Here is a 57,671-nt window from a genome sequence, read left to right as displayed (position 1 = left end):
CACAAGGTTTACATCGCACATCCACGACACCCGGACAGGAGAACCTGCCCCGTGGCTACGTTTCTGTACAAACTCGGCCGCCTGTGCTTCAGGCGCCGCTGGTGGGTGGGCCTCGCCTGGCTCCTGCTGCTCATAGGCGTGGGCGTCGCCGCCTCCAGCGCGGCCTCGCCCCCCGACGACGATTTCGCCCTGCCCGGCACGGAGTCCCAGGAAGCCTTCGACATCATGGAGTCGAAGTTCCACTTCGACTCGGCGGCGCTGGAGACCACCCTGGTCTTCAAGGCGCCCGGCGACCAGGACATCTCCTCCGCGCAGAACCAGGCCGCCGTCCAGTCCGTCCTCGACGAGATGGCGGGCGCGGACAAGGTCAGTGACGTCTCCGACCCCTTCGCCCCGGAGAGCGGCGCCCTCAGCGAGGACGGTTCCACCGCCCGCGCCACCGTCACCTACGACGCGACCTACGGCGACCTCACCGACGAGATGCACGACCAGCTGTTCACGGCGATGGACCACGGGCGTGCCGACCACCTGACGGTCGAGGCCCGCGGCCCGGTCGCCATGGGGCTCGAAGAGATGCCGCCCTCCGAGATGATCGGCGTCGTCGTCGCGGCCGTCGTCCTGGTGATCACCTTCGGCTCGCTGGTGGCCGCCGGGCTTCCGCTGCTGACCGCCCTGGTCGGCATCATGATCGGTTCGCTGGGCATCACGGCCCTGAGTGCCACCCTCGGCCTCTCGCAGATGACCGGCATCCTGGCCATCATGATCGGCCTGGCCGTCGGCATCGACTACGCGCTGTTCATCTCCTCGCGCTACCGAGCCGAGCTGATGGAGGGCCACAGCCGCGACGAGGCCGCAGGACGCGCCGTGGGCACCGCGGGCTCCGCCGTCGTCTTCGCCGGCCTGACCGTGATCATCGCCCTCTCCGGCCTCGCGATCATCAACGTCCCGCTGCTGACCAAGATGGGCCTGGCCGCCGCGGCCACCGTGGCCCTCGCGGTGCTGGTGGCGCTGACCCTGGTGCCGGCCGCCCTCGGCATGATCGGCAAGCGGATCTTCGGCCGCAAGATGCGCCGGCAGAACCCGGAGACCGGCGTTCCCACCTCGCTGTACAAGAACGGCAAGGAGAACTTCGGCACCCGCTGGGCCCGCGGCATCCTGCGCCGCCCCGCCTTCGTGCTGATCGGCGCGATCGTCGGCCTCGGCGTGCTCGCCGTGCCGGTCGCCAGCATGGAACTCGGCCTGCCAAGCGACGCGACCCAGCCCTCGGACTCCACGCAGCGCAAGGCGTACGACATGCAGGCCGACGCGTTCGGCGCCGGGTTCAACGGCCCGCTGACGCTGGTGGTCGACGGCCGCAACGGCGCCGACGCCGCGGCGGCGGCCGACGACCTGCGCACCGAACTCGACGGCTACGACGACATCGTCGCGACGGTGCCGCCGCAGGTCAGCGAGGACGGCACGGTGGCCACCGTGCAGGCCTTCCCCAAGTCGGGCCCGTCCAGCTCCGAGACCACCGACCTGGTCTCCAGCATCAGGGACGACTTCGCGCCCGGCTTCGAGGAGGCGCACGGCACGAAGCTGCTCGTCTCGGGCCAGACCGCGGCCGAGAGCGACTTCAACCAGGTGATGAGCGACGCGCTCGTGCCCTACCTGGCGCTCGTGGTGGGCCTGGCGTTCATCCTGCTGATCCTCGTCTTCCGGTCGATCCTGGTGCCGCTGAAGGCCGCGCTCGGCTTCCTGCTCTCGGTGCTCGCCGCGCTCGGCACCGTGGTCGCGGTCTTCCAGTGGGGCTGGCTGAAGGACCTGATCGGGGTCCAGGAGACCGCGCCGATCATGAGCATGATGCCGATCTTCATGGTGGGCGTGATCTTCGGCCTCGCCATGGACTACGAGGTCTTCCTCGTGACCCGCATGCGGGAGGCCCACGTCCACGGCGAGGAGTCGCACCAGTCGGTGATCACCGGCCTGCGGCTGAACGCCCGGGTCGTCACCGCGGCGGCGATCATCATGATCAGCGTCTTCGCGAGCTTCGCGGCCACCGCCACCGACGACATGGTCAAGATGATGGGCTTCGGCCTCAGCATGGCCGTCCTGCTCGACGCCTTCGTCGTCAGGATGACCCTGGTCCCGGCCCTGATGGGCCTGCTCGGCGAGCGGGCCTGGTGGCTGCCCAGGTGGCTGGACCGCATCCTGCCGAACGTCGACGTGGAGGGCGCTTCCCTGGAGCGCTACCTGGAGGCGAACGGCAAGGGCCGTGACGCGCTGAAGCGTGACGAGCGGGAGCCGCAGCCCGTGGGCTGACGCCCCTGCCACACCGGGTGTCGTGGCGACACGGAGCCCGGCACCCGCCCTCCTCGGGGCGGGTGCCGGGCTCCGTTGCGCGTGCGTGGGGCAGCTGTTGGGTAATCGTTCTTGCGAATCTCTCGCAAGAGCGTTTTATTTGTCGGCAGCACCATCGACAGAGCGACGGGGTGAGACGTCCCCGCGCCCAGAGAGCGAGACAACGCCATGCACGTCCCCGACGGCTTCCTCAACGCGCCCGTCTCCGTGGCCACCGGCGTGGTGGCGGCATCCGCCGTCGCCGTCTCCCTCCGCGGCGCCCGCCGCGAGCTGAACGAGCGCACCGCGCCGCTGGCCGGCCTCGTGGCCGCCTTCGTCTTCGCCGTGCAGATGCTCAACTTCCCGGTCGCCGCGGGCACCAGCGGCCACCTCCTCGGCGGGACCCTCGCCGCCGTCCTCGTCGGGCCGTGTACCGGCGTGCTGTGCATGGCCGTCGTCCTGCTGATGCAGGGGCTGCTCTTCGCCGACGGCGGCCTGACCGCGCTCGGCACCAACGTGACGCTGATGGGCGTGGTCACCGTCGTCGTCGGCTACGGCCTGTTCCGGGTGCTGCTCGGCGTCCTGCCGGGAGGCCGGCGGGCGGTGAGCGTGGCCACCTTCGTCTCCGCGCTGGTCTCGGTGCCGGTCGCCGCCATCGGCTTCACCGGCCTCTACGCCCTCGGCGGCACCGAGGACGTCTCGCTGGGCCGGGTCTTCACCGCCATGGTCGGCGTGCATCTGCTGATCGGCATCGGCGAGGCGGTCATCACCACCGTCACCGTGGGCGCCGTCCTCGCGGTCAGGCCCGACCTGGTCCGCGGCGCCTCCGCCGCCGTCCGCCGCCCGCTGGAGATCCGCGGCGGCGCCGTCCCGGGGCCCCGCCCCGAGCCGGCCGAACCCGCCGCGCCCGCCGCCGCCCCGGCCGGGCCCGCCCCGGCGCGTTCGCTGCGGCCCGTGTGGCTGAGCGGCCTGGCGGTCGCCGTGGTGCTCGCCGCGTTCGTCAGCTTCTACGCCTCGGCCGAGCCCGACGGCCTCAACCGCGTCGCCAACGACGAGGGCATCTCGGCCGCCGAGCGCGAAAGCGACGTCGCCGACTCGCCCCTGGCCGACTACGGGGTCCGCGACGTGGACAACGAGCGCCTCTCCACCGGACTTGCCGGGGCGGCCGGCGTCGCCGTCACCCTGGGCCTCGGCTCCGCGGTCTTCTTCGCCGTCCGCCGCCGCAGGCCGACGGACGGCCCCACGCGGGCCGTGCAGGCGGGCCACGAGGGCGCGGCCGCGAGCGCGGGCGGACATGCCTGACCACGGGGGGCACGCCCAGCGCCTCTACCGCCCGGGGGACACGCCGGTGCACCGGCTGCCCGCGCACTGCAAGCTGATCGCCGTCTTCTCCTTCGTGCTGATCGCCGTCGCCACCCCGCGCGAGGCCGTCTGGGCCTTCGGCCTGTACGCCGCGCTGCTGGCCGGCGTCGCCGCCCTGGCCCGGCTGCCCGCCGGCTTCGTGCTGCGCCGGATGCTCATCGAGGTGCCCTTCGTCGCCTTCGCGCTGCTGCTGCCCTTCATCGCCGAGGGCGAGCAGGTGCGGGTACTCGGCCTCTCGCTGAGCGAGTCGGGGCTGTGGGGCGCGTGGAACATCCTGGCCAAGGGCACCCTCGGCGTCGCCGCCTCGGTGCTGCTCGCCGCCACCACCGAGCTGCGCGCCGTCCTGCTCGGCCTCCAGCGGCTGCGGCTGCCCCCGCTGCTGGTGCAGATCGCCTCGTTCATGCTCAGGTACGCCGACGTCATCTCCGACGAGCTGCGCCGGATGCGGATCGCCCGCGAGTCCCGCGGCTTCCGGGCCCGCGGCCCGGCGCAGTGGGGCGTGCTGGCGAAGACCGCGGGCGCGCTCTTCATCCGCGCCTACGAGCGCGGCGAGCGGGTCCACCTCGCGATGCTCAGCCGCGGCTACGCCGGCACCATGCCGGTCATCGACCACCTGACCGCCTCCCGCGCCCAGTGGGCGGGCGCGGTGGCCCTCCCGGCGGCGGCGCTCGCGGTGTGTGTGCTGGGATGGTCCCTGTGAGCACCACCGACGAGCGTGAACCCGGCGGCAGGAGCGAGGACGCCGGACCCCGCGGCGGCGGGCAGGCGCCGCTCTCCCTTGAGGTCGCGGGGCTCGCCTTCGCCTACCCCGACGGCCACCAGGCGCTCTTCGGCGTCGACCTGTCCGTCCCGCGCGGCGAGCGGGTCGCCCTCCTCGGCCCCAACGGGGCGGGCAAGACGACCCTGGTCCTGCACCTCAACGGCATCCTCACCGCGGGCGCCGGCAGCGTCCGGGTCGGCGGCCTGCCCGTCGCCAAGGACACCCTCGCCGAGATCAGGCGGCGCGTGGGCCTGGTCTTCCAGGACCCGGACGACCAGCTGTTCATGCCGACCGTGCGCGAGGACGTGGCCTTCGGCCCGGCCAACGCGGGCGTGCGGGGCGCCGCGTTGGAGGCCCGGGTGACGCGGGCTCTGGAGCGGGTCGGCATGGCCGGCTTCGCCGACCGGCCCCCGCACCACCTCTCCTTCGGGCAGCGCCGCCGCGTCGCCGTGGCCACCGTGCTCGCGATGGACCCGGAGATCCTCGTCCTCGACGAGCCCTCCGCCAACCTCGACCCGGCCGCCAGGCGGGAACTCGCCGAGATCCTGCTCTCGCTGGACCTGACGGTCCTCATGGTCACCCACGACCTGCCGTACGCGCTCGAACTGTGCCCGCGCTCGGTCATTCTCAGCGAGGGCGTGATCGCCGCGGACGGGCCCACGGCCGAACTCCTCGCCGACGAGGACCTGTTGCGCCGCCACCGCCTCGAACTGCCCTTCGGCTTCGACCCGCGCGCCGCCCGCCGCTGAGCCGGCCCCTCCGCACGCCGGGCGGCGAAGGCCGGCGGGCGGCGGCGGCCGGCGGGCGCTTGCGCCCCCTCCGTCGGCCCACCGGCAGCCCGCCGTATCGCCGCAGCGTCATTGAACCCCGCCGCACCCAGGAGCACACTTGTCCCCAAATCGATACATCGGGAACGGGAGGCGCCGTGCGCCGCAGAGCCCAAACGGCCGCCCTGGCGGCCCTGGTCACCCTCGCCCTCCTCCTCTTCGGCGGCCCCACCGCGGCCCGGGCCCAGCAGGCCGCCGGCTGCGAACCTGACATCTCCCTCGACACCGAGTCCGGCCTCGGCACCCTCCTCACGCTGATCGACCAGGTACGCGCCCGGGGCGGCGGCGACGCGGAGGTCGACCGGGCCCTGGCCCAGCGCGCCTGCCTGGTGCGGCCCCTGGCGGGTGGGGGCGGCGGCATCCCGCACGTGGACGGCCTCACCGTCGCGGCGCCCGACCTCTACACCATCGCCGTGGTGGACGGCGTCGACCGCTGGGTCGCGATCACCGACTGGTCCTTCACCACCCTCCCCGCCGCCCCGATGACGGGCAACCAGGCCGTCGCCACCTGGTTCGACGTGCCGGTGAACCCCGTGCTCCAGGTCGTCCACCACAGCGGCCTGACCTCCCAGTACCCGAACACGAGCAGCGAGGAGGCCGCCGACGTCAACGAGCACGGCGTCGGCTTCCTCATCGCCCCGCAGAAGTCGGCCACCGACATGAACGTGGCCACCGGCCGCTCCGCCCTGGTCTTCGAGGGCAGCGGCCCCTGCACCGAGCTGACGGCCCGCGCCGCCTTCGCCCACACCTGGAACGACACCTCGATCGGCAGCCTCGGCATCACCTCCACCGGCCCCGCCATCGGCTGGACCGACACCGTGGACCGCGCGGTCAACTACAGCTCGCCGACCCGCGTCTCCGGAGTATGCGGCTGAGGGTCACCGGACGGCCGGGGGCCCTGGCGGCCCCGGCCGGATCGCCCCCGGGCGCCCGGGAACCCCGGCGTCTGCGGGGCCGCCCCCGGCCGGGTTGCCCCCGGCGTGCGGGGCGCCGCTCCCGGCGTCCGGGGGCCGCCCGGGGGCGGGGCCGCCGGTTACGGCTGGTCGAAGAGGGCGCTTACGGACTCGCCGTTGTGGATGCGCCGCACCGCCTCCGCGAGCGCCGGCGCGATCGAGAGCACCGTCAGCTTCTCCGTCCGCTCCTCGTCCGGGATCGGCACCGTGTTGGTGCAGACGATCTCCCGCACGTCCTCCTCCGCACTCAGCCGCTTCAGCGCCCCCTGCGCGAACAGCCCGTGGGTGCAGGCCACCCGGATCGAGGCCACCCCCAACCCCCTGAGTTTCCCGAGGAGTTCGAAGACCGTGCTGCCCTTGGCGATCTCGTCGTCCAGCACGATCACGTCCCGGCCGGTGACCTCCCCTATCACCGAGCTGATCTCCACCCGGTCGTCGGCGTACCGCTGCTTCGCGCCCGCGGCCACCGGGATGCCGAGCAGCCGCGCGAACGCCGCCGCCTCCTTCGCGTTCCCCAGGTCGGGGGAGACCACCACCGAGTTCCGCAGCCGCGCCCGGTCCTCGCCGTGGAAGTGCGCGGCGAGTTCCCGCAGGGCGTGCAGGTGGTCCACGGGGACGCTGAAGAAGCCGTGGACCTGCGGCGAGTGCAGGGTCATGGCCAGGATGCGGCTCGCCCCCGCCGTCACCATCAGGTCGGCGATCAGCCGCCCGCCGATGGAGATCCTGGGGGCGTCCTTCTTGTCCGAGCGGGCGTAGGAGTAGTGCGGCAGCACCACCGTCGTGCGGGCCGCGGACGCGCCCCGCGCCGCGTCCAGCATCAGCAGCAGCTCGACCAGGTTCTCCTGCACGGGCCTGACCAGCGGCTGGATCAGATACACGTCCCGTTCGCGGCAGTTGGCCTGCAACTGCACCTGCAGGCAGTCGTTGGCGAACCTGTCGACCCTGGTGGGCCGGAGCGGGACCCCCAGGTGCGCGCAGACCTCCGCGGCCAACTCCGGATGGGCGCTGCCGCTGAAGACGGCGATATCCCGCATGGTCCGGTCCTTCCCCAGTCGTCCCTGGGGCAACCTTACGGCGCGGCGGTCAGCACGTCCGCGACGATCGGTCCCGCATTGTCGCCGCCGTGCCCCGAGTCGGGCACCACGGCGGCCGCCGCGAGATCGTCGCGGTAGGCGGTGAACCAGGCGTTGGGCCGTTCCTGCCCGTCCACCTCGGCCGAGCCGGTCTTGGCGCCGAAGTCCCCGCCGACCCCGGCCATCGCCTCGGCCGCGGTGCCGCTCACCGCCGTCCGGTGCATCAACTGCCGCAGCTGGGACTGCGTCGAGGAGGAGAGCGTCCTGGCGGCCTGCGCCAGCGTGCGGCCGTCGAAGTCCGGCGGCACCAGGTAGGGCTGGAGGAAGCTGCCGTGCTGCACGGTCGCCGAGACGGAGGCCATGTTCAGCGGGTTCATCCGCACCCCGCCCTGGCCGATCAGCGAGGCCGCCATCTGCGCGTCGTGCTGCGTGGGCACCTGGCCGTCCATCGAGGTCACCCCCACGCTCCAGGTGAGGCCGAGCCCGAAGACGTCCCGGGCCTGGTCGCCGAGGTCGCTGTCGGACAGCTCCGGCGCCTGGCTGATGAACGCGGTGTTGCAGGAGGCGGCGAAGCTGTCGGCGAAGGTGCCGCCCTCGATCTCGAAGTCGTCGTCGTTGTGGAACGGCCAGCCGCCGAACTCGAAGGTCTTCGGGCAGGGGTGCGGGGCGTCGGCGGAGGCCAGGCCCCGGTCGATCAGCAGCGAGGCGGTGACGATCTTGAACGTGGAGCCGGGCGCGTAGGAACCCTCCAGCGCCGTGTCGAAGCCGTCGGCCGGGGCGTTGGCCAGGGCCCGGATCGCGCCGGTGCTCGGCTGGATTGCCACCACCGCCGCGGTGCCGTGCTCGGCCACCGACTGCTCGGCGGCCCGCTGCAGCACCGGGTCGATCGTGGTGGGCACCTCCCCCGCGGCCGGCTCCTCCAGTTCGAGCAGCTGCTCCACCCGCTCGCCGTCCTCGTCCACGATCCGCAGCTCGGCACCCGCGCTCGCGCCCGCCTCCTCGGCGTACCGCTCCCTGATGTCGGACAGCACTCCGGCCAGGGCCGGGTGCTCCTCGGCGGTCAGCTCCTCGCCGTTGACGTCGAGCACCTGAATCGGCGCCTCCTCGGCCAGCGGACCGGCCTCGATGGCCTGCCCCTCGGCGAGGCCCGGGTACAGCACCTCGGGCGACCAGGCCACCACGGGCTCGCCGCTCGCCTCGTCCCTGACGACGGTCAGCTCCGAGTCGTAGCCCCACTCCACGGGTTCGGTGGCCGAGCCGCCCCCGCCCGGGGCGCCGTCCCCGGACTCCCCGGCTCCGGCGGACTGCCCCGACCCCCCGGACTCCTCCGCGTCCTCGGCCTGCGCCGGATCGTAGGAGACGTGCGCCGCGAAGGAGAACGGCACCCGCCCCGGCTCCCCGCCGGCGGGCGTGCCCGGGGTCAGGCGCAGGCCGGAGAGGGACACGTGGCCGGCCAGGCCGCCGAGCGCCGCCTCGGCCGCCCGCGGATCGTCGGTCAGGGCCGCCGCCGCGGCTGCGTCGCCCGCCTGCCACGCCCGCAGGAACGCCGCCGCGGTCGCGGTCACCTCCTCGGCGGTGGGCGGCCCGGCGCTCGCGGCCCCCGCCGCATCGCCGTCCGAGGCCGCGGCCACATTGCTCGTGCCGCCCTCCCCGCCCAGCAGGCTGTACGCGCCGAGCGCGACGGCCACCGCCGCCGCGCACACCCCACTCACGACGGCGACCCGCCGTCTGCTCCCCATCACCGAATTGCCCGCCCTGCCCCTAGAAGGGCCCGAAGGCCCACCGAACGCCCCGAAATCCGCTGGCTTAGCGCAGCCTACCGGCTACCCGCGGTATCCCGTCCCCCCGGGAGGAACCCACCCCTACACCCACGACCCCAGCCACATCCGCGCCCGCCAGCCGTCGACCGAGATCTCCATGCCGGTGTAGATGGGGTAGAAGTAGATGAAGTTCCAGACGATCAGCAGGACCAGGACGCCGACGGCCACGATGCCCGCGACGCGGCGGCGTTCCGGGCAGCCGGGCGGGCCGAGCAGGGCGCCGATCATCATCGTCACCGCCAGGCACAGGAACGGCACCAGCACGACCGCGTAGAAGTAGAAGATCGTCCGCTCCTGGTACAGGAACCAGGGCAGGTACCCGGCCGCCACCGCGCACAGCACCGCGCCCGCGCGCCAGTCGCGGCGGAACAGCCAGCGGTAGAGGGCGTACAGGAGGGCGAAGCAGGCCGTCCACCACAGCAGCGGGGTGCCGAGCGCGAGCACCTCGCGGGAGCAGCCGCTGGCGTACCGGCAGCCGTCCTCGCCCGGCTCCTTCGAGGTGTAGAAGTAGGTCACCGGGCGGGTCGTGGCCAGCCAGCTCCAGGGGTTCGACTGGTAGTCGTGGCTCGACGTCAGGTGGATGTGGAACTGGTACACCTCCGACGTGTAGTGCCACAGGCTGCGCAGCGGCGCCGGGACCCAGGAGTACGAGCTGCCCGCGGGCTCGCCGTCCACCTGCCGCTCGGCCCACTGCCGGTAGAAGCCGTCCGAGGTGGCGAACCAGCCTGCCCAGGACGCCAGGTAGGTCGCCAGGGCCACCGGCACCAGCGAGCAGAACGCCTTGGGCACGTCCCGGCGCAGCGCCGCCGCCTGCGGGCGGCGGGCGCCGGCCACCCGGCGGGCGCCGGCGTCCCACAGCACGGTCAGCAGGCCGAAGGCGGCGAGCACGTAGAGGCCGTTCCACTTGGTGGCGCAGGCCATGCCGAGGCACAGCCCGGCGGCGATGCGCCAGGGCCGCCAGCCCAGGCCGAGCCGTTCGGCGATCTTTGCGTCCGGGCGCAGCAGCCCGTCCTCGCCCTCGGGCAGCGCCGCGGCCAGCCGCGCGCGGGACAGGTCGCGGTCCACGAGCAGGCAGCCGAACGCGGCGAGCAGCCAGAACATCAGCACCAGGTCGAGCAGCGAGGTGCGGCTCATCACGAAGTGCAGGCCGTCCACGGCCATCAGCAGGCCGGCCAGGCAGCCGAGCACGGTGGAGCGGAAGAGGCGGCGGCCGATGCGGCACAGCATCAGCACCGAGAGGGTGCCGAGCAGCGCCACCATGAAGCGCCAGCCGAAGGGGTTGAGCCCGAAGAGCCACTCGCCCACGGAGATGACCCACTTGCCGCCCGGCGGGTGCACCACGAAGGCGGCCTCGTCCGTCAGCGGCGGGTGCCCGGCGATGATCCGGTCGTTCGCGTCGTCCGGCCACTCGGTCTCGTAGCCGGTCTTGAGCAGCGACCAGGCGTCCTTCGCGTAGTAGGTCTCGTCGAATATGACCGCGTTCGGCGAGCCGAGGCGGGTGAAGCGCAGCACGCCCGCGAACAGGGCGACGAGCAGCGGCCCGCCCCACCCGCTGAGCCTGGCCAGCCGCGCGGCGGTCGCCGGGGCGATGCCGAAGTACTGCCACAGCCGGGTGCCGGGCTCGGGGAAGGGCGGCACCAGCCTCTCCCGCACGCCCGCCGAGGCCGGGGGAACGTAGCCGAATCGGCGCAGGCGCCGCCCCCAGCCGTCGGCTGGTTCCTGGTCCGGCCGGGGGCCGGCCTCGGTCACGGTCTGGCTGCTCATCACGGGCCATCTTGGCATCCGGGGGATGTGGCCCACGTGAGCACCGGCGGCCAAGGGCCCGGCATGCGCGAGGATGAGGGCGTGACAGGGACCCTCGTACTTGCCGGAACGCCCATCGGCGACCTCGCGGACGCCTCTCCGCGGCTGGCCACGGAGCTGTCGGCGGCCGACGTGGTCGCCGCCGAGGACACGCGCCGCCTGCGGCGCCTCGCACAGGGGCTCGGGGTGAGCCTCGGCGGGCGCGTGGTGTCGTACTTCGAGGGCAACGAGGTGGCGCGCACGCCGGAGCTCGCCGAGGAACTCGCGCGCGGGGCGCGCGTGCTGCTGGTCACCGACGCCGGAATGCCCTCGGTATCCGACCCCGGCTACCGGCTGGTGGCGGCGGCGGTGGAGCGGGGCGTGCAGGTCACGGCGGTGCCGGGTCCCTCGGCGGCGCTGACGGCGCTGGCCGTCTCCGGCCTGCCGGTGGACCGGTTCTGCTTCGAGGGCTTCCCGCCGCGCAAGGCGGGGGAGCGGGCGGCACGGCTGCGCGAGGTGGCCGGGGAACGCCGCACGCTGGTCTATTTCGAGTCACCGCACCGGCTGGCCGCGACCCTGGCCGCCATGGCCGAGGTCTTCGGGCCCGAGCGGCGGGCCGCGGTCTGCCGGGAGCTGACCAAGACCTACGAGGAGGTGCGGCGCGGGTCGCTCGCCGAACTGGCCGCCTGGGCCGAGGCCGGGGTGCGCGGCGAGATCACGATCGTGGTCGCGGGCGCGGCGGAGCAGGCGCCCGAGGTGGCGGCGTCCGAGCTGGCGCGGCGGGTGGCCGCCAGGGAGGACCTGGGGCAGCGCCGCAAGGAGGCCATCGCGGACGTCGCCCGCGAGGCGGGGGTACCCAAGCGGGAGGTCTTCGACGCCGTCGTGGCGGCAAAGCGGCCCCTTCTGCCCTGAGGCTGCCCTTGCCGGGCCCCCGCAGCGTCGGCCCTGCGGCCCGGTGGCCCTGCGGCCCGGTGGCCCTGCGGCCCTGCGGCGTCGCGGCCCCGCGGCGTTGGGCCCCCGGCGTCCGGCGCCCGGCCTCCGGCCCGGGCACCCCGGCCCGGCCAAGGCCCGGCGTCCGGCCCCGCGGCGTCCGGCCCCGCGGCGTTGGGCCCCCGGCGTCCGGCTCCCGGCCCCGGCGCCCGGCCCCGGGCCGCTGGGGCGTGGGCCGCTGGGGGGCTGCCTCGGCGCCGCCCGCCCAGGCCAACCGGTCCCGCTTGGGCCGGCGCGTTGCCGCCCGCTCGCCGCCTATCCGGGTGTTCGGGGCCTGCGCGCGGCAGCGTCGCCCCCGCGCACCTGAAGCCCGTGTGCGGCAGCCGCTTCGAGGGGGCCGTCGGTGGGGCGCCGTAGGATGCGGGGCATGCCCAAGTCCGCCAAGGCCAAGGCGCGGGAGACCGTTCCGCCGCCGTTGCCCGAGCCGCTGGCCGTGCCGGTCGCCGACTCGCACACCCACCTCGACATGCAGCGCGGCGCCGGCGTCGAGGAGGCCCTGGCCAAGGCCGCCTCGGTCGGCGTCACCCGGCTCGTCCAGGTCGGCTGCGACCTGCCGGGCGCCCGCTGGGCCGTCGACACCGCAGCCCGGCACGAGGCGATCTGGGCCGCGGTCGCCCTCCACCCCAACGAGGCCCCCCGGCTGGACGGCGAGGGCGCCCTGGACGCCGCCCTGGCGGAGATCGCGGAGCTGGCCGCGCGGCACGAGGTCAGGGCGCTCGGCGAGACCGGCCTGGACTACTACCGCACCGGTCCGGAGGGGGTCGCGGCCCAGCAGCGTTCCTTCCGCCGCCACATCGAGCTGGCCAAGGAGCTGGGCAAGACGCTCGTCATCCACGACCGCGACGCCCACGAGGACGTGCTGCGCATCCTGCGGGAGGAGGGCGCCCCCGCGCGCACCGTCTTCCACTGCTTCTCCGGCGACGCCGCCATGGCCGAGGTCTGCGCGGAGCACGGCTACTTCATGTCCTTCGCCGGCAACGTCACCTTCGCCAGCGCGCAGCCCCTGCGGGACGCCCTGGCCGCCGCGCCGCCCGAGCTGCTGCTCGTGGAGACCGACGCCCCCTTCCTCACCCCCGCGCCCTTCCGCGGCCGCCCCAACGCGCCCTACCTCATCCCCGTCACGCTGCGGGCGATGGCCCAGGTCAAGGGCATGGCCGAGGAGGAGCTCGCCCGGCACGTCGCGGCCAACACCGTCCGGGCCTTCGGGTGAACGCCGCCGCCTCCGGCACGCTGCTGACCGCGGCGGACGTCCGCGAGCTGGCCGCGGCGCTCGGCCTGCGGCCCACCAAGCAGCGCGGGCAGAACTTCGTCATCGACGCCAACACCGTGCGGCGCATCGTCCGCGCCGCCGAGGTCGGCGAGGAGGACAGCGTCCTTGAGGTCGGTCCCGGGCTCGGCTCGCTCACCCTCGCCCTGCTCGGCGCCGCGGGCCACGTCACCGCCGTCGAGATCGACGACGTGCTCGCCGCCGCGCTGCCCGCCACCGTCGAGGCCAGGCTGCCCGGGCGGGCCGGCCGCTTCGCGCTGGTGCACGCCGACGCGCTGCGCGTCACCGAGCTGCCGGGGCCGCCCCCCGACACCCTCGTCGCCAACCTGCCCTACAACGTGGCCGTTCCCGTGCTGCTGCACCTGCTGGCCACCTTCCCCGGGATCAGGCGGGCCCTGGTGATGGTGCAGTCCGAGGTGGCCGACCGGCTGGCCGCCGGGCCGGGCAGCAAGGTGTACGGGGTGCCCTCGGTCAAGACCGCCTGGTACGCGCACGCGCGGCGGGCCGGGGCGATCGGGCGGACCGTCTTCTGGCCGGCCCCGAACGTCGACTCGGGCCTGGTGGCCCTCACCCGCCGCGAGCCGCCGCCCACGGCGGCGAGCCGGGAGGAGGTCTTCGCTGTCGTGGACGCGGCCTTCGCCCAGCGCCGCAAGACGCTGCGGGCCGCGCTCGCCGGCTGGGCGGGCTCCGCGGCGGGGGCCGAGGCGGCCTGCGCCGCCGCGGGGGTGGCGGCCGGAGCGCGGGGCGAGCAGCTGACCGTGGCGGAGTTCGCCCGCCTCGCCGAGTGGAAGGCACGCGGCGCGTAGCCGCGGCTCCCCGGCGCGGGCCGCCCTCGCGGCGGCGTTCCGCGGGCTCCCGGCTCCCGGCGGCGGTGCGGGGCTCCGGCTCCCGGGGGCGTTGCGTGGCTTCCCGGGCTTCCGGGGGCGTTCCGGCGCTTCCCGGGCTCTCGGGGCGTCCGCGAACTCGCCGGACCACGGAGGCGTCCGCGGGCTCCCGGGGGCGTCCGCGGACTCCCCGGGCCCCGGGGCGGCTGCCGCCCTGGTCCTAGACTGGGGCGGCCCGCGCGGCGTGCGGCGGGCGGGAGTTGCGATCGGCCGGAAGCGGGTTCATGGGGTCTTTCACCGGAGCGTCCACCGGAGCGTCCTCGGCTGCTCCGACCGGGAGTTCGGCTGCGGGTGCATCCGGAAGCGGGTCCGGGAGCCCGGCCGCGGGCGCATCCCCGAGTGCGTCCGGGAGTGCGTCCCGGAGCGCGTCCGGTCGTTCACCGGGGCGTTCGGCCGGACGCGCACCGGGTGCGCCGGGGAACGCGCCGGCAAGGGCGCCCGGCACCTCGCCGGGCACGGCCCCCGAGGGGGAGCGCGCGGTCACCGTGCGGGTGCCGGCGAAGGTCAACGTCCAGCTCGCGGTCGGCGGCGTGCGGCCCGACGGGTTCCACGACCTGGCCAACGTCTTCCTCGCGGTCGGCCTGTACGACCACGTCACGGCGGCCCCGGCAGGTCCAGGCGCCGGCTGCGCCGTCACCTGCGAGGGGCCCGGCAGCGACCGCGTTCCCCTGGACCGGGGCAACCTGGCCGTGCGCGCCGCCGAGTTGCTGGCCGCGCACCACGGCCGCGCGCCCGACGTGCGCCTGCACATCGCCAAGGACATCCCCGTGGCCGGCGGCATGGCGGGCGGCAGCGCGGACGCCGCCGGGGCGCTCCTGGCCTGCGACGCGCTCTGGGGCACCGCGACCCCGCGCCACGTCCTGCTGGAGCTGTGCGCGCGGCTCGGCTCCGACGTGCCCTTCAGCCTGGTGGGCGGGGCGGCCCTCGGCCGGGGGCGCGGCGAACTGCTCACCGAGGTGCCGGTGTCGGGCACGTTCCACTGGGTGTTCGCGCTGGCCGACGGCGGCCTGTCCACGCCCGAGGTCTACCGGGCCTGCGACCGGCGGCGCGGCGCGGCCCCCGTGCCGGAGCCCGAGCCCGATCCCGCGCTCCTCGCCGCGCTGCGCGAGGGCGACCCGCGGGCGCTGGCGGCCCGCCTCGCCAACGACCTGCAGCCCGCCGCGCTCGCCCTGCGGCCCTCGCTCGCGGACACGCTCGCCGCGGGCCGCGCCGCCGGGGCCCTGGCGGGCCTGGTCTCCGGCTCGGGACCCACCTGCGCCTTTCTCGCGGCGGACGCGGATGCGGCCGCGGCCCTGGCCGCCTCTCTCGAAGCCTCGGGTACCTGCCGGGCGGCCCGGGCCACCACGGCGCCGGCCTCGGGCGCGGTCCTGCGCTGAGGGGCGTGGGACGCGCCCGTGGCGCTGGCCGCGGGCGTGACCCTGGGCGGGGGGTCGCGGGGCGCGCCACCATGGCGCTGGCCGTGGGCGCGGTCCTGCGCTGGGGGTCGTGGGGCGCGCCACCATGGCGCTGGTCGCGGGCCGCGATCCTGCGCTGGGGGCGCGGGGCGCGGCGGGCGAAGTCAGCATGCCGGGGTGGTTGCTGCGGCGTGCGTTGGGGGGCGGGGTCTGTGGGCGGTCTACGTGGCGGGTGGTCGGTCGGGTGCGGCGTCGTGCGGATGCACGAGGGGGAGGCCGGCTGCGGAGGGAGGGGTGCCGTGGGTGGCGGGGGGTTGGCTGTCTGCGGGGTGTTGGGTGGTGGGGCGCCGTTCCGGGGTGGGTGGGGGTGCGGGCCGGTGGATACGGGGGTGGCGGGTCTCGGGGTGGTGGGGGTCAGAGAGGCAGCTGCTGCCGCGTACGACTTCTCGGGGTGGGCAACGGCCGGGCGCCGTTGTTGAGGCCATTCCCGTCGACGAAAGAAACTCGGCGCGTGGCCGTTCGGCGCGTGGCCGTGAGGGCGGCGATGCCCTCGCCGGCCGGGCCGCCGCGGCGGCCCGGGGGCGGGGGTGCGGGGGGTGGGGAGCAGCGGCGGACGCCCACGGCGGGCCCCCGGCTACCCTGGAGGGGTTCGTTCCCGCTAGGAGTTTCATGCCGTCGCCGACCACGCCCGCGAGGAACCTCGCCAACCTGGAGTCCGTCACCAAGATCTACGGCACCAGAACCCTCCTCGACGGCGTCTCCCTCGGCGTCGGCGAGGACGACCGGATCGGCGTCGTCGGCCGCAACGGCGACGGGAAGACCACCCTGGTCCGGGTGCTCGCCCGGCAGGAGCCGCCCGACGACGGGCGCGTCACCCACTCCGGCGGGCTGCGCCTCGGGGTGCTCACCCAGCACGACTCGCTCGACCCGGCGGCCACCGTGCGCCAGGAGGTGATCGGCGAGCTCGCCGACCACGAGTGGGCGGGCGACGCCCGCGTCAGGGATGTGCTGACGGGCCTGTTCGGCTCCCTGGACCTGCCGGGCTTCCCGCAGGGCCTGGACACGGTGATCGGGCCGCTGTCCGGCGGCGAGCGGCGCCGGATCGCGCTGGCGAAGCTGCTGATCGCCGAGCAGGACCTCATCGTGCTCGACGAGCCGACGAACCACCTCGACGTCGAGGGCATCGCCTGGCTCGCCGGCCACCTCAGGTCCCGGCGTTCCGCGCTGGTGGTGGTCACCCACGACCGGTGGTTCCTGGACCAGGTGTGCACCCGCATGTGGGACGTGCAGCGCGGGACGGTGTACGCCTACGAGGGGGGCTACAGCGACTACGTCTTCGCCCGCGCCGAGCGGGAGCGGATCGCGGCGAGCGAGGAGGCCAGGCGGCAGAACCTGGTGCGCAAGGAGCTGGCCTGGCTGCGCCGTGGCGCCCCGGCCAGGACCAGCAAGCCGCGCTTCCGGATCGAGGCGGCCAACGCGCTGATCGAGGACGTGCCGCCGCCGCGCGACGAGGCGGAGCTGATGCGCTTCGCGGGCGCCAGGCTCGGCAAGACGGTCTACGAGCTGACGGATGTGACCCTCAGGGCCGGGGAGCGGGAGCTGCTGACCGGCCTCACCTGGCAGCTCGGGCCCGGGGACCGGATCGGCCTGGTGGGGGTGAACGGCGCGGGCAAGACGACGCTGCTGCGGGCGCTCGCCTCCGGGACCGTGAGCGAGGGCCGCATCACCGTGGGCAAGACGGTGCGGTTGGCCTACCTCTCGCAGGAGGTGGCGGAACTCGACCCGCAGTGGCGGGTGCTTCAGGCGGTGGAGCAGGTCCGTGCCCGGGTCGACCTGGGCAAGGGCCGGGAGTTGACGGCCTCGCAGCTGTGCGAGCGGTTCGGCTTCGGCAAGGAGCGGCAGTGGACCCCGGTCGGGGACCTCTCCGGCGGGGAACGGCGGCGGCTGCAGCTGCTGCGGCTGCTGATGGACGAGCCGAACGTGCTGTTCCTCGACGAGCCGACCAACGACCTGGACATCCAGACCCTGACCCAGCTGGAGGACCTCCTCGACGGCTGGCCCGGCTCCCTGGTGGTGGTCAGCCACGACCGGTACTTCGTGGAGCGCGTCACCGACCGGGTGTACGCGCTGCTCGGGGACGGCAGGCTGCGGATGCTGCCGCGCGGCGTCGACGAGTACCTGGAGCGGCGGGCGGCGCAGCGCGCGGCCGGTGCCCCGGCGGGGTCCGCCGCGCCGGGGGGCGAGGCGGGGCGGGCGCCCGTCGCGAAGCCCGCCGCCAAGCCGGCGCAGCTGTCGCGGAACGCGCAGAAGGAGATCCAGCGCATCGAGCGCCGCCTCGACCGCATCGGGGAGCGCGAGGCGCAGCTGCACGGCGAAATCGCCGAGCACGCCACCGACTTCAAGCGGGTCGCGGAACTCGACGCCGAGCTGCGGGAGATGGCCAAGGAGCGCGACGAGCTGGAAACCCGCTGGCTGGAGCTCGCGGACGGTTCCTGAGGGCGGGCCGCCGCGGGAACCGCCGGTCGCGGGGCGGTGTCCGATGGTAGAAAGGGCTCTCCGGCGCCCCGTTCCGGCCCTGTCCGCGAGCGCCCGGCGTTCCGGAGCGGCCACCGCCTCACCCCGTCGACTGTCCCGGCCCAGGGGGATCGATGTCTCAGCCGTCACCGCCGCACCAGCCCGAGGGGGCGCCCCCCGGCCGGCAGCCGCCGGGCGGCCGGCGGCCCCCTCCGGCGCCCGGCGGCGTTCCGGTGCCCGCGCCCGACCCGGGAACGCCGCCGACCGCGCCGCCCGCCGTCCCCGGCGGGGTGCCGGGGCAGCCCGGCTACGGCTATCCGCAGCAGGGTTCGCAGCCGCCCCCGGGCCACGCCGCGCCGCAGCCGCCGCCCGCCCACGCGCCGGGCCCGCCGCACCCCTACCGGCCGGGCGGGTACGGGGTGCCGCCGCGGTCCTTCGGGCCCGCCCAGGGGTCCGGCGCGCCGCCCTACGCGCCCGCGCCGGGGTCCCCCGCGGCCCCGCCGCCCGTCGTGTCGCCCGCGGGTTCGCCGCCGGCCGTGCCACCGCCCGTTGTGCCACCGTCCGTTGTGCCGCCCGTGGGCTCGCCGCCCGTTGCGCCGCCGGGGGCCGTGCCGCCGGGCGCCGCCGTGCCGCCGCAGCCGCCGGGGTTCGCGGCCGGGACGTGGCGCGGCGGGCTGACGCCCGGGCGCGTGCTGCTGTTCAGCTTCGTGCTCGCCGCGCTGCTCGCGGCGGCGGGCGCCGTCTGGCTGGCCGCGGGCGGATGAGGCGGCGGCCTGGGCGGGGAAGCCGGCCGAAGCGTGATCAGGCCCCGCCGTCCCAGGGAACACTTCGGTATGGCCGGGCGCTCCGCCGCGCGGGCGGCGCCGGTCGTGGCGCACGCCGGGCGGCGTGGCGCCCGGTCCGGGTCCCAGTCCAGATCGTTGCCCCGAGCGCCGGATCGGCCCAGCCGTCCGGACCGCGGGGGGCGGTGGGGGAGTGCTGATGAGCGTGCGGGTCGTGGTCGTGGACGACAGGCGGCTGGTCGCCGAGGCGCTGGCCTCGGCGCTGCGGGTGCGCGGGCACCGGGTGCTCGGCGCCGGGGCTCCCGTGGCCAGGGCGGCCGACCTGACGCTCAGCAAGCAGCCGGACGTGCTGCTGCTCGGCTCGGGCGCGCCCGAGGCGCCGGGGGCGCTCGAGCCGTTGCTGCGGATACGGCGGGAGAGCCCGCGGGTGGCGGTGGTGGTGCTCGGGCCCGTGCCCCGCCCGCGCGGGGTGGCGGCGGCCTTCGCGGCCGGCGCCCGCGGATACGTGCGGCACGACGAGCGGATCGAGGGCGTCGAGCGGGCGATGACCAAGGCGCGGGCCGGCGAGGCCGCGGTGGCGCCGCAGCTGCTCGCGGAGGCGTTCGGCGAGTTGCTGCACCCGCGCAGCGGTCCTGGCGCCGAGGGGGCCCGTCTCGCGGCGCTGCTCACCGAGCGGGAGTCGGACGTGCTGGCGCGGATCGTGGACGGGGAGGACACCCGCCGGATAGCCGCGGGGCTCGGCGTCGCGCCCAGCACCGCCCGCACCCATGTGCAGCGGCTGCTGACCAAGCTGGGCACGGCCTCCCGCCTGGAGGCCGCGGCGCTCGCGGTGCGCACCGGGCTGCTCGACCACCTGCCCGAGCGCCGCTGAGGGCGGCGTCCCGGCAGGGGCCCTGCGGGGTCCGGGCCGGTCCGTGGCCGGGGTACGGGGGCGGCCTGCGTTGACTGCCGCCGCACCGGTATGCTTCCTTATGTTTGATTCTGTTGGAGTCCGCTGAGTGGTGCGCCGAACGCGCCGGATCTGGACTGGGTGATGAAGAGGACCACGACCCGCCTGGCCGACGGCCGTGAGCTCATCTACTACGACGCGCGCGACGACGCCGTCCGCGACGCGCTCGACCGCCGTCCCCTCCCGCCGGCCGTCTCCGTCTCCGAGGTGCGGCACAACCCGCTGCTCGACGAGCACGTCGGCTACGCCGCCCACCGGCAGGGCCGCACCTACCACCCGCCGGCCGACCAGTGCCCGCTGTGCCCCACGCGCGGCGACAGCCTCAGCGAGATACCGGCGGCCGACTACGAGGTCGCCGTCTTCGAGAACCGCTTCCCCTCCTTCGGCGGCGGCCGGGGCCGCTGCGAGGTGGTCTGCTTCACCTCCGACCACGACGCCTCCTTCGCCGGCCTGACCGAGGAGCAGGCCGCCCTGGTGCTGCACGCCTGGACCGACCGCAGCGCCGAGCTGGCCGCGCACCCGGGCGTCCGGCAGGTGTACTGCTTCGAGAACCGCGGGGCCGAGATCGGCGTCACCCTCGCCCACCCGCACGGCCAGATCTACGGCTACCCCTTCGTGACGCCCTTCACCGAACGCGCCCTGCGCGCCGCCGCCGCCCACAAGCGCCGCACGGGCGGCAACCTCTACGACGAACTGGTGGCCGCGGAACGGGAGTCGGGCCGCCGCGTGGTGCTGGAGACCGAGGAGTGGACGGCCTTCGTGCCGTACGCCGCCCGCTGGCCCTACGAGGTGCACCTGTACCCGCGGCGCCGGGTGCCCGACCTGCCCGCCCTCGACGAGGCGCAGCGCGCCGGCTTCCCGGCCGTCTACCTGGAGCTGCTGCGCCGCTTCGACCGGATCTTCGGCGAGGGGGCCGGGCCGACGCCGTATATTTCCGGCTGGCATCAGGCGCCGTTCGGCATCGAGGACCGGGGGGACTTCGCCTTGCACCTTGAGCTGTTCACCATTCGCCGCAGCCGGGACAAGCTGAAGTTCCTCGCGGGCTCCGAGTCGGGCATGGGGGCCTTCGTGAGCGATGTACTGCCGGAGGCGGCTGCCGACCGGCTGCGAGAGGTGGCGACGGGCAAGTGACCGAAACGAACGGCAGGCCGGGCACGTACCTGGTGACCGGGGGAGCCGGATACGTCGGGGGCGCCGTGGCCGCGCACCTGCTGGCCGCCGGGCACCGGGTGACGGTGCTCGACGACCTCTCCACCGGCTTCCGCGCGGGCGTCCCCGCCGGGGCGGAGTTCGTCGAGGGCAGGATTCAGGACGCCGCCAAGCACGTGCACGGCGGCTTCGACGCGGTGCTGCACTTCGCCGCCTCCTCGCAGGTCGGCGAGTCGGTGACCGACCCGGAGAAGTACTGGCGCAACAACGTCGGCGGCACGACGGAACTGCTCGCCGCGATGCGCGAGGCGCACGTCCGCCGCCTGGTCTTCTCCTCGACCGCCGCCGTCTACGGGGAGCCGGCCGGCTGGCCGATCACCGAGGACGCGGCCTGCGCCCCCACCAACCCGTACGGCGCCACCAAGCTGGCCGTCGACCACATGATCGGCAGCGAGGCCGCCGCGCACGGCCTGGCCGCCGTCTCGCTGCGCTACTTCAACGTCGCGGGGGCGCACGCCGCGGGCCGCGCCGGCCTCGGCGAGCGGCACGACCCGGAGAGCCACCTGATCCCCCTGGTGCTGCAGGTGGCGCAGGGGCGGCGCGAGGCGATCTCCGTCTACGGCGCCGACTACCCCACCCCGGACGGCACCTGCGTGCGCGACTACATCCACGTCGACGACCTGGCCGAGGCGCACCTGCTGGCGCTGGAGGCCGCCGCCCCCGGCGAGCACCTGATCTGCAACCTGGGCAACGGCAACGGCTTCTCGGTGCGCGAGGTCGTCGAGGCCGCCCGCCGGGTCACCGGGCACCCGATCCCGGAGGTCCAGGCCCCGCGCCGCGCGGGCGACCCGGCCGTCCTGGTCGCCTCGGCGGAACGCGCCCGCGAGCGCCTGGGCTGGCGGCCCAGCCGCACCGATCTGGGCGACATCATCGCGGACGCCTGGGAGTTCGCGCGACGCGAGGGGCGGGACAGGTGACCGGCGCCGCCGTCGAGGCACACCAGGAGACGTTCGGCGGCGCCCCCGAGGGGGTGTGGGCGGCGCCGGGGCGGGTCAACCTGATCGGCGAGCACACCGACTACAACGAGGGCTTCGTGATGCCCCTCGCGCTGCCGCACACCACCACGGCCACGGTCTCCCGCCGCGCCGACCGGCTGCTGCGGCTGCACTCGCGGGACATGCCCGGCGGGCAGGTCGAGCTGCGGCTGGACGAGCTGCGGCCGCGGTCGGTCGCCGGCTGGGCCGCCTACCCGGCCGGGGTGGCCTGGGCCCTTCAGCAGGCGGGCCACGAGCTGACGGGCGCCGACGTCTCGTTCTCCTCGAACGTGCCGGTGGGCGCCGGACTCTCCTCCTCGGCCGCCCTGGAGGTGGTCACCGCCCTCGCGTTCAGCGACCTGCAGGGCCTCGGCCTGCCGGCCGAGCGGCTCGCCCGCCTCTCCCAGGTGGCCGAGAACGACTTCGTCGGCATGCCCTGCGGCATCCTCGACCAGATGGCCTCCGCCTGCTGCGACGCGGGCCACGTCCTCTATCTGGACACCCGCGACCTCCACCGGCGCCAGGTCCCCTTCGCGATGGCGCTCGAAGGGCTGCGGCTGCTGGTGGTGGACACCAGGGTCAAGCACAGCCACGCCGACGGGGCGTACGCGGAGCGCCGCGCGCAGTGCGAGGCGGGCGCCAGGGCGCTCGGGGTCGGGTACCTGCGGGACGTGCCCTTCGAGGGCCTCGACGAGGCGCTGGCCCGCCTCGGCGATCCGGTGGTGCGCCGCCGGGTGCGGCACATCGTCACCGAGAACCGGCGCGTGGAGCGGGTCATCGAGCTGCTCGACGCGGGGCGCGCGCGGGAGATCGGCCCGATCCTCACCGAGGGCCACGCCTCGCTGCGCGACGACTTCGAGGTCTCCTGCCCGGAGCTCGACCTGGTGGTCGCCACGGCCACCGGCGGGGGGCTCGCCGGCGTGCTCGGCGCCCGGATGACCGGCGGCGGCTTCGGCGGCTCGGCCATCGTGCTGGTGGAGGAGAGCGCCGCGGAAACGGTGGGCAAGGCCATCGGCGACGCCTTCGCCGCGGCCGGGCACGCGGCCCCGCGGATCTTCGAGGCGATCCCCTCGGCGGGGGCGCAGCGCCTGGCCGGCTGAGCCGGACCGGGAATGTCGCGGAATGTGCCGGCATGGGCCGGTGCGTGTCCTCCACGTTCGCTGGAACCTCGCCGGAGGCGGGCCGGTTTCGCGGGAGTTCCCGGGAGTTCTGCCCGACGACTTCCGCGAAACCACTTCCGCCACGGCCCCCCGGCCGTACCCTGAAGAACAGCACCGGTGGGGGCCGGTGCCGATCAGGGGGCGAGACAGGTGGGTGCGGCGCCCACGGCCCGGTTCCGGTGCTGTGCGGCGGCGGCCGTCCGGTCTACGGGGCAGGGGCAACGGCGTCGCGCCCGCCAGGTCGGCCCGGGTCAATGCAAGGTGTCCCAAGAGGGGTGTCTCACCAGTGGCGGCTGTGGACCGCATTCGGGTGCTCGTGGTGGACGAGCACCGGATCTTCGCCGAGTCGCTTGCCACCGCGCTCACCGCGGAGCAGGACGTGGAGGCGGCGGCCGTCGGCAGCCTGCCCGCCGCCCTGCAGTGCCTGGAACGCACCAGGGCCGGCCACGAGCCGTCCTACGACATACTGCTGCTCGACGTGGACCTCGACGCCGAGGGGGAGCTGCTGGGCGCGGCGCGGGATCGTTTCCCCGGCCTTCATCCTGTCATGCTCGCGGCATACGACGACGCGGGGCTCGCGGCCCGCTCGCTCACCGGCGGGGCCTGCGGCTGGGTCGCCAAGGACAGCTCGCTCGCCCGGCTGCTCCAGGTGATCAGGGGCGTGCTGCGGGACGAGACGCACGTGCCGCCCGCCCTGCTCACCGGCGTGCTGCGGGAGCTGAACCGCGACCGCCGCCACCGCAGCGAGCACCAGCTGCTCGTGGAGTCCCTCACCCCGCGCGAGCTGGAGGTGCTGCGCTGCATGCTGGCCGGGCTCGGCCGCAAGGCGGTCGCCGAGCGCCTCTACCTCTCCCCGCACACGGTGCGCACCCACATGCAGAACGTCCTCGGCAAGCTCGGCGTCCACTCCACCCTCGCGGCCGTGGCGCTGGCCCGCCGGGCGGGGGTCCCCCCGGCCGAATGAGCCGGGGGCGCGGCGGGCCGGGCCGGCTCAGTCGCCGACTCGGTACTCCAGGTCGCTGATGTAGTACGAGCAGGTGCCCTGGTGGGCCCAGGTGGCCATGAACGCCGCGGAGCCGATGGACTCGGGGGCGTCCTCGGTGATCAGGATGCGGACGCGGGCCGTGGCGGACTGGCCGGGGGCGAGCCGGCCGGTGTGGCCGAAGTAGTCGTCGCGCGTGACGGGCTCCGGGGGCAGGTCGAGCCAGGCGCCGGAGGCGGCCCGCCACTGCGCGGTGGTCTGGACGTCGTTGCCGACCGCGTCGTAGGCGCCGATCTCCATCCAGGTGTACAGGCGGTCGACGGCGTGCGGGTAGCGGTTGGTGACGCGGTAGGTGAGGCTCGCCCACTCCCCGGGGTGGACGGTCTCGGGTATCTCCACGAGCCTGACGTCGAGCGGCGCCTCGTCGACCCAGTCGGCGCAGTTCTCCGCGGCGATGTCCCCGCCCGGCAGGATGCCCTGCGCGGCCTGGGCGGGGGCGGCGGCGAGCACGGTGGCCGAGGCGAGGGCGGCGGTCGTGGCGAGCAGAGTGGCGGCGCGGCGGAGTCCCATGGATGCCTCCCGGGCGAAAACGGCGGTGAACCGTTGCTGAACGGAAAGTGACGCACCTTTGGTGACCGCCGACGCGGGCCCGGGGTTGTACGGCCGGCGGGCCGGGACGTCGATCCGGCTCAGGCCGGGGTGTTGTCGAAGGGGGCCGTCAGCACCCGGAGGAGACCGGCGAGTTCGCGCCGCTGGGCGGCGGTGAGGTCGCCGAGCAGCGCGCGTTCCTGGGCGAGCAGCGCGGCCAGCGCCTCGTCGGTGTGGCGCCGGCCCGCCTCGGTGAGCCTGACCAGGACGCCGCGCCGGTCGGTGGGGTCGGGCAGCCGCTCCACCAGGCCCTTCTTGGCCAGCCTGTCGATGCGGTTGGTCATCGTGCCCGAGGTCACCAGGGTCTGGGTGAGCAGCTGGCCGGGCGAGAGCTGGTAGGGGGTGCCCGCGCGCCGCAGCGCGGTGAGGACGTCGAACTCCCAGGGCTCGAGGTGGTGCTCGGCGAAGGCGAGCCGCCGGGCGCGGTCCAGATGGCGCGCGAGCCTGCTGACCCGGCTCAGCACCTCAAGCGGCTCCACGTCGAGATCCGGCCGCTCGCGCCGCCAGGCGGCCACCAATCGGTCAACCTCGTCCTCCATGGAGCCCAGTCTAGTTGTTCTGTCGACGTGAAGTCTCACGACAACAAGTTTCTTGACATCGAGATAAATGGGCGGGGAGGATGCCCCCATGGCAGACGTACCGCAGACCCGATGGGACCCGGACCAGTACCAGCGCCACAGCGGGCACCGCAACCGCCCGCTGGTCGAACTCCTCGCCCGCGTCCCCGACCCGCCCACCGCCGCCCCCCGCGTCGCCGACCTCGGCTGCGGCCCCGGCGGCCCGAGCGAGCTGCTCGCCCACCGCTGGCCCGCCGCCGCCATCACCGGCCTGGACAACTCGGCGGCCATGCTGGAGCGGGCCCGCGCCCACGCGGGCCCCACCGCGGGTGGCGGCTCGCTCCGCTTCGCCCACGCCGACCTGGCCGCCTGGCGGCCCGACCCGGCCGAGCCGCTGGACGTGATCTTCTCCAACGCGGCCTTCCAGTGGGTCCCCGGGCACGTCGACCGCTTCGCCGACTGGGTGGCGGGCCTCGTCCCCGGCGGCGTGCTGGCCTTCCAGGTGCCGGGGAACTTCGCCGCGCCCAGCCACGCGCTGATGCGCGAGCTGGCCGCCGCCCCCCGCTGGCGCGACCGGCTGGCCGGGGTGCTGCGCACCGCGGACCCGGTGCTGACGCCCGAGGGCTACTTCGAGGCGCTCGCCGGCCTCGGCTGCGAGGTCGACGCCTGGGAGACGACCTACCTGCACGTCCTGAAGGGCGAGGACCCCGTCCTCGACTGGGTCAAGGGCACCGGGCTGCGGCCCGTGCTCACCGCGCTGGACGGGGACCCCGCGGCCCGCGACGCCTTCGTGGCCGAGTACCGCGAGGCGCTGCGCGGCGCCTACCCGCCCGGGCCGCACGGCACCCTCTTCCCCTTCCGGCGTGTCTTCGCCGTGGCCAGACGCCCCGGCTGAGAAACCGGCCCCGCGGCGCACCGCGCGGCCGGGGCCGATCCAGGCGTTCGTCAACGAGGCACCGACAGAGCAACGACTTTGGGCGAAACGGGTGAACGGCGGCAACCGAATCCACCCCGAGGCGTTGAGCAGGGCGCTCAAGAACAGGGCATCCAGAGAATTCCGGAAGGACAAGCCAGTGCTCAAGAAGACGCTTGCCTCGGCCGCCGTCATGGCTTCCGCGATCGGTGTCGCGGGTCTCGCCGCGAGCCCGGCCATGGCGGTCGACGGCAACGACGACAGCACCGCGACGGTGAACGGCAACCACTCGCCGAAGCTTTACGGCAACACCACCACCGGCGGGTACATGAGCCCGAACATGTCGCTGGTCAACGGCTCGCTCAACGACGTCTGTGTGCCCCTCACGAACACCGACGTGGCTGTTCCGATCCTGCAGATCGTCAACATCCAGGACATCCTCAACAGCAAGCCGACGCAGGCCTGCACGGAGAACTCCACGCAGGTCGACGGCGACGACCCGCTGTCGCACCTCCTCGACGACATTCCGATCCTGTCGGAGAACGGCTCCGACAACGGCTCCGACAATGTCGCCCTGCGTGGCGGCCACGGCGGCCACGGCGGCAAGTAACGCCGGCGGAACTCCGGGCTCTTCGGCCTTCTGACCGGTGCTCCGCGCCCTATGGCCCCCTCTCTCGGACCACCCCCCTGAGAGAGGGGGCCGTCGCATGCCCCGGGGCGGGCGGCGGGCGGCCCGGCCGCCGCGCGCCGGGCCGCCCGGGCGGCGGGCAGGGCGCTCAGGTCCTGCGGTGGCCGACCAGGCGGGGGTGGTGCTCCAGGCCCTGCAGGCCGTGCCAGGCCAGGTTGACCAGGTGCGCGGCGACCTCCGACTTCTTCGGCCGCCGCACGTTGAGCCACCACTGCCCGGTCAGCGCCACCATCCCGACCAGCGCCTGGGCGTAGATCGGGGCGAGCTTCGGGTCGTAGCCCCGGCTCTTGAATTCGTGCCCCAGGATGTCCTCCACCTTCGTCGCGATGTCGCCGATCAGCGAGGCGAAGGTCCCGGTGGACTGCGCGACGGGCGAGTCGCGGACCAGGATGTGGAAGCCGTCGGTGAACTGCTCGATGTAGTCGAGCAGGGCGAACGCGGCCTGTTCGAGCAACTCCCTGGGGTGCCCCGCGGTCAGGGCGCCGGTCACCATGCCGAGCAGCCTGCTCATCTCGCGGTCCACGACCACGGCGTAGAGCCCTTCCTTGCCCCCGAAGTGCTCGTACACGACGGGTTTGGAGACCCCGGCCTTGGCCGCGATCTCCTCCACCGACGTGCCCTCGAACCCGCGCAGGGCGAAGAGCGTGCGGCCGATGTCAAGCAACTGCTCGCGGCGTTCCGTTCCGGTCATTCGCCGGCGGGCCCGCCTCGCGGGGCGCGCGGGCCGGTCCTTGCCGCTGTCGTCTTTGCTGTTGTCGGTCGCCACGCCCCCATCATGCCGCGTGAGCCGCGGCTTCTTCCTTTCGGTTTTCTTTTGGGTTTTCCTTCCCGTTTTCCCCGTTGCCGCCCCGCTTGCCCGCCCCCGGGGGGTTTCGCTTGGCCTCGATGCGGGTGGGCCTCGGCCAGCGCACGTCGTGGGCCCAGCCGAGCTTCTCGAACCAGCGGATCAGCCGGGCCGTCGAGTCCACCTGCCAGCGGTCCACGCCGTGCCTGGCGCAGGTCGGGTCGGCGTGGTGCAGGTTGTGCCAGGACTCGCCGCAGGAGAGCACCGCAAGCCACCACACGTTGCCCGAGCGGTCGCGGGACTTGAAGGGGTGCTTGCCGACCGCGTGGCAGATCGAGTTGATCGACCAGGTGACGTGGTGCAGCAGCGCGATGCGCACCAGCGCGCCCCAGAAGAAGCCGGTGACGGCGCCCCACCAGGACCAGGAGATCAGCCCGCCGAGCAGCCCGGGCAGCGCCAGGGAGACGACGGTCCACAGCACGAACTGCCGCGAGATGCGCCGCATGTCCGGGTCCCTCAGCAGGTCGGGCGCGTACTTCGTCTGCGAGGTCTGCTCGGTGTTGAACATCCAGGCCATGTGCGCCCACCACAGCCCCTTGAGCAGGGCGGGGATGGTCTCCCCGTAGCGCCAGGGCGAGTGCGGGTCGCCGTCGGCGTCCGAGTGCTTGTGGTGCTTGCGGTGGTCGGCGACCCAGCGGATCAGCGGGCCCTCGACGGCCAGCGAGCCGGCGATGGCGAGCGCGATGCGCAGCGGCCGCTTGGCCTTGAACGAGCTGTGCGTGAAGTGGCGGTGGAAGCCGGCCGTGATGCCGTGGCAGCCGATGAAGTAGAACGAGACGAGCAGCGCCAGGTCCAGCCAGCTGACGCCCCAGCCCCAGGCGAAGGGGACGGCGGCGACGAGGGCCAGGAACGGCACCACGATGAACAGCAGCAGCGCCACCTGTTCGGCCGAACGGCGTTGCTCGCCGCCCAGCGTGCCCAGGGGCTGGGGCTCGGCTTGGCTGCGGGCCGGTACTTCCGGCGGGGGAGTCGAGGTCATGTGTCTTCCTTGGAACGGCTTGGGGACGGGATGGGCCCCCTGCGGGGCAGGGAGCCGAGGGGAATCCTGGAGTAACCAGGAGAAATCAGAAGAAACCAGCAGAAGCCGGCAGGAACTCGTCGGGAATTCGGCAGAAAGGGGGAGGGGGTGGGTCGGGGAGGGCGGGGATGGAGCGGGGTGGGGCGGGGAACGGATCGTGTGGGGGCGGGTCTTCCGGCGGCGGGCCGGGGCTGAAGGGTCCGGGTGGGGGTGGGGCTTAGGGAGGCTTCAGCCGCCTGGGCGACGGTACTACCTACGGGACCGTAACCTACGGCGACGTAAGTATGGCAGTTCGCTGTCGTGCCACAAGGCCGTAAACCCCCGGCGACCGGACCGCGACGGCGCCGTCGCGACCGCTGGATACGATGGGGGGCTGTCGGACAGCGCGGTCCGGACCGTGCCCACGACCTGCCAGAAGCACCAGTCGCGAGGAGCCGCAACTGTGAGCAGTCCCGACACCCACCCCTCCGACGCACCCGACCTCAGCGGAAGCCCGGAAAGCAGTAGTGCCCTGCGCGCCGACATCCGCCGTCTGGGCGATCTCCTGGGCGAGACGCTGGTGCGCCAGGACGGCCCAGAACTGCTCGAACTCGTCGAGCGGGTCCGCAGGCTGACGCGCACCGACGGGGAGGCCGCGGCCGCCCTGCTCGGGGAGACGGACGTCGCCACCGCCGCCAAGCTGGTGCGGGCCTTCTCCATCTACTTCCACCTCGCCAACGTCACCGAGCAGGTCCACCGCGGTCGCGAGCTGCGCGAACGGCGGGCCGCGGAGGGCGGGGTGCTCTCCCGCACCGCCGACATGCTCAAGGACGCCGACCCGGCCCACCTGCGGCAGACCGTCGCCAACCTGAGCGTGCGCCCGGTGTTCACCGCGCACCCGACCGAGGCCGCGCGGCGTTCGGTCCTCACCAAGCTCCGCAGGGTCGCCGAACTGCTCGACCGGCCCCCGGAGGACGCCCGCCGCACCGAGCTGCGGCTCGCCGAGTGCGTCGACCTGATCTGGCAGACCGACGAACTGCGGGTGACCAGGCCCGAGCCCACCGACGAGGCCCGCAACGCCGTCTACTACCTGGACGAGTTGCACGCGGGCGCCGTCGGCGACCTGCTGGAGGACCTGGCCGCCGAGCTGGAGCGGGCCGGTGCGCCGCTGCCCGCCGGCACCCGGCCCCTCACCTTCGGCACCTGGATCGGCGGCGACCGCGACGGCAACCCGAACGTCACCCCCCAGGTCACCTGGGACGTCCTGCTGCTCCAGCACGAGCACGGCATCCTCGCGGCGCTGCGGCACATCGACGAGCTGCGCAGCGCCCTGTCCAACTCGATCCGCAACAGCGGCGCGAGCCAGGAGCTGCTCGACTCCCTCAAGGAGGACCTCGACCGGCTGCCGGAGATCACCCCGCGCTACAAGCGGCTGAACGCGGAGGAGCCCTACCGGCTGAAGGTCACCTGCATCCGGCAGAAGCTCAGCAACACCCGCACCAGGCTGGCCGAGGGCACCCCGCACGTGCCGGGCCGCGACTACCTGGGCACCGGCGAGCTGATCGCCGACCTGGCCGTCGTGCAGCAGTCGCTGCGCGAGCACCGCGGGCAGCTGATCGCCGACGGGCGGGTGGAGCGGCTGATCCGCACCCTGGCCGCGTTCGGCCTGCAACTGGCCACGATGGACCTGCGCGAGCACGCCGACGCCCACCACCACGCGCTGGGGCAGCTCTTCGACCGGCTCGGCGAGGAGTCCTGGCGGTACGCGGACATGCCGCGCGAGTACCGCACCAAGCTGCTCGCCCGCGAGCTGCGCTCGCGCCGGCCGCTGGCCCCCGCCCCCGCCCCGCTGGACGCGGCGGGCGCCAAGACGCTCGGCGTGTTCGAGACGATGCGCAGGGCGCTCGACACCTTCGGCCCCGAGATCGCCGAGTCGTACATCATCTCGATGTGCCAGGGCGCGGACGACGTGTTCGCCGCGGCCGTGCTCGCCCGCGAGGCCGGGCTGATCGACCTGCACGCCGGCTGGGCCAGGGTGGGCATCGTGCCGCTGCTCGAAACCACCGACGAGCTGCGGATCGCCGACGAACTGCTGGACGCGATGCTCTCCGACCCCTCCTACCGGCGCCTGGTCTCGCTGCGGGACGACGTGCAGGAGGTCATGCTCGGCTACAGCGACTCCTCGAAGTTCGGCGGCATCACCACCTCGCAGTGGGAGATCCACCGCGCGCAGCGGCGGCTGCGTGACGTCGCGCACCGGCACGGCGTCCGGCTGCGGCTCTTCCACGGCCGCGGCGGCACCGTCGGCCGCGGCGGCGGCCCCACCCACGACGCGATCCTCGCCCAGCCCTGGGGCACCCTGGAGGGCGAGATCAAGGTCACCGAGCAGGGCGAGGTGATCTCCGACAAGTACCTGGTGCCCTCCCTGGCCAGGGAGAACCTGGAACTGACCGTCGCCGCCACGCTCCAGGCCTCCGCGCTGCACACCGCGCCGCGCCAGTCGCAGGAGGCGCTCGCGCGCTGGGACGCGGCCATGGACACCGTCTCCGAGGCCGCGCACGGCGCCTACCGGCGGCTGGTGGAGGACCCGGACCTGCCCGCGTACTTCTTCGCCTCCACCCCGGTCGACCAGCTCGCCGACCTGCACCTGGGCTCCCGGCCCTCGCGCCGCCCGGACAGCGGCGCGGGTCTTGACGGGCTGCGGGCGATCCCCTGGGTCTTCGGCTGGACCCAGTCGCGGCAGATCGTGCCAGGGTGGTACGGGGTCGGCACCGGACTGCGGGCCGCGCGGGAGGCGGGCCTTGAGGACGTGCTCGCCGAGGCGTTCGAGCAGTGGCACTTCTTCCGGAACTTCCTCTCCAACGTGGAGATGACCCTCGCCAAGACGGACCTGCGGATCGCCCGCCACTACGTGGAGACCCTGGTCCCGCAGGAGCTGCGGCACGTCTTCGGGACGATCGAGGAGGAGCACCGGCTGACCGTCGCCGAGGTGCTGCGGATCACCGGCGAGCGGGAGTTGCTCGACTCCAACCCCGGACTCCAGCGCACGCTGCGGATCAGGGACGCCTACCTCGACCCCATCTCCTACCTCCAGGTCAGCCTGCTGCACCGGCAGCGGGAGGCCGCCAGGCGGGGCGAGGAGCCCGACCAGCTGCTGTCCAGGGCGCTGCTGCTGACGGTCAACGGCGTGGCGGCCGGCCTGCGCAACACCGGCTGACCCGGCGCGGCCCGCGCACCCGGCCGCCGCCGGGCGCGCGGGCCGCCTCGCCATGCCGCTCACGCCCAGGACAGCTCGCCGGTGGCGGCCTTCGCCCCCAGGTCGAGGTTCAGCAGGCCGCCGAGCCCGGGGTAGCGGCGCAGCATCGCCGCCTTCAGCGCGGCGGAGTCCGCCGCCGCGGCCAGCTCCTCCTCGAACGCGCCCAGGTACTCGCGGGTGAAGGCGAGGGCCGAGGCGTCGGTCGCCGAGTCCTCGGCCCGGTGTCCCGGCGCCACGAAGGCCGGGCCGAGCCGCTGCGCCTCGGCCAGGGCGCGGTCCCAGGCGGCGCGGTCCGCGGCGCTCGCGGCGTCCGCCGTCCAGGGGTGGAGACCGGCGAAGACCAGGGCCCCGCCGAGCAGGGCCCGGTCCTCCGGCTGCCACAGGTACCTGCCGTGCGGCCCGGCGCCGTCCTCCCCGCCGCGCACCTCGAAGACGCGGCCCTCCAGCTCGACCCGCCCGGCGGTGAGCACGTCGGGCACGATCACCTCGCCGGCCAGGTTGGGGCCGAGGCCGCGCCAGGTTTCGAGACTCGCCTGCCAGGTCTCCTTGATCCGCTCGGCCACCGCCGGGCTCGCCACCACCCGCGCCTTCGGGAACGCCTGCCGCAGCGCCTGGAGCCCGGCGTAGCAGGCGGGTTCCGCGGTGGTGACGAAGACGGTCACGAGCCGCCTGCCGCTGTCCAGCACGGCGGCCACCACCCGGTGCTGCTCGGCGAGGGTGAGCTGCCCGTCCACGAGCAGCGCCTCCCGGGCGCCGGCGACCAGCGTGGAGGTCTTGTTCAGGCCGGACTCGCCCGCGGTGTGGACGGCGTAGGACAGTGCCATGGGAGTCAGCAGAACACGGATGGCCCAGCCCCGCACGTCGGGCGCGGGCCTTCCGCCGGGCCGGGAGCGCGGCGGCTGACGGCGGTTCAGCCCGCCGGGACCGCCGCGCCGGCCGCGCGCCTGCCGCCGTGCCCCGCCCGGGTGGCCGAGCCGGCGCGGAAGGTGCGGCGGTAGGCGGAGGGGGAGATCCCGAGGGCGACCTGGAGGTGCCGGCGCAGCGAGGCCGCGGTGCCGAACCCCGCCTCGTGGGCGATCCGGTCCACCGCGAGGTCGCTCTCCTCAAGCAGCTGCCTGGCCCGCTCCACGCGCTGGAGGATCAGCCAGCGCTGCGGCGACATGCCGGTCTCCTCGCGGAAGCGGCGGGTGAAGGTGCGCACGCTCATCGACTCGACGGCCGCCAGGTCGCGCAGGGCGAGCGGCTCCTTCAGCCGTTCGAGCGCCCACTGCCTGGCCCGCCCGGTGGACTGCGCCCGCGGGCTCGGCACCGGCCGTTCGACGTACTGGGCCTGCCCGCCGTCCCGGTGCGGCGGGACCACCGTGCGCCGGGCCACCCCGTTGGCCACGGCGGCGCCGAAGTCCGTCCTGACCAGGTGCAGGCACAGGTCGATCCCGGCGGCCACCCCGGCCGAGGTGAGGACCCGCCCGTCCTGCGTGTACAGCACGTCGGCGTCGAGCCGCACCCGGGGGAACAGCGCCCGGAAGCGGTCGCAGGAGGCCCAGTGCGTGGTGGCGCGGCGGCCGTCGAGCAGCCCGGCGGCGGCGAGCACGAAGGCGCCCGTGCAGATCGACGCGATCCGCGTGCCGGGCCCGACGCGGCCCAGCGCGGCGGCCAGCGCGGGGGGAAGCCGCCCCTCCAGGTAGGTCTCGTCCCGCTCGTGCGCCGCCGGGACGATCACGGTGTCCGCCGCCGCCAGCGCCTCGGGCCCGTGGGCGACGTGGACGGTGAAGTCGGCGGTCGTGCGCAGCTCTCCCGGCTCGGTGGCGCAGGTCACCACCTCGTACAGCCGCTCGCCCGCCTCGGTCCTCGCGTCGCCCAGGATGCGGTGCGCGATGCCGACTTCGATGGGCAGCAGCCCGTGCCGCACCAGCACGGCCACCCGGTGGCGGCCGGGCCGGGTGAACGGGCCGTGGAAGCCGGCGTGAGGCATGGCCCGATTCTTGCACATCGTGGCTATCGGGCCACTGGCCGGTGGGGCGGCCGGGACGGAGGATCGGTGCGTGACGCAGACCGCTCCCACTCCGCGCTCCCCCAGGCCCCAGGAGTCCCCGCACGCCGAGGAGTCACCGGCCCGCACCGGACCCCGCATCCACCCGGCCTGGTGGGTGGCCGCCGTCGCCTTCCTCGTGCTCATCGGCGCCGCCGGCTTCCGCGCCGCCCCGGGCGTGCTGATCGACCCGCTGCACGAGGAGTTCGGCTGGTCGCGCGGCGGCATCTCCTTCGCCGTCTCGCTGAACCTGCTGCTCTACGGGATGACCGCCCCCTTCGCCACCGCCCTGATGGAGCGTTACGGCATCAGGCGCGTGGTGTGCGGGGCCCTCGTGCTGATCTCGGCGGGCAGCGGGCTGACGGTGTTCATGAACAGCCAGTGGCAGCTGGTGCTGTGCTGGGGCGTGCTGGTGGGCCTCGGCACCGGTTCGATGGCGCTGGCCTTCGCGGGCACCATCGCGGGCCGCTGGTTCCTCGCCCGCCGCGGCCTGGTCACCGGGGTGCTCACCGCCGGGGGCGCCGCCGGGAACCTGGTCTTCCTGCCGCTGGTCGCGCTGCTCGCGGACGGGCCGGGCTGGCGGGCCGCGGCCCTGGCCGTCTCGGCCTGCGCGCTCGCCGTGGTGCCGCTGGTGGTCTGGGTGCTGCGCGACCGCCCCGAGGACCTGGGCCTCCTGCCCTACGGCGCGGGCGAGGACTACGTCAGCCCGCCCCCGCCGCCCGCGGGCGCGGCCAGGCGGACCCTGGGCGCGCTGCGGAACGCCTCGGGCAGCGGCGTGTTCTGGCTGCTGGCCGGCACCTTCGCGATCTGCGGGGCCACGACCAACGGCCTGATCGGCACCCACTTCGTGCCCGGGGCGCACGACCACGGCATGTCGGAGCCGGTCGCCGCCTCCCTGCTGGCCGCCATGGGCGTCTTCGACCTCATCGGCACGGTCTTCTCCGGCTGGCTGACCGACCGCAAGGACCCGCGGCGGCTGCTGGCCGTCTACTACGGGCTGCGCGGCCTGTCCCTGTTCTTCCTGCCGACGCTGCTCGGGGACGGCCTGCACCCGCCGATGCTGTTCTTCGTCGTGTTCTACGGCCTGGACTGGGTGGCGACCGTGCCGCCCACCATCGGTCTGTGCCGCCGCCACTTCGGCGAGGACGGGGGCATCGTCTTCGGCTGGGTGCTGGCCTCGCACCAGATCGGCGCGGCCCTGGTGGCCTTCCTCGCCGGCGCCATCCGCGACGCCACCGGCTCCTACGACCTGGCCTGGACCTCGGCGGGGGTGCTGTGCGTGGGCGCCACGGTGATGGTGATGGCCATTCGCCGGCCGGCCCCGCCGCGCCCCGGCCCACCGGCGGGCCCCGGGCCGCTGCGGGCCGCCCCCTCGGGGGCCGGGGGCTGAACGGGCGGGCCCGAGGCGCCCGGAGGGAACCCGAGGGGACCGGAACGGCGGTGGCCGCCCTCCGGTTTCGGCCCGCGGCCGTTCAGCCGCGGGCCGGCCAGTGGGCGGGGCGGGCGAGGCGGGCGGGCAGGCGGGTGTCGGCGTCGCCCCTGGCCGCGTCGAGCTGGGACTGGGCGAGGAACAGCGCGCCGGACAGGTCGGCCCCCCGCAGGTCGGCCCCGCGCAGGTCGGCGCCGGTCAGGTCGGCCGCGGTGAGGTCGGCCCCGCGCAGGTCGGCCGCGAGCAGCCGGGCCCCGCGCAGGTTGGCCCCGCGCAGCGCGGCGTTGCGCAGGCGGGCGCCGGTGAGGTCCGCGCCCCTGTGGTCCGCCTTGCGCCCCGGCACCCCCGCCCGCGCCAGCTCGCCGGCGCGCAGCAGCAGGGCGTTGACCCGCTCCCGGTGCGCCGACAGGTCCAGCCGGGCCAGCTCCTCGGGGGTGCCGCCCGCGAGGGCGTCGGTGGCGGCCAGGGCGGCGCGCAGCTCGGCGTGCACCGGGCGGGCGCGGGGCAGCCGCAGCGCCTCGGTGAGGTACCACAGCAGCTCGTGGAGGTGCCGCACCACCGGGAAGGCGGCGAACATCGCGGGCGCGAGCTCCGGGTGGGCCCGCCAGTCCCGGCCGCCGAAGGTGACCTGGGAGACGCGCTGGCCCGCGCCCAGGCAGTCGAAGGCCGCGCAGCCGGGGAAGCCGCGCTCCCGCAGCCGGGTGTGGATGCCGCAGCGGAAGTCCTCCGCGAGGTGGTGGCAGGGGCGGCCCGCCGGCTTGTCGGCCGCGAAGTCGGCGGAGGCGGTGAAGGAGAGGGCCACGCAGCACAGCCCGAAGCAGTCGCCGCAGTCGGCCCGCAGCGCGCGCCCCCCGGCTCCGGCGGCCGGCGCTGCGGGGCTGGGCCGGCCGGAGGCGCCGGACCTGCCGGAGGCGCCCGAGGGCGCGGAGGGAGAAGGCATGGGGAACTCCCCTGACTCGTGGACGGAGGTGCGGAGGTGCGGAGGTGCGCGGCCGTGCGGCGGCGCGGTCGTTACGGGGCGTGCGCCGTGCGTGGAGCCGAGGGGTGCCGGGGCGGCGTCGGGCCCGTCAGATCCACAGCGCGAAGGTGAGGGCGAGCGCGGCCAGGGCGAGGCCGGCGAGCGACCAGGCCGTGCGGTACAGGCGCAGGGCCCCGCCGAGCACGACCGAGGAGAGCAGCAGCGCCCCGGTCAGCGGCAGCCAGGCGAACAGCACCCCGGCCGCGCCGGTGCGGACCACCTCCCCATCCTCGGGGAGCAGCGCCACCGGCAGCCGCTCGCCCGCCTCGCGGCCGATGGCCTGCCGCAGCACCACCTCCGCGCCCGTGGGCGCGAAGACGCCGGTGCACGCCTCCCGATCGCAGGCGCGGAGCGTCAGCGTTCCGCGGTCGGCCTCCTCGGCGAACATCGCGGGCCTGGCCTCCGGCCAGGAGGCGCGTATTCCGGCCACCACGAGCAGCGCCACGACCAGCCCGAGGAACACCGTCCTGGCCAGCAACAGCGCGCCGAACGCGCTCTCCCCCGCACGGCGGGCCAGGCTGCGCCTGGCGGCGGTTGGGGACATGCCGCAGATCTTTGGCCACGGCCCTGCGTCCGGTCAACCCTCGCTGCGCGGGAGCGGGCGGCGCCTCAGCTGTTGAACGCGCTCTGCGCCCGTTCCAGGCCGTCCCTGACCAGCGCCTCGACCGCGTCGGCCGCCCGGTCGACGAAGTAGTCGAGTTCCTTGCGCTCGGCCGGGGTGAAGTCCTTCAGGACGAACGCCGCCACGTCCATCCGGCCCGGCGGGCGGCCGATGCCGAAGCGGACGCGGTGGTAGTCCCTGCCGAGCGAGGCGGTGACGGACTTCAGGCCGTTGTGCCCGTTGTCGCCGCCGCCCCGCTTCAGCCGCAGCGTGCCGTAGCCGATGTCCAGCTCGTCGTGGACGACGACCAGGCGCTCGGGGGGGACCCGGTAGAACGTGCTCAGCGCCGTGACCGGGCCGCCGGAGAGGTTCATGAACGTCATCGGCTTGGCGAGCACCACCCGCGGGCCGCCGGTGCCGGGGGCGCCGAGACGCCCCTCCAGCACCATGGCCCGCGACTTGTGGGACTTGAAGGTGCCGCCGATCCGCTGCCCGAGCAGATCGGCGACCATGAAGCCCACGTTGTGCCTGTTGGCCGCGTACTGCGGGCCCGGGTTGCCAAGTCCCGCGATCAGCCAGGGTTCGACGTCCACGCGCACAGTCTCTCAGGCGCCGGCGGCCTCCTCGCCCTCGGCCTCGCCCGCGCCCTCGGGGGCGGGCTCCTCGGCCTGGGGCTGGAGCACCTGCAGCACGACGTCCTCGCCGTCCACGGCCAGGGAGGTGCCCGCGGGCAGCGGGACGTCCTTGGCCAGCACCGAGGCGCCGGGCTCCAGGCCCTCGACGGACACGGTGAGCGCCTCGGGGATGTGGGTGGCCTCGGCCTCGACGGGCAGGGCGCTCAGCACGTGCTCCAGCAGGCCGCCGCCGGGGGCCAGCTCGCCCTCGGTGTGGAGCGGCACCTCGACGGTGACCTTCTCGCCGCGCTTGACGACCAGCAGGTCGAGGTGGACCAGGAAGCCCTTGATCGGGTCGCGCTGCACGGCCTTGGGGATGACCAGCTCGTCGCGGCCCTCGATGTCGAGGGTGATCAGGACGTTCGGGGTCTTCAGGGCCAGCATCAGCTCGTGCCCCGGCAGGGTCACGTGGACCGGCTCGCCGCCGTGCCCGTAGATGACGGCGGGGACCTTGTCGGCGCGGCGGATGCGGCGGGCGGCGCCCTTGCCGAACTCCTTGCGGACCTCGGCGCCGATCTTCACGTCTGCCATCGGATGCACTCCTCGTTCTCGTGGGTTCCCATGGGCCCGGGGGACCGGGCGTTCCTTGGCCCGGCGCGGGCGGCACACCACCACGAGGAGCGCGTCGATTACGGATGAGCCCCCAGGGCCCTCCCTCGCCGAGCGCCCACGAGCCTACCCGCTGCCCGGGCCGGGCACGGCATCGGGCCCGCCCCCCGCCCCCGCGGCGGCGGGCGGGACGGCGGGCCCGAGGGGCACGCGGGGTGTGCGGGCGCGTGGGGGACGGGGGTGCCGCGGGGACGCGCGGCACCCGGGGGCGTCAGGCCCTGCCCTCGAAGAGGCTGGTCACCGAGCCGTCCTCGAAGACCTCGCGCACCGCGCGGGCGATCGTCGGCGCCATCGAGAGCACGGTGATCTTGTCGAGCGCCACCTCGTTCGGGGTGGGCAGCGAGTTGGTGAAGATGAACTCGCTCACCTGCGAGTTCTTCAGGCGGTCGGCCGCGGGGCCGGAGAGCACCCCGTGGGTGGCCGCCACGATCACGTCCGCGGCCCCGTTCGAGAACAGCGCCTCGGCCGCCGCGCAGATCGTGCCGCCGGTGTCGATCATGTCGTCGACCAGCACGCACACCCGGTCGCGCACGTCGCCCACCACCTCGTGGACGGTGACCTGGTGCGCCACGTCCGGGTCGCGCCGCTTGTGCACGATGGCCAGCGGCGCGGCCAGGCGGTCGGCCCACCGGTCGGCGACCCGTACCCGTCCCGCGTCGGGGGAGACCACGGTCAGCCGGTCGTGGTCCACCCGGCCGGCGATGTACTCGGTCAGCACCGGCAGCGCGAACAGGTGGTCCACCGGGCCGTCGAAGTAGCCCTGCACCTGGTCCGCGTGCAGGTCCATGGTGATGATCCGGTCGGCGCCCGCGGTCTTCAGCAGGTCGGCCATCAGCCGGGCGGAGATGGGCTCCCTGCCGCGGTGCTTCTTGTCCTGCCTGGCGTAGCCGTAAAACGGAATGATGACGGAGATGCTGCGTGCCGAGGCCCGCTTCAGGGCGTCGATCATGATCAGCTGCTCCATGATCCACTTATTGATCGGCGAAGTGTGACTCTGCATCAGAAAACAGTCGGCGCCCCGCACCGACTCCTGGAAGCGCACATAGATCTCGCCATTCGCGAAATCCGTGGCCTTGGTGGGAACCAGACCCACTCCCAATTCGGCGGCGACTTCTTTCGCCAACGCGGGGTGGGCGCGGCCGGAAAAGAGCATCAGTTTCTTCTCGCCGGTCGTCTTGATCCCGGTCACGTTTCGTCTCCTTGTAGCCGCATCGGCGCTCGTTCACCCCATTGGGGCACCCCCTACGGTACCCGTCAGGCATCCCGCGGCTTGCGCTCCGTCGCAGCTAGAGCCGCCTCGGCGGCCTGGGCGGCGGCGGAACCCTGGCGTTTCCTCGCCACCCAGCCCGCCACGTTGCGCTGCTGGCCGCGGGCGACGGCCAGAGACCCTGGCGGAACGTCACGAGTGATCACGGAGCCCGCCGCCGTATAAGACCCGTCGCCGATGGTGACCGGCGCCACGAACATATTGTCCGCGCCGGTCCGGCAGTACGACCCCACCGAGGAGTGGTGCTTCTCCTCGCCGTCGTAGTTCACGAAGACGGTGGCGGCCCCGATGTTCGTGTGGTCACCGATCGTGGCGTCGCCGACATAGGAGAGATGCGGGACCTTGGTGCCCTCGCCGATAGTCGAGTTCTTCATCTCGACAAAGGTCCCCGCCTTCGCGCTCTCGCCGAGCACCGTGCCCGGCCGCAGGTACGCGTACGGGCCCACCAGCGCCCCGGCGCCCACCCGCGCCCCCTCCGCCACCGAGTGGGTGATCCGGGCGCCCGCCCCGACCACCGTGTCCCGCAGGCGGCAGCCGGGCCCGACCTCGCAGTCCGCCGCCAGGTGCGTCGCGCCGAGCAGCTGCGTGCCCGGGTGCACCGTCGCGTCCGGCTCGTAGGTGACCGTGACGTCCAGCCAGGTCGTGGCCGGGTCCACCACGGTCACCCCGGCCAGCATCGCGCGTTCGAGCAGCCGGTCGTTGAGCAGCCGCCTGGCCTCGGCCAGCTGCACCCGGTTGTTGATGCCGACCAGCTCGCGGTGGTCGGCGGCCTGCTGCGCGCCCACCCGGTGCCCGTCCTCGCGCAGGATCCGCAGCACGTCGGGCAGGTACTGCTCGCCCTGGCTGTTGTCGGTGCCGACCCGGCGCAGCGCCTCCGCGAGCAGCCGGCCGTCGAACGCGAGCACCCCGGAGTTGACCTCCCGGACGGCGCGCTGCTCCTCGGTCGCGTCCCGGTGCTCCACGATGGCGGTGACCGCGCCCTCCGCGTCGCGCAGCACCCGGCCGTAGCCGGTGGCGTCCGGCACCAGGGCGGTGAGCACGGTCACCGCGTTGCCCTCCGCGGCGTGCGTGGCCAGCAGCGCCCCCAGGGTCCTGGGCGTCTGCATCGGGATGTCGCCGCAGGTCACCAGCACCGGCCCGGCGGGCGTCACGCCCTCGGCCGCCAGCGCGTCGAGGGCGCAGCGCACCGCGTCGGCGGTGCCGAGCCGCCGCTCCTGCACGGCGGTCCGCACCCCGGGGGCCACCTCGGCGAGATGCGCGGTCACCTGCTCCCTGGCGTGGCCGACGACCACGACGACGTCCTCGGGGTGCCCCTCGGTCAGTGCCGCGCAGGCCTCGACGGCATGCCCCAGGAGCGAGCGGCCGCAGAGCTCGTGCAGCACCTTGGGCGTCGCGGACTTCATGCGGGTCCCCTCACCCGCGGCGAGAACGATCAGGGCGGCCGGGCGGACGGTGCTGGAACTCAACGGGATCGCGTCCTTCTTGTCCTAGGGAGAAGGGGGATTCCCGCAGAATACCGGCGTGGCCGCGCGCCGGCTTGTCCGCGCGCCCCGCCCAGGAGCGCGCACGCCCCCGGTGCCGGCGGCCCCGGCCGTCCCGGGGGCGTACCCCCGCGGGCGGCGGGCGGCGGCGGCTCAGAGATCCGGCTCCTGCGAGCGGGGGCGGCCCGGGCGGCGGCCGGTGAGCGAGGCGAGGGTGTTCCTGATGTGGGCGAGGTGGGCGCGCACCTGGTCGCCGCGTTCCTCGTAGTCCCTGACCAGCCGCTCGGTCTCCCGCTCCACCCGCTGCCGCCGCACCCGGGCCGCGGCGAGCAGCTCCTCCCGCTGCCGCTCGGCCTCCTCCTCCTGCGCCCTGGCCGCCGCCTCCGCGTCGGCCAGCTCCTCCCGCGCGCCGGCGAGCAGTTCCTCGCCGCGCGCCGTCAGCTCGGCCACCCGCGCCGCGACCTGCGACTGCCGCGCCGTGAGCTCGTCCTCGAACGCCCGCGCCGTGGCCGTGTGCTCGGCCCGCTGGGCGGCGAGGGCCTCCTGGCAGCGCCGGTTCGCCTCGGCGAGCGTCGCGCTCGCCTGCTCGCGCAGCGCCCTGGCGTGCGCCCTGGCGTCGCCGAGCAGCCCGGCCGCCGTGGCCTGGGCCCTGGCGAGGGTGCGCTCGGCCTGCGCGTCGGCCTCCCCGCGCACCCGCCCGGCCGCCAGCCGCGCGTCCTCGTGCAGCCCGCGGGCCACCTCGCCGGCGGCGTCGAGCAGGTCGCGGGCCGCCGCCTCGGCCGCGGCCCGCAGATCCGCGGCCTCCGCCTCGACCTCCGCGAGCAGCAGCACCGCCCGCTCGCCCAGCGTCTCGAAGGCGGGGGGCGGCAGCGCCGCCGCGGCGGCCGAGAGCCTGGCCGCCTCGCGGGTCATCTCCTCCACCCGCAAAGACAGCCCGGCGAGCCTGCGCCAGGCCGCCTCGCGCTCCCGGTCCAGCTCGGTGACCACCCGGTCGACGCTGTCCCGGCGGTATCCGCGGCCACGGACGGAACGGAAGTCGTACGGCGAACTGGAGCCCGTCATGAGGACAATGATCCCCAATCAGGGCCCGGTTACGTCTCAGCGCGCCGGGGACTCCGCCCGGGCGCCCGCCGTCACAGCAGGCCGTCCCACATCTGCTCCAGGAGAACCGACCACCAGTTCTCGGGGTCGGCCACCGCCTGCGGATCGAGGGCGGCCAGCTGGGCCTGGAAGTCGGTGGTCCAGTGCCCGGCCTGCTCCGGGTTCAGCCCGTAGCGCAGCCGCCACATCCGGCCGAGCAGCGCCATGCAGCGCGCGAACTGCGGCAGCGAGGCGTTGACGAACTGCGGCGCCGCCGGCTGCATGCCGGGCCCGGCCTCCATCGGCACGGCCACGATGTGCGCGGTGCCGTACTGCACGCACAGCTGCCGCCCGAAGTCGGTGCCCATCACCAGGTAGGTGCCCGCGTCAGGGGCGGGCTGCACGCCGCGCTCCATCGCCAGCTCCGCCAGGGTCGGCACCGGCCGGCCCGGCTGGGCCTGCGCCCAGAAGAACGGCGCGATCTCCAGCGGGAGTCCCGACCACACCAGGCTCTGCGCCACGATGTCGGGCACGCCCTGCCTGGCCACGGCCTGCTGCGCGTACCGGAACACGCCCTGCGGCCCGTACGCCTGGACCAGCTCCTGCCCGATCACGTCAAGGCCGACCGCGGGGGCCGCCTGCACCTGGGGCAGCGGCACCCGCACCGGCGCGGAGCGTGGCGGCCCGTCGGCGAACTGCTGCAACTCGTCCTGGTGCTCCACCAGATGCCGCACCCCGGCCTGCCGGGAGGCGAAGTCCCGGCCGTAGGGGGCGGTGTGCGTGATGCGGACCTGCGGCCAGGTCTCCCGGATCATCCGCGCGCAGTAGGCGCCGGGCAGCTCGCAGGACTGGAGCTCGGTGTGCAGCTCAAGCACCTGGTGCGGCGGGACGTTCATGGCGCGCAGCTCGTGCAGGATCTGCCACTCGGGGTGCGGCATGCCGGGCGCGGAACGCCGGATCAGCTGCTGCTCCGAGCCGTCGGGCGCGCGGTAGCGCAGCACGGCCATGTACCCGGAGCCCACGGTGGGCTTGGCCGCCTGGGGGTAGCCGTAGCCCGCGGCGGCGCCCGGCGTGGGCGCGGGCGGGGCGGCGACTCCCGGCGGGGGCGGGCTCGCGGCCCCCGGCGGGGGCGGCGGGGCGGGGACGCCGGAGTCGACGGTCGGGCGCTTGGCGAAGGAGTCCGCGGCGTGCGGGTCCTGCCCCTGGGAGGCGGCCCGCAGCGACTGGACCATCTCGGGCGAAACGGCCTGCGTCGGCGCGTAGTTGGCGCCCCCCGCAGGCGCGGGCGCGTCGGCGGGCGCGCCTGCGGGCGCGCCGGGGGCGGGGGGCGGGGGCGGCACGGGGGCCCCGTGCCCGGGAGCGCCGGGCGGCGGGGGCACGGGCATCCCAGGCGGCCCCTGCGGCGGGGTCGGCGGGGCGGGCGGTCCCGACTTGGCGGTGTCGGCCGAGGCGAGGTCGGCGGCCGGGCGCCCGCCGGGCGCGGGGGGCGGGCCCAGGGGGATGCCCGCCGGGCCGCCGGCCAGCGCCGTGGGCGGCCCCGAGGGCGGCGGCAGGGCGCCGAGCCCCTGATCCGCAGGCGCCTGCGGCCCGTCCTGCTGCTGGTGCCCGTCCTGCTTCTCGTGTTTCTCGTGTTTGTCGCGCTTGGCGCGCCTGCCGAGCTTCTCGCGCTTCCCGGGCGGCGCCGCGCCCTCCTCGGGGGGCGGCGGGGCGACGGCGGTGGGCGGCAGCGCGCTGCCCTGCGGCAGCACGGCGGTCCTGGCCTCGGAGGACAGCGTCGGCCCCGAGGGCGCGGCGGCCGGGGCGGCCTCCTCATGGACCTCCACGACCGGCGGCGAGAAGACGGTGGCCGGCGGCGCGACCGAGGCCGCGTCCTCGTCCCCGCTGTCCGAGGTGTCCGTGCCCGCCCAGGGCGAGGCACCGGCCGCGGGCCTGGAGGCCCGGGAGGGCGTCGCGTCCACCTCGTCCCAGGGGGAGGGCGCCGCCGGGGCGGCGCCCGGCGGCGGGGCCGGCGGGGCGGCGGGCGCCGCGGGGGTCCAGGGCTTGCCGGCCGGCGGCGGAGTGGGCGCGGGCTCCCGGCGCGCGGCGCCCGGCCGCACGCCCGCGGGCTCGGCCTCCGGCTCCGCGCCGGTGCGCTGCCCGGGGACGGCGGCCCGGTCGGCGGCCTCCTGCAGCCAGTCGGGCGGCGTCAGCAGGAACGAGGTCTGGTTCAGGTCGATCCGCTCCGGCGGCTTCGGGGCGGGCCGCGCCTGCGAGAGCGCGCCGTACTCCTCCTCGTAGCGCCGTATCACCTCGGCCACGGGCAGCGCGGGCCACAGCGTGGTGTCCCCGCTGTCCCTGGCGATCACCAGCTTGCCGCCCGGGGCCTGGGCGCCGCCTGGGCCCTCGGCCCAGGCGACGAACCCGAGGTCGAACTCGCGCACCCGCACCTCGCGGCGCGGCTCGGCGGCCGGCGAGCCGTTCACCCAGCGCTCGGCGCGCTCCTGGGCCTGTGCGAACGTCACCATCGCGCTCACCCCTCCACCGGGACGGCGCGGGCGAAGCCGCCGTCCACCATCAGATCGGCCACCGTCGCCAGCTCGGGCGGGTTGCCCGCGAGCCGCCGCAGGAAGTCGTCGAAGTCGGCGCCGCAGGGCAGCAGGAGCTCGGCGACGCGCTGCTGGATCGTGAGGCCGTCCCGGTCCCGGGCGTCGTCGTAGGGGCACAGCCAGACCGAGCCCGCGTCCCCGCCCTTGACCTTCACCGTGACGATGCCGCCCTGCACGAAGGCCACCCCCAGGTAGTCCTTGGTGAGGTGGTCGCGCAGGCACTTGTTCACGTACACCAGGTCGTTGACCGCGGCCTCCTCGCGCAGCGTGAAGAAGGGCTGGTCGATCAGCAGGCCAAGCTCGGCGTCCAGGCCGACCCCCTTGGGGGCGCAGCCGCCCGCCGCCTTCAGGAACGAGCGGTACGCCTCGGGCAGCCGGTAGCCGAGCCGCTCCTCGGCGGCCCGCACCCGGTCCTCGTCCACCGCCACCGAGTGCGGCACCGAGAAGTGCACGGGCTTGGTCTCGGCCAGCGGCCTGGTGCCGCGCTTGTGCTGGTCCACGGCGGTGGTGGCCAGCCCGCCGTGATGCCGGAGCAGCGCCTTGACCTCCACGGGCACAAGTTCGAGACGCCGGGTGCCGGCGACGTGGTGCCAGGTCCAGCCGTGCGGGGTGGCGACAGAGGGGAGGTCAGCCCACAGCTCGTGCCCGGCGGCGTGCAGCGCGGCGTTGGCCGACACGTAGTCCGTCAGCCGCAGCTCGTCGACGCCGAAGCCCTCGGGCGGCTCGGCGATCTCGGCGGCGGCTCTCGCGTAGCGCGAGAAGTCCGGGTAGCCCCGGGCGTCCACCCGGACTCCCAGCGGGTAGTGGGCCGCGCGCACCGGGTCCGGGAACTGCACCACCTGTCCGGCATATGCCCTGTTCGGTGGCGCGGCCTGCTGCCCGAGCCGACCTGTCGTCATGGCGTTACGCCCCCTGCTGCAATTCATCACGCTGTTCGGGACAGCCTATGGGGTCGAGGAGTCGGTGGCACGATCGTCCTCGTGATAACGGATACCCACGGCTGGGAGCCCGGCGAACCGGGCGCCCACCGGGGCGGCTCAACGCCCCAAGCCCCCACGCTGCTTCACCGCCGCGACGGCATCCTGCCCACCACCGCGGCGGCGCTCTCCGTCCCCGGCCGCGGCGCGCTCACCGCCACCGCCAGCCGCGCCGGCGAGGCACCGGTCCTGCACCCCGTCGTGCGCGAGATCTTCGAGAACCTCGGCACGGCCCAGCGCGAGCGGCACCTCGGCCGCTGCCCCGAGGCCGCGCTGCTCTCCCGCTTCCTCGCCGAGGTGGAGGCGGACACGCTCGGCGCGGCGCGGCACGCGCTCGCCGAGGCCGGCCTCACCATCCGGCACATCCGCGAGGACGGCGACCCGCAGCACGGCACCTTCGCGCCGCACTGCGGCTCCTGCGCCGTCCTCATCGCCAGGCTCGGGGTGCCCTCCACCGGCTCGCCCGTCGAGCCCCCGGCCGACTCGGGGCCCGCGGCCGGGGCGCCCTGGGCGGTGGGCACCGTGGAGGAGGTCTTCGCGGCGGCCGGCTGGGAGCCGGGCCGCCGGCACGTCGCGATGGCCGAGGAGTGGGCCGACGCGCTCAGCGCGCACCGCTCGCCGCAGGGCCACCCGCACTCGCTGTTCCCCGCGGCGTTCGAGACCTGGGCGGAGCTGGGCAGCCTCATCCTGCGCCCGACGGGGCCCGGCCTGCACCACGCGCCGAGCACGGTGGTCGTCGACCCGCTGCTCGGCCTGCACTGGGCCCGCACCCTCGACGACCTCGGCCAGGCGCTGGGCACCCGGCTGTGCCCGCTCGGCCAGGAGCTCGGCGGCACGGCCCTCATCTCCCTCGACCAGGAGGGCCGGCTGTACTGCGTGGACCACACCGGCGACTGGTACCTGGGCCCCGACGTGATCAGCGGCCTCACGACCCTGCTGACCGGCCGGAGCCCGCAGCGGCTTGAGGCGCCGGAGGAGGACTGAGGCGGGCCCGGTGGCCCGGTGATCCCGGTGGCCCGGCGGGCCCGGGCGGCGCCGGCGAGGGCGCGCGTGGTGGGGCGCGCGCCGCGCCGTCACGCGATGTCCCCTCCAGGGCACCGGATGTTCACCTGAAGGGTGCCCGGACATTACCGGACCCGTACTGACCCTGCGGCAGAGTCGTGCACTCGGCTCGCGGCCGGAGCGGCCGGCGAGGCGCCCGCGGCGGGCCACGGCGGCCGGCGAGGCGCCCGAGGGCACCGGGGGTCGGGCGGCGCCGAGGGCACCGCGGGCAACAAGGAGACGGAATGAAGCAGGGCAAGCGCCGGATCGCGTTCGCGGCTCACGTGGACGAGGACCGGCTGCCCCGGCTGCTCGTGCTGCTGCGCAGCCTGGCGCTGACGAACCCGGCCGTCTGCGAGGACTTCCTCCTGCTGCACGGCGGGCTGGCCGACGCCGCGTTCGAGCCCGCGCGGCGCCTGCACCCCAGGATCGTCCCGCGCAAGGCGGCGCCGGCAGCGGACGGCGCGGCCGAACCCGCCCCGCGCACGCCGGGGTTCGCGCCCCTCCCCGGGCAGGCCGCGTTCGCCGCACTCACCGCGTTCGCCGGGGATGCCGCGTTCGACGACTACGACACCATCATCGGGCTGCCCGCCGACGCGGTGATCGCGGAGGACATCGGCCCGCTGCTGCGCACCCGCGCCCCCTTCGTCCCCTACCGCCCGGCCGGCCGGGCGGGCCCCGCAGCGGACCCGGGGAACGACCCCGCGGGAGCCCCGGCCCCGGGCCGGGAAGGCGCCGCAGGACCCGCAGGACCAGGCGCCCCCGAGGACGGGGCGGACGGGTCGGGGACGCCGGCGGCGGGCGAGGCGGGCCACGGCGCGCTCGCCGGGGTGGCGGAGCTGAGCGACCGCGAGTTCTACGCCGCCTACTGCGCGCTGCCCGGACGCAAGGCCCCCGAGCTGCTGCTGCACTGCGCGCTGCCGCTGCTGCGCGAGGGCGGCCCGATCACCACCCGCGCCGGCAAGCGCGTGGACGCGGCGGGACTCGCCCGCGTCGCCGGCTCCGCCCTGCACCAGCTCGGCCGCTACGAGGAGGCCGTGGAGGTGCTCACGCCCGCCGCCGGCGACCCGCGGCGGGCCCGCAACCACGAGGCCCTGGGCAGCGCCCTGCTCGCCCTCTCCCGCTACCCCGAGGCCGAGACCCACCTGCTGCTCGCCACCGCCCACCCCGTCGTCGCCCCCCGCGCCTTCGCCCAGCTCTCCCGGCTCGCCTGGCTGCACGGCGAGAACGAGAAGGCCCGCCGCCACGCCGCCCAGGGCCTGGACGCCGACCCCACGGACGCCGGCTGCCGTGCCATGTACGCGCGCGCCTCGGCCGGGGCCGGGGAAGCCGGCGACCCGGCCGCCCAGGTGGCCCACGTGGCGCTGTACGCGGAGGGCCAGGAGAACTCGGGCGACAAGCTGCTGCCCGAGGCGGTGCGCCGCTGCTTCGGCGCAGAAACCGGGCCCGCGCGCTGGCACTCGGTTCCCGTGCACCGGCTGGTCGACGACGCCCTCCTGGAGCGGCTGAACGCCAGGCGCGGCGTGCTGGTCGGCGGCGGCGGCCTGTTCCTGCCCGACACCTGGCCCAACGGCAACAGCGGCTGGCAGTGGAACGTGCCCGACGCGGCGCTGCGCCGGATCACCGTGCCGCTGGCCGTCTTCGCCGTCGGCTTCAACCTCTTCGAGGGCCAGCACTTCTCCCGCACCAGGCTCGCCGGCAGCCTGCGCACCCTGGCCGAGCGCGCCGCGTTCTTCGGCCTGCGCAACCGCGGCTCGGCCGACCGGGTCCGCGAGCTGCTGCCCGCCGAGCTGGCCGGCCGGGTCCGCTACCAGCCCTGCCCCACCACCGTCATCCGGCACCTGATCCCGGGCTGGCGCGATCCCGCCCCCGCCGACCGCGCCGACGTCGTGCTCCTCAACTGCGCCTACGACCGGGCCGGGCTGCGCTTCGGCCACGACTACGGCCACTTCCTCGGCCAGATGGCCCGCGCCGTCCGCACCCTGCGCGCCCACAGCGAGGTCAGGTACGCCGCGCACGCCCCCTCCGACGAGACCTTCGTGCACGACCTGCGCCGCGAGCACGGCCTGACCCTGCCCGTGGAGCAGCTCTACGACCTGCCCAACGACCGCCTCCTCGACGTCTACCGCAGGGCCCGCCTGGTGATCGGCATGCGCGGGCACGCGACGATGATCCCCTTCGGCTGCGGCACGCCCGCCCTGAGCCTGGTCTCCCACCCCAAACTGGCCTATTTCCTCGCCGACCTCGACCGCGAGGAGTGGGGCGTCTCGGTGCACGCCCCCGACCTGGCCGCCGAGCTCACCGAGCGCGCCTGGTGGCTGCTCAACGACCAGGCCGCCGCGGTCGCCGACGTCCTGGAGCGGCAGGAGGCGCTGCTCCGCGTCACCCGCGAGAACGCCGCCGAGCTGTCCCGGCTCTTTGGGGGGGAGGCGCCCGGGGCTGGACCCGGGGTGGGAGGCGGGGCGTAGATTCTGGCCACGTGACGTCGAACCCATTCTTCGAGCCGAGCGAGCTGCCCTACGAGCTGCCTCCCTTCGCGCGCCTCAGGCACGAGCACTTCCTGCCCGCCTTCGAACGCGGCATGGCCGACGAGCTGGCCGAGGTGGCGGCCATAGGCGCCAACCCCGACCCGCCCACCTTCGAGAACACGCTGGAGGCCCTCGAACGCAGCGGCGCGATCCTCGACCGGGTGCGGCGCGTGTTCTTCAACAAGGCGTCCTCCGACGCCGACGAGGCGACCGAGGCCCTGGAGGCCGAGATCGCGCCCCGCCTGGCCGCCCACGAGGACGCGCTGCTCCTGGACGCGGCCCTCTTCGCCCGCATCGACGAGCTGTACCGGCGGCGCGAGGAACTCGGCCTCGACGCCGAGCAGCTGCGGCTGCTGGAGCGGCACCACACCCTGCGGGTCCGCGCCGGCGCGCTGCTCGGCGCCGAACAGCAGCGGCGGCTGCGCGAGCTGAACGCCGAGATCGCCACCCTGAGCGCCGAGTTCACCCGCAACCTGCGCGCCGCCACCGCCGCCGCGGCCCTGGTCCTCGACCGGCCGGAGGACCTGGCGGGGCTGCCCGCCGACCAGGTGGCCGCCGCCGCGGAGAACGCCAAGGCCCTGGGCCACGACGGCGCGTACGTCCTCAGCCTCAAGAACTTCTCCAACCAGACCGAGCTGGCCGCCCTCACCGACCCGGCCCTGCGCGAGCGCCTGCTGGCCGCCTCCCTCGGCCGCGGCCTGCCGGAGAACGGCCGCATCGCCGTCGCCCTGGCCAGGCTGCGCGCCGAGCGCGCCGCCCTGCTCGGCCACCCCAACCACGCCGCCTGGCAGGTCGCCGACCAGACCGCGGGCACCACCGAGGCCGTCGAGGCGATGCTCCACCGCCTCGTCACCCCGGCCGTCGCCAACGCCAGGCGGGAGGGCGAGGCGCTGGCCGAGGCCGCGGGCGTGGCCGAAATCCGCGCCTCGGACTGGCAGTTCTACTCCGAGCGGGTCCGCAAGGAGCGCTTCGCCCTGGACGCCGCCGACCTGCGCCCGTACCTGGAGCTGGAGCGGGTGCTGCGCGACGGCGTCTTCCACGCCGCGGGGCTGGTCTACGGCATCACCTTCACCGAGCGCCCCGACCTCCTCGCCTACCACGAGGACGCCAGGGTCTTCGAGGTGCACGACGCCGACGGCGGGCCGCTCGGCCTGTACATCGGGGACTTCTTCGCCCGGGAGTCCAAGCGGGGCGGCGCCTGGATGAACGAGCTGGTCTCCCAGTCGCGGCTGCTCGGGCAGCGGCCCGTGGTGGTCAACAACCTCAACATCGCCAAGCCGCCGGCCGGCGAGCCGGTGCTGCTGACCTGGGACGAGGTGACCACCCTCTTCCACGAGTTCGGGCACGCGCTGCACGGCCTGTTCTCCGACGTGCGCTACCCGCTGCTGTCGGGCACCGGCGTCCCGCGCGACTTCGTGGAGTTCCCCTCCCAGGTCAACGAGATGTGGGCGGACTGGCCCGAGGTGCTCGCCCACTACGCCAGGCACCACCTCACCGGGGAGCCGATGCCGCCGGAGCTCCCGGCGCGGCTGCGGGAGGCGGAGAACTTCGGCGAGGGCTTCCGGCTGGTCGAGTACCTGGGCGCCGCGCTGCTCGACTGGGCCTGGCACACCCTGCCCGCGGGGCAGGACCCGGGCGAGGCCGAGGAGTTCGAGGCGGCGGCCCTGGAGCGCTACGGCCTGGCGCTGCCCGCCATCCCGCCGCGCTACCGCACGGGCTACTTCGCGCACATCTTCACCAACGACTACGCCGCCGGCTACTACGGCTACTGCTGGGCCGAGGTGCTGGACGCGGACACCGTGCGCTGGTTCAAGGAGAACGGGCTGAGCGTGCGGGAGAGCGGGGAGATCTTCCGCCGGGAGCTGCTGAGCAAGGGCGGCAGCGTCGACTCCCTCGGCGCCTTCCGCGCGGTCGTCGGCCGCGACCCCGAGATCGAGCCCCTCCTCGCCCGCCGCGGCCTCCTCGCCTGAGCCGCCCGGCCCGCCGCCGCCCCGGCCGGTCCGCAACGCGCCCGCGCCGTCCCCGCGCGGGCCCTCCCCGGCGCCCGGCCGCGGCGGGGCGGCCCCGTGGGACGGCCGTGGGGGCCGGGCGGGGGCGCGGTGCGGCGCGCGGCGCGGGGGAGGGGCGCCCCAGACGCCGGGGGAGGGGAACACGCGGGGCGCTAGGCGCCGGGGGACTCCTCGGCGCGGATCTGCGCGCGGTAGGCGCGGGCCGTGGCGCGCAGCGCCGTATCCGGGTCGACGCCCGCCGCCTCCGCCTCGGCGGCCAGCGCGAGCAGGCGGTGCCCGAAGTCGGCCGGGTCCTGCGGGTCGCCTGGCAGCGGCACCCGAAGGCCGGCCGCCCGCGCCCGGCCGGCCAGCTTCGCGGCGAGCGCGAGCCCGGGCTGCCCCAGGGGCACCCCGTCGGTGACCGAGGTCCGCTCCTTCTCGGCCGCCTTGGTGCGCAGCCACAGCGCGTGGACGTCCTCCGCGGTCTCGGCCCGGGCGTCGCCGAAGACGTGCGGATGCCGGCGGATCAGCTTGGCGACGATCCCGGCGGCGACCTCGTCGATGCCGAAGGGCTCCTCGGCCTCCTCGGCGATCCTGGCGTGGAAGACGACCTGGAGCAGCACGTCGCCGAGCTCCTCCAGGAGTTCCGTGCGGTCCCCGGCCTCGATCGCCTCCACCAGCTCGTACATCTCCTCGATGCCGAACCTGGCCAGGCCCTCGCTGGTCTGGACCGAGGCCCAGGGGCACGCGGCCCGGATGCGGTCCATGACCTGGACGAGGTCGAGCAGCCTGGCGCCCGGGAGGTCGTAGGCGCCCGGCAGCAGCTCCAGGTCGGGCAGGGCGGCGCGGCCCGAGCCGGCCAGGGCGGCGAACTCCTCCGTCAGCCCCGGCTCGCCCTCCGCGCCGGCCAGCACCACGGCCGTGCGGCCGCCCGCGGCGGCGGCCACCAGCTCCGCCGCCCGCGGCTCGGCGACGCGGACGGCGACGCCGGCCTCGCGGACGTACGGCAGCTGCGGGTGTGCGGGGTCCTTGCACAGCACCGTCCCGGCCGCGCGCAGCACCTGCCAGGCGGGCCAGGACAGCATGCCGGGCGCGACCCGGTGGCTGGTGGTCAGCAGGACGATACGGCCGGGTTCCGCGCGGTCGGATTCGCTCACCCGTCGAGCGTAACCGGGCCCCCGGCCTGGGCCTGCTCCTCCGCCCGCAGCCACGGCTCGTCGGCCTCGGCCAGCGTGATGTTCTCCGCGTCCCAGGCGCCGTAGCGGGGGTTGACGTCCACGCCGATCTCGTTCGCCGTGTCGGTCAGGGCCTCGATCAGGCGCTGCTGGGCGGTCTGCGGGTCGCCCGCGGGGCCCAGGCGCTGGGCCAGGCCCGAGTACAGCAGCTGGCTGCGCAGCATCCTGTCGATCTGCTCGTCCCCGGCCACCGGGAGCCCGGACTGGGGGGCCAGCGCCACCTGCCGCAGCGCCTCGGCCCCGCCGAGGGACTGCTCGGTGGCGTCCCGCGCCTCCTGCACGGCGCGCCGGGAGACCCGCACGCCGTGGTCGGCGGCGGCCCGCTCCAGAACCTCCTCGTACACCAGGAAGTTGACGGTCTGCCGGGTGAGGTCGCCCGAGCCGGAGAGGAGCTGGTCGCCGTTCGGCTGGGCACGCTGGGCGGCGCGTACGGCCTCCACCTGGGCCTGGACGGAGGCCAGCGAGATTCGCTCGCCGCCCACCACGGCCGCGGCGCCCGGATGGTTGTCCGAGGAGCAGCCGGACAGGAGCAGGGCGGCAGTTGCGGCGGCAGCGGCGGCTACGGACGCTGCGGACGTTCGACGCTTCACCTGGGAACTCCCATGGTCTGTCGGTGGTCGTACGATCTTAAGCAGCCCGCCCTCCGAAGGCCAGGCTCGGCGCAGCAGGCGGCGCGCGGTGACCTCCGCACGCCCCGCCGCGGAGCCGACGGCCCCCCGGCAGGCGGCCCGCGCCGGGGCAGGAGCCGGTGCCGGGTCAGGAGTCCGTGCCGCCGAGCCGCGAGGCCCGGTTGCGCACCCGGATGCGCAGCGCCTCCCGGCGGGCGAAGCGGTGCAGGGACCTGCCCTCCCCGCCGAGCATCTCCGCGACCCTGGCGATCTCCATCCAGACCCGCGAGCGCTGCCCGCCGACGCAGGCCGCGCCGCCCAGCATGCTCAGCGCCTCCTTGACCCGCCCGTGCCTGGCGTGGATCTCCGCCATGCCCACCAGCACATCCGTGGAGTGGGTGGCGCGGCGCAGGATCTCCCGGCCCACCCGGAAGGCGTTCTCCTCGCGGCCCGCGCTCATGTGCTCGCGGAACTCGTCGGTGCGGTAGGCGACGTTCTGCTCCAGCGCGACCGAGAACCGGTGCCGCGCCTCCTCGGCGTCGTGCGCCACCGTCGCGCCCGGCGCGGGCAGGGAGAGCGCCGCGGACATCCTGGCGCTGAAGGCCGGGATGTCGAACAGCTCCTCCACCTCCCGGTACCGCTCCTCGTCGACCTCCTCGGCGAGCACGGCCCGCAGCGCCTCGAACGCGGCCTCCGGGGTGTACTCGGTGTAGGCCCGGTAGCCGCGCACGCCGTCCAGGACCTCGCGGGAGCCGACCCGGTGGAAGGTGGCGATCCGCAGCCGGTGCTGCACGGCCTCGACGACCGAGAGCGGCATCGGGTCGTCCACGCTGGAGAGGAAGAAGACGTCGGAGGCGGCGAGTTCCTCGCGCACCCGGTCGCGGGAGAGCGCCCCCATCCACTCCACCCGGTCGGAGAGCAGGGTCTTCTGCGCGATCCGCGGCGTCTTCCAGCCGACCCAGCTGAAGCGCCAGGGCAGGCCGCGGGCGTGCGCCAGCTCGGCCACCCGGGAGAACAGGTCCACGCCCTTGCGGTCCTGCACCGTGCCCACCATGATCATCCGCGGCCGTTCGCCGACCGTGGCCGAGGCGCGGGCGCGGTGGATGTCGCGCGGGACGGTGTTGTAGATCACGATCGGGTCGGTCACGCCCAGCTGGCGGAACATGTCGGCCTGCGCCTTGGACACGCACAGCACGGTCAGCCGCGGCAGCAGCTTCAGCATCTCCAGGTGCCGCTCGGCGGAGCGCTCCGCCTCGTAGTTGAAGACGTACTCCGTCTCGTGCGCGTACAGCATGACCGTGCACCCGGCGTCGACCAGCGCCTCGACCAGGGCGTTGGCGATGGGCGAACGCCAGAAGGGGGCGAGGCTGTTGATGAGGATGATCTCGGCGTCGGCCAGCGCCTCGGCCGCGTGCTCCGGCTGCGGGAAGGCGGCCAGGTCGAAGTAGTGGACGTCGACGGGGCTCTGCGCGATCAGGGCCTGCGTGTAGGTGAGCACGGGGACCGCGACGCCGGTGATGTAGGAGAAGCTCACGCCGACGACGGCCAGCGTGCCTGGCCTTGAGGCCCGGCGCTCCACCTCGCGCAGCGCGCGCTCCGCCAGCGAGCCGCCGGCCGCGGCGCCGGCCCCCGCGGAGGCGCCGGCCGGGGCGGCGGTCTCGGCCGAGGGCGGCGGGCTCGGCTCCGCCTCCTCCACCACGCGCATGATCTCGCCCGCCACGTCGTCCTTGAAGGCGAGGAAGTGCTCGATGGGGGCGCCGTGCTGGTTGGCGAGGAACTTGCGGGACTTCTTCAGCCGCAGCGCCACCGCGGCCAGCTCCTCGGTGGTCCCGGCGTTGCGCAGCAGCGGGTGGTGGATAGTCGGGAAGACGATGTTGAGGGCCTTGGGGTTGTACAGGACCAGCGGCACCCCGGCGCGCAGCGTCTGCAGGTAGGTGGTGGAGAAGAAGGTGATGGCCAGGTCGTAGGCGGCGAGCCCCTCGGCGTCCAGCAGCCGCTCGGCGTCGAGGAGGGTGACCCCGGGCAGGCCGGTGGCCAGCCAGGTCAGGTGGGCGGGCTGGGTGGAGGGGTGCGGCTTGACGTCGATCTCGCCGTAGGCGCGCAGGGACTCGACCATCTCGGTCAGCTGCGCGCGGTGTTCCGGCCGCGGCATCTTGCCCTGGTCGCCCAGGGGCTGGTCGAGGATGACGATCCGCAGCGGCGCGTCGGCCTCGCGGGCGGTGCGGTGCACGCCGGAGCGGGCCACGGTCAGCAACTCGGGGTCGTCGCTGTGGCCGAGGCCGCCGGTGATGTGCACCCGCGGTCCCGGCTCCGAGGTGCGGAAGCCGACGTGCTGGGCCATCGCCGGGCCCCAGACGCAGACGGCGGCGGGGCGGGAGGCCCCGTAGTACCAGTTCTGGTCGCGCTGTCCGGCCGCCAGCTTCTTGTAGTGGAAGTCGAGGTGGCCGTCCTGGACCAGGACCACCGGCAGCCGCTCGTTGAGCGCCTCGGTCACCCTGCGGCCACGCCGGGACTGGTCGTTGAAGAGGATGACCCGCTCGACCTGCTCCTCGGCGGCGAACGCGGCGGCCCGCACCCGCAGCTCCTGGCCGAACTCGTCGTCGCTCATCGCCTCGCCGACCTCGAAGAGGTTGCGGACCGGGAACTCCTCGCCGCCGGCGGCGGCCTCGGCCAGTGTCCAGCGGGCCACCTCGCCGTTCACATCCGCGGTGAATACGGAGAAGCTGTGTTTCTCCGACTCCGGGGCGGCCATGATCCGCCGGGTCAGATCAACGCCGTTCCGGTTCTCGACGAACACTGCGATGTGCATTTTCTTCCCAGTTCTTCCCAGTCCAGTAGGTGCAGGATGCCGCAGGTTTTCAGATGGGCTGTCTTTCCGGCGCCGTGGCCTTGCCGGCCTTCGGGGGGAAGACCTGATCCGACGCCGGCGCCTCCCGCGGCCGGTCCTGTTCCGTGGCGCGGAAGAGCCAGCGGGCGCGGGGCTGCACAAAGGGCCTTGCGATCATTTGTACCGGGGGGGAACCAAGCAGTGCGGCCGTGATGATCGCCACCAGGAGCCACTCGACCGCCTCCGTGGAGGTGTTGAGGTGCCGGAAGAAATCAACGTGGTACAGCTGCCTGAGAACAAGGGGGTGAAGCACGTAGATGTACAACCCCGCGGTGCCGAGCGTCGTCATGAACGGTACCCGACGGCGCGGAACCAGGCGGATGAGGGCCACCGTCGCCAGAACGCCCCAGACCAGGACCGCGGCGCGCACCGGAACGCCCCACATCAGGTCGTAGGAGTCCTGGCTGTAGGGGCGCTTCATGGCCAGCCACACCGGTTCGAGACGGTCGTCGGCGAGCCAGGCGCCGCCGAAGAGCGCCACGGTGACGCAGGCCGCGGCCCAGCGCGGCACGGCCTCGACGGCCCGCCGCTGCCAGCCGCCCTGCCCGATGAGGTAGCCGATGTAGAAGAACGGGAAGAACGTGACGGTTTGCGAGGCGGAGAACGCGAAGCCCACGTCCTCGGCGAAGCCGACGGCGAGCGCGGCCAGCACCGAGACCGTCAACGGGTGGCGCAGCGTCACCGCATAGGGGAGGGCGATCTTCCAGAAGATGAGCGAGAGCAGGAACCACAGCGTCGCCACCGGCTCGACGACGAAGAAATTCCAGGAGCCGCCCAGGAGCCAGATCTGCAGCGAGGTGAGCAGGGAGACCGCGAGGTACGGCAGCAGAATGCCCTGAATCAGCCGCTGGGCCGAGCGCGCCGTCAGCGGAAGCGCGCTGCTGAACCGGCCCGATATCAGCGCGAAGGCGGGAACTCCCAGGTGCCAGGTGGCGTTGTAGAGCCAGTGCATGCCGGCGTACTGGTCGCGCAGGGGGGTGATGAAATGGCCGATGAGGACGCAGGTGGCGGAGACGTACCTGACGTTTTCCCACAGTGGATCTCGCGGCTTGGTCTTCGTCTGGCCCTCGCGTCCTCGGGGGCGTTCCGCGGGGCCCCTCTTCAAGCGTTGCAGACTCAGCACCTTCTCAGCACCTTACGTCTTTCATCGCGCCTAACTCCGTACTTCTTGTCGAGCCTTGGCCGATGAGCGTAGGTCACGAGGAACGGAAACCTGAAACGAGGGGAACGAGGGGAATGCAGGGAATGGGGGGCAAACGGCAGCCAGGCCGGGGTTGCGTCGGGGCATGTGGGACCGCTCAATTGTGCGCAGAAAATGTGGCCCGGGCGCAGCGCGAGAGTGAACGCCCGATGAATTTCTCAGGGGCGGGCCGGGCCGACCCCTAGGGGCACGTGCGACTTCCCGCCTACGCCGTCGGGGGTGGGTTCCTCCCAGGGGGCGACGAGGAGGAGGGGACCACCTCTCTAGTCTCTACGTCGACGGGAAGACCCAGGAAGCGCCGATCGGACAGATCGGGCGTCTCGCAGTGGCTGGAAGCCAGGAGGAGAGCAACGTGACGACGGCTGTGGCGAATCCGAAGACCGGGGGCAGCGGAGGGCACTCGGCCGTGGCTGCGCGGGCCGAGGGTGTGGTGAAGGCGTATGGGGAGGGCGAGACCAGGGTGGTGGCCCTGGACGGGGTCTCCGTGGACATCGAGCGGGGGGTGTTCACCGCGATCATGGGCCCCTCG

General features: G+C 74.8%; 44 protein-coding genes and 2 pseudogenes. 24 read left to right on the top strand and 22 right to left on the bottom strand.

Features of this window, described 5'->3' with window-relative positions; genetic code table 11:
* Positions 1-51: 51 nt before the first annotated feature.
* From D7294_RS26815 to D7294_RS26795, 5 genes are all read left to right on the top strand, one after another.
* On the top strand, positions 52-2,301 hold the full coding sequence (locus D7294_RS26815) for an MMPL family transporter (protein WP_120684273.1): 2,250 nt from the start codon (positions 52-54) through the stop codon (positions 2,299-2,301).
* A gap of 207 nt (positions 2,302-2,508) precedes the next feature.
* Positions 2,509-3,621: an energy-coupling factor ABC transporter permease gene (locus D7294_RS26810; protein WP_120684271.1), complete on the top strand. Its 1,113-nt coding sequence runs from the start codon at positions 2,509-2,511 to the stop codon at positions 3,619-3,621.
* A complete protein-coding gene (gene cbiQ, locus D7294_RS26805) occupies positions 3,614-4,381 on the top strand; it encodes a cobalt ECF transporter T component CbiQ (protein WP_120684269.1) in 768 nt (255 codons plus the stop codon). Before D7294_RS26810 ends, cbiQ begins: the two co-directional genes overlap by 8 nt.
* Positions 4,369-5,190 carry an energy-coupling factor ABC transporter ATP-binding protein gene (locus D7294_RS26800; RefSeq protein WP_120684267.1) on the top strand — a complete coding sequence of 274 codons (822 nt, stop codon included), beginning with the start codon at positions 4,369-4,371 and terminating at the stop codon, positions 5,188-5,190. Before cbiQ ends, D7294_RS26800 begins: the two co-directional genes overlap by 13 nt.
* A 176-nt stretch (positions 5,191-5,366) precedes the next feature.
* The gene (locus D7294_RS26795) at positions 5,367-6,143 is read left to right on the top strand and encodes a hypothetical protein (protein WP_120684265.1); all 777 of its coding nucleotides are present in this window, start codon (positions 5,367-5,369) and stop codon (positions 6,141-6,143) included.
* A 158-nt stretch (positions 6,144-6,301) separates the two neighbouring features.
* Here the strand turns inward: D7294_RS26795 and D7294_RS26790 are convergent, their stop codons facing one another.
* The 3 genes from D7294_RS26790 to D7294_RS26780 form a co-directional block, all read right to left on the bottom strand.
* Positions 6,302-7,255, bottom strand: a complete 954-nt coding sequence (locus tag D7294_RS26790) for a ribose-phosphate diphosphokinase (protein WP_120684263.1) — start codon at positions 7,253-7,255, stop codon at positions 6,302-6,304.
* A 35-nt stretch (positions 7,256-7,290) separates the two neighbouring features.
* Entirely contained in the window at positions 7,291-9,033 is a 1,743-nt protein-coding gene (locus tag D7294_RS26785; RefSeq protein ID WP_120684261.1) for a penicillin-binding transpeptidase domain-containing protein, read from the bottom strand.
* A gap of 123 nt (positions 9,034-9,156) precedes the next feature.
* Positions 9,157-10,878: a dolichyl-phosphate-mannose--protein mannosyltransferase gene (locus D7294_RS26780; protein ID WP_174248449.1), complete on the bottom strand. Its 1,722-nt coding sequence runs from the start codon at positions 10,876-10,878 to the stop codon at positions 9,157-9,159.
* 81 nt (positions 10,879-10,959) lie between these two features.
* Between D7294_RS26780 and rsmI the strand changes: the two genes are divergently transcribed.
* From rsmI to D7294_RS26725, 11 genes and pseudogenes are all read left to right on the top strand, one after another.
* Entirely contained in the window at positions 10,960-11,808 is an 849-nt protein-coding gene (gene rsmI, locus D7294_RS26775) for a 16S rRNA (cytidine(1402)-2'-O)-methyltransferase (protein WP_120684349.1), read from the top strand.
* 445 nt (positions 11,809-12,253) lie between these two features.
* On the top strand, positions 12,254-13,096 hold the full coding sequence (locus D7294_RS26770) for a TatD family hydrolase (RefSeq protein ID WP_120684259.1): 843 nt from the start codon (positions 12,254-12,256) through the stop codon (positions 13,094-13,096).
* Positions 13,093-13,959 carry a 16S rRNA (adenine(1518)-N(6)/adenine(1519)-N(6))-dimethyltransferase RsmA gene (gene rsmA, locus D7294_RS26765; RefSeq protein WP_120684257.1) on the top strand — a complete coding sequence of 289 codons (867 nt, stop codon included), beginning with the start codon at positions 13,093-13,095 and terminating at the stop codon, positions 13,957-13,959. The genes D7294_RS26770 and rsmA overlap by 4 nt, the downstream gene beginning before the upstream one ends.
* A 554-nt stretch (positions 13,960-14,513) precedes the next feature.
* Positions 14,514-15,413, top strand: a pseudogene (locus D7294_RS26760) (4-(cytidine 5'-diphospho)-2-C-methyl-D-erythritol kinase); the annotation flags it as partial.
* A gap of 687 nt (positions 15,414-16,100) precedes the next feature.
* Positions 16,101-17,927 carry an ABC-F family ATP-binding cassette domain-containing protein gene (locus D7294_RS26755; protein WP_120684253.1) on the top strand — a complete coding sequence of 609 codons (1,827 nt, stop codon included), beginning with the start codon at positions 16,101-16,103 and terminating at the stop codon, positions 17,925-17,927.
* Between the two features lie 593 nt (positions 17,928-18,520).
* Complete coding sequence (locus D7294_RS31660; protein ID WP_147450916.1) at positions 18,521-18,709, top strand: hypothetical protein; 189 nt, start codon at positions 18,521-18,523, stop codon at positions 18,707-18,709.
* Positions 18,710-18,926: 217 nt separating this feature from the next.
* Positions 18,927-19,598, top strand: coding sequence for a response regulator transcription factor (locus D7294_RS26745; protein ID WP_120684249.1), 672 nt, complete (start codon positions 18,927-18,929; stop codon positions 19,596-19,598).
* Between the two features lie 162 nt (positions 19,599-19,760).
* On the top strand, positions 19,761-20,807 hold the full coding sequence (gene galT / locus D7294_RS26740) for a galactose-1-phosphate uridylyltransferase (protein WP_120684247.1): 1,047 nt from the start codon (positions 19,761-19,763) through the stop codon (positions 20,805-20,807).
* Entirely contained in the window at positions 20,804-21,802 is a 999-nt protein-coding gene (galE, locus tag D7294_RS26735; RefSeq protein WP_120684245.1) for a UDP-glucose 4-epimerase GalE, read from the top strand. Before galT ends, galE begins: the two co-directional genes overlap by 4 nt.
* Entirely contained in the window at positions 21,799-22,959 is a 1,161-nt protein-coding gene (gene galK / locus D7294_RS26730; RefSeq protein WP_120684243.1) for a galactokinase, read from the top strand. Before galE ends, galK begins: the two co-directional genes overlap by 4 nt.
* Positions 22,960-23,314: 355 nt before the next feature.
* Positions 23,315-23,983 (top strand): LuxR C-terminal-related transcriptional regulator, encoded by a 669-nt coding sequence (locus D7294_RS26725; protein WP_120684241.1) that lies wholly within the window; start codon positions 23,315-23,317, stop codon positions 23,981-23,983.
* Positions 23,984-24,010: 27 nt separating this feature from the next.
* On the opposite strand, the gene D7294_RS26720 is transcribed toward D7294_RS26725, so the two are convergent.
* Together D7294_RS26720 and D7294_RS26715 are read right to left on the bottom strand one after the other, a co-directional pair.
* Entirely contained in the window at positions 24,011-24,571 is a 561-nt protein-coding gene (locus D7294_RS26720; protein WP_120684239.1) for a COG1361 family protein, read from the bottom strand.
* A gap of 119 nt (positions 24,572-24,690) precedes the next feature.
* The gene (locus D7294_RS26715) at positions 24,691-25,188 is read right to left on the bottom strand and encodes a MarR family winged helix-turn-helix transcriptional regulator (RefSeq protein ID WP_120684237.1); all 498 of its coding nucleotides are present in this window, start codon (positions 25,186-25,188) and stop codon (positions 24,691-24,693) included.
* 88 nt (positions 25,189-25,276) lie between these two features.
* Between D7294_RS26715 and D7294_RS26710 the strand changes: the two genes are divergently transcribed.
* The gene (locus tag D7294_RS26710; protein ID WP_120684235.1) at positions 25,277-26,101 is read left to right on the top strand and encodes a trans-aconitate 2-methyltransferase; all 825 of its coding nucleotides are present in this window, start codon (positions 25,277-25,279) and stop codon (positions 26,099-26,101) included.
* Positions 26,102-26,279: 178 nt separating this feature from the next.
* Positions 26,280-26,729 (top strand): rodlin, encoded by a 450-nt coding sequence (locus tag D7294_RS26705; RefSeq protein ID WP_120684233.1) that lies wholly within the window; start codon positions 26,280-26,282, stop codon positions 26,727-26,729.
* Between the two features lie 166 nt (positions 26,730-26,895).
* Here the strand turns inward: D7294_RS26705 and D7294_RS26700 are convergent, their stop codons facing one another.
* On the bottom strand, positions 26,896-27,573 hold the full coding sequence (locus D7294_RS26700; RefSeq protein ID WP_241562643.1) for a TetR/AcrR family transcriptional regulator: 678 nt from the start codon (positions 27,571-27,573) through the stop codon (positions 26,896-26,898).
* 7 nt (positions 27,574-27,580) lie between these two features.
* Positions 27,581-28,630: an acyl-CoA desaturase gene (locus tag D7294_RS26695; protein ID WP_120684231.1), complete on the bottom strand. Its 1,050-nt coding sequence runs from the start codon at positions 28,628-28,630 to the stop codon at positions 27,581-27,583.
* 550 nt (positions 28,631-29,180) lie between these two features.
* On the opposite strand from D7294_RS26695, the gene ppc reads away from it, so the two are divergent.
* A complete protein-coding gene (gene ppc / locus D7294_RS26690) occupies positions 29,181-31,865 on the top strand; it encodes a phosphoenolpyruvate carboxylase (protein WP_241562652.1) in 2,685 nt (894 codons plus the stop codon).
* Between the two features lie 59 nt (positions 31,866-31,924).
* On the opposite strand, the gene D7294_RS26685 is transcribed toward ppc, so the two are convergent.
* Entirely contained in the window at positions 31,925-32,728 is an 804-nt protein-coding gene (locus D7294_RS26685) for an MBL fold metallo-hydrolase (protein WP_120684228.1), read from the bottom strand.
* 86 nt (positions 32,729-32,814) lie between these two features.
* Positions 32,815-33,876: a GlxA family transcriptional regulator gene (locus tag D7294_RS26680; protein WP_241562642.1), complete on the bottom strand. Its 1,062-nt coding sequence runs from the start codon at positions 33,874-33,876 to the stop codon at positions 32,815-32,817.
* Between the two features lie 70 nt (positions 33,877-33,946).
* Between D7294_RS26680 and D7294_RS26675 the strand changes: the two genes are divergently transcribed.
* Positions 33,947-35,323 carry an MFS transporter gene (locus tag D7294_RS26675; RefSeq protein WP_241562641.1) on the top strand — a complete coding sequence of 459 codons (1,377 nt, stop codon included), beginning with the start codon at positions 33,947-33,949 and terminating at the stop codon, positions 35,321-35,323.
* An 82-nt stretch (positions 35,324-35,405) separates the two neighbouring features.
* Here the strand turns inward: D7294_RS26675 and D7294_RS26670 are convergent, their stop codons facing one another.
* From D7294_RS26670 to D7294_RS26630, 9 genes are all read right to left on the bottom strand, one after another.
* Positions 35,406-36,302, bottom strand: coding sequence for a pentapeptide repeat-containing protein (locus D7294_RS26670; RefSeq protein WP_120684222.1), 897 nt, complete (start codon positions 36,300-36,302; stop codon positions 35,406-35,408).
* 127 nt (positions 36,303-36,429) lie between these two features.
* On the bottom strand, positions 36,430-36,924 hold the full coding sequence (locus tag D7294_RS26665) for a hypothetical protein (RefSeq protein ID WP_120684220.1): 495 nt from the start codon (positions 36,922-36,924) through the stop codon (positions 36,430-36,432).
* 65 nt (positions 36,925-36,989) lie between these two features.
* Positions 36,990-37,574: an aminoacyl-tRNA hydrolase gene (gene pth / locus D7294_RS26660; RefSeq protein ID WP_174248448.1), complete on the bottom strand. Its 585-nt coding sequence runs from the start codon at positions 37,572-37,574 to the stop codon at positions 36,990-36,992.
* Positions 37,575-37,586: 12 nt separating this feature from the next.
* A complete protein-coding gene (locus tag D7294_RS26655) occupies positions 37,587-38,186 on the bottom strand; it encodes a 50S ribosomal protein L25/general stress protein Ctc (RefSeq protein WP_120684217.1) in 600 nt (199 codons plus the stop codon).
* Between the two features lie 289 nt (positions 38,187-38,475).
* Positions 38,476-39,453 carry a ribose-phosphate diphosphokinase gene (locus D7294_RS26650; protein WP_120684215.1) on the bottom strand — a complete coding sequence of 326 codons (978 nt, stop codon included), beginning with the start codon at positions 39,451-39,453 and terminating at the stop codon, positions 38,476-38,478.
* A gap of 65 nt (positions 39,454-39,518) precedes the next feature.
* The gene (gene glmU, locus D7294_RS26645) at positions 39,519-40,997 is read right to left on the bottom strand and encodes a bifunctional UDP-N-acetylglucosamine diphosphorylase/glucosamine-1-phosphate N-acetyltransferase GlmU (protein ID WP_120684212.1); all 1,479 of its coding nucleotides are present in this window, start codon (positions 40,995-40,997) and stop codon (positions 39,519-39,521) included.
* Between the two features lie 168 nt (positions 40,998-41,165).
* Entirely contained in the window at positions 41,166-42,074 is a 909-nt protein-coding gene (locus D7294_RS26640; RefSeq protein ID WP_120684210.1) for a V-type ATP synthase subunit E family protein, read from the bottom strand.
* A gap of 71 nt (positions 42,075-42,145) precedes the next feature.
* On the bottom strand, positions 42,146-44,596 hold the full coding sequence (locus D7294_RS26635) for an SUKH-4 family immunity protein (protein ID WP_120684208.1): 2,451 nt from the start codon (positions 44,594-44,596) through the stop codon (positions 42,146-42,148).
* Positions 44,597-44,601: 5 nt separating this feature from the next.
* On the bottom strand, positions 44,602-45,576 hold the full coding sequence (locus D7294_RS26630) for an SMI1/KNR4 family protein (protein ID WP_120684206.1): 975 nt from the start codon (positions 45,574-45,576) through the stop codon (positions 44,602-44,604).
* A gap of 81 nt (positions 45,577-45,657) precedes the next feature.
* Between D7294_RS26630 and D7294_RS33890 the strand changes: the two genes are divergently transcribed.
* From D7294_RS33890 to D7294_RS26610, 3 genes are all read left to right on the top strand, one after another.
* Complete coding sequence (locus D7294_RS33890; RefSeq protein ID WP_158674700.1) at positions 45,658-46,638, top strand: SUKH-3 domain-containing protein; 981 nt, start codon at positions 45,658-45,660, stop codon at positions 46,636-46,638.
* 302 nt (positions 46,639-46,940) lie between these two features.
* Entirely contained in the window at positions 46,941-49,163 is a 2,223-nt protein-coding gene (locus tag D7294_RS26615; RefSeq protein ID WP_120684204.1) for a polysaccharide pyruvyl transferase family protein, read from the top strand.
* 11 nt (positions 49,164-49,174) lie between these two features.
* Complete coding sequence (locus tag D7294_RS26610; RefSeq protein WP_120684202.1) at positions 49,175-51,193, top strand: M3 family metallopeptidase; 2,019 nt, start codon at positions 49,175-49,177, stop codon at positions 51,191-51,193.
* A gap of 191 nt (positions 51,194-51,384) precedes the next feature.
* Here the strand turns inward: D7294_RS26610 and D7294_RS26605 are convergent, their stop codons facing one another.
* From D7294_RS26605 to D7294_RS26590, 4 genes are all read right to left on the bottom strand, one after another.
* Positions 51,385-52,368 carry a nucleoside triphosphate pyrophosphohydrolase gene (locus tag D7294_RS26605; protein WP_120684200.1) on the bottom strand — a complete coding sequence of 328 codons (984 nt, stop codon included), beginning with the start codon at positions 52,366-52,368 and terminating at the stop codon, positions 51,385-51,387.
* Positions 52,365-53,036, bottom strand: coding sequence for a SurA N-terminal domain-containing protein (locus tag D7294_RS26600; RefSeq protein ID WP_158674699.1), 672 nt, complete (start codon positions 53,034-53,036; stop codon positions 52,365-52,367). Before D7294_RS26600 ends, D7294_RS26605 begins: the two co-directional genes overlap by 4 nt.
* A gap of 166 nt (positions 53,037-53,202) precedes the next feature.
* Positions 53,203-55,863: a glycosyltransferase family 4 protein gene (locus D7294_RS26595; RefSeq protein WP_147450914.1), complete on the bottom strand. Its 2,661-nt coding sequence runs from the start codon at positions 55,861-55,863 to the stop codon at positions 53,203-53,205.
* 49 nt (positions 55,864-55,912) lie between these two features.
* Entirely contained in the window at positions 55,913-57,046 is a 1,134-nt protein-coding gene (locus D7294_RS26590; RefSeq protein ID WP_158674698.1) for an acyltransferase family protein, read from the bottom strand.
* Positions 57,047-57,494: 448 nt separating this feature from the next.
* Between D7294_RS26590 and D7294_RS26585 the strand changes: the two are divergent.
* Positions 57,495-57,671: pseudogene (locus D7294_RS26585) on the top strand (ABC transporter ATP-binding protein); the annotation flags it as partial.

The sequence above is a fragment of the Streptomyces hoynatensis genome (genome assembly GCF_003626535.1).
Taxonomy (GTDB): Bacteria; Actinomycetota; Actinomycetes; order Streptomycetales; family Streptomycetaceae; genus Streptomyces; species Streptomyces hoynatensis.
The sequence above is the reverse complement of the archived record's forward strand: the minus strand, read 5'-3'. Positions and strand labels throughout refer to the sequence as shown.

Excerpts from the sequence above, each read along its gene's own strand:
- D7294_RS26810 (WP_120684271.1), top strand. The coding sequence starts at position 2,509 with ATGCACGTCCCCGACGGCTTCCTCAACGCGCCCGTCTCCGTGGCCACC.
- cbiQ (WP_120684269.1), top strand. The coding sequence starts at position 3,614 with ATGCCTGACCACGGGGGGCACGCCCAGCGCCTCTACCGCCCGGGGGAC.
- D7294_RS26800 (WP_120684267.1), top strand. The coding sequence starts at position 4,369 with ATGGTCCCTGTGAGCACCACCGACGAGCGTGAACCCGGCGGCAGGAGC.
- D7294_RS26790 (WP_120684263.1), bottom strand. The coding sequence starts at position 7,255 with ATGCGGGATATCGCCGTCTTCAGCGGCAGCGCCCATCCGGAGTTGGCC.
- D7294_RS26785 (WP_120684261.1), bottom strand. The coding sequence starts at position 9,033 with ATGGGGAGCAGACGGCGGGTCGCCGTCGTGAGTGGGGTGTGCGCGGCG.
- D7294_RS26780 (WP_174248449.1), bottom strand. The coding sequence starts at position 10,878 with ATGAGCAGCCAGACCGTGACCGAGGCCGGCCCCCGGCCGGACCAGGAA.
- D7294_RS26770 (WP_120684259.1), top strand. The coding sequence starts at position 12,254 with ATGCCCAAGTCCGCCAAGGCCAAGGCGCGGGAGACCGTTCCGCCGCCG.
- D7294_RS26755 (WP_120684253.1), top strand. The coding sequence starts at position 16,101 with ATGCCGTCGCCGACCACGCCCGCGAGGAACCTCGCCAACCTGGAGTCC.
- D7294_RS26745 (WP_120684249.1), top strand. The coding sequence starts at position 18,927 with ATGAGCGTGCGGGTCGTGGTCGTGGACGACAGGCGGCTGGTCGCCGAG.
- galT (WP_120684247.1), top strand. The coding sequence starts at position 19,761 with ATGAAGAGGACCACGACCCGCCTGGCCGACGGCCGTGAGCTCATCTAC.
- D7294_RS26720 (WP_120684239.1), bottom strand. The coding sequence starts at position 24,571 with ATGGGACTCCGCCGCGCCGCCACTCTGCTCGCCACGACCGCCGCCCTC.
- D7294_RS26715 (WP_120684237.1), bottom strand. The coding sequence starts at position 25,188 with ATGGAGGACGAGGTTGACCGATTGGTGGCCGCCTGGCGGCGCGAGCGG.
- D7294_RS26710 (WP_120684235.1), top strand. The coding sequence starts at position 25,277 with ATGGCAGACGTACCGCAGACCCGATGGGACCCGGACCAGTACCAGCGC.
- D7294_RS26695 (WP_120684231.1), bottom strand. The coding sequence starts at position 28,630 with ATGACCTCGACTCCCCCGCCGGAAGTACCGGCCCGCAGCCAAGCCGAG.
- D7294_RS26685 (WP_120684228.1), bottom strand. The coding sequence starts at position 32,728 with ATGGCACTGTCCTACGCCGTCCACACCGCGGGCGAGTCCGGCCTGAAC.
- D7294_RS26680 (WP_241562642.1), bottom strand. The coding sequence starts at position 33,876 with ATGCCTCACGCCGGCTTCCACGGCCCGTTCACCCGGCCCGGCCGCCAC.
- D7294_RS26670 (WP_120684222.1), bottom strand. The coding sequence starts at position 36,302 with ATGCCTTCTCCCTCCGCGCCCTCGGGCGCCTCCGGCAGGTCCGGCGCC.
- D7294_RS26665 (WP_120684220.1), bottom strand. The coding sequence starts at position 36,924 with ATGTCCCCAACCGCCGCCAGGCGCAGCCTGGCCCGCCGTGCGGGGGAG.
- D7294_RS26655 (WP_120684217.1), bottom strand. The coding sequence starts at position 38,186 with ATGGCAGACGTGAAGATCGGCGCCGAGGTCCGCAAGGAGTTCGGCAAG.
- D7294_RS26640 (WP_120684210.1), bottom strand. The coding sequence starts at position 42,074 with ATGACGGGCTCCAGTTCGCCGTACGACTTCCGTTCCGTCCGTGGCCGC.
- D7294_RS26635 (WP_120684208.1), bottom strand. The coding sequence starts at position 44,596 with ATGGTGACGTTCGCACAGGCCCAGGAGCGCGCCGAGCGCTGGGTGAAC.
- D7294_RS26630 (WP_120684206.1), bottom strand. The coding sequence starts at position 45,576 with ATGACGACAGGTCGGCTCGGGCAGCAGGCCGCGCCACCGAACAGGGCA.
- D7294_RS26615 (WP_120684204.1), top strand. The coding sequence starts at position 46,941 with ATGAAGCAGGGCAAGCGCCGGATCGCGTTCGCGGCTCACGTGGACGAG.
- D7294_RS26595 (WP_147450914.1), bottom strand. The coding sequence starts at position 55,863 with ATGCACATCGCAGTGTTCGTCGAGAACCGGAACGGCGTTGATCTGACC.